Source organism: Okibacterium fritillariae (assembly GCF_052783725.1).
This window is the reverse complement of sequence record NZ_CP199917.1, coordinates 2,566,250-2,621,715: the sequence shown is the minus strand read 5'-3', so window position 1 is coordinate 2,621,715 and position 55,466 is coordinate 2,566,250. Positions and strand designations below refer to the sequence as shown.

At 66.9% G+C, this 55,466-nt stretch carries 63 protein-coding genes (2 of these 63 running past the window's edge); 51 read left to right on the top strand and 12 right to left on the bottom strand.

Annotated features, from left to right (window positions below; genetic code table 11):
• The 20 genes from rplB to ACUWEX_RS11970 all read left to right on the top strand — a co-directional run.
• Positions 1-171: the end of a 50S ribosomal protein L2 gene (gene rplB / locus ACUWEX_RS12065; RefSeq protein ID WP_077055082.1), read on the top strand. The gene continues 666 nt to the left of window position 1, outside the view; 171 of the gene's 837 nt are visible here — the last part of the coding sequence; its start codon lies beyond the left edge, outside the window; the stop codon is at positions 169-171.
• A gap of 15 nt (positions 172-186) precedes the next feature.
• Positions 187-468, top strand: a complete 282-nt coding sequence (rpsS, locus tag ACUWEX_RS12060; protein ID WP_077055083.1) for a 30S ribosomal protein S19 — start codon at positions 187-189, stop codon at positions 466-468.
• 25 nt (positions 469-493) lie between these two features.
• Positions 494-889, top strand: coding sequence for a 50S ribosomal protein L22 (gene rplV / locus ACUWEX_RS12055; RefSeq protein WP_077055084.1), 396 nt, complete (start codon positions 494-496; stop codon positions 887-889).
• On the top strand, positions 889-1,641 hold the full coding sequence (gene rpsC / locus ACUWEX_RS12050; RefSeq protein ID WP_077055085.1) for a 30S ribosomal protein S3: 753 nt from the start codon (positions 889-891) through the stop codon (positions 1,639-1,641). Before rplV ends, rpsC begins: the two co-directional genes overlap by 1 nt.
• Positions 1,641-2,060, top strand: coding sequence for a 50S ribosomal protein L16 (gene rplP, locus ACUWEX_RS12045; protein ID WP_077055086.1), 420 nt, complete (start codon positions 1,641-1,643; stop codon positions 2,058-2,060). Before rpsC ends, rplP begins: the two co-directional genes overlap by 1 nt.
• Positions 2,060-2,380, top strand: a complete 321-nt coding sequence (gene rpmC / locus ACUWEX_RS12040) for a 50S ribosomal protein L29 (RefSeq protein ID WP_077055087.1) — start codon at positions 2,060-2,062, stop codon at positions 2,378-2,380. The genes rplP and rpmC overlap by 1 nt, the downstream gene beginning before the upstream one ends.
• A gap of 2 nt (positions 2,381-2,382) precedes the next feature.
• Positions 2,383-2,670, top strand: a complete 288-nt coding sequence (rpsQ, locus tag ACUWEX_RS12035) for a 30S ribosomal protein S17 (protein WP_077055088.1) — start codon at positions 2,383-2,385, stop codon at positions 2,668-2,670.
• A gap of 35 nt (positions 2,671-2,705) precedes the next feature.
• On the top strand, positions 2,706-3,074 hold the full coding sequence (gene rplN, locus ACUWEX_RS12030) for a 50S ribosomal protein L14 (RefSeq protein ID WP_077055089.1): 369 nt from the start codon (positions 2,706-2,708) through the stop codon (positions 3,072-3,074).
• Between the two features lie 3 nt (positions 3,075-3,077).
• Positions 3,078-3,437 (top strand): 50S ribosomal protein L24, encoded by a 360-nt coding sequence (gene rplX, locus ACUWEX_RS12025; RefSeq protein WP_077055090.1) that lies wholly within the window; start codon positions 3,078-3,080, stop codon positions 3,435-3,437.
• Positions 3,437-4,030, top strand: a complete 594-nt coding sequence (gene rplE / locus ACUWEX_RS12020) for a 50S ribosomal protein L5 (protein WP_079728053.1) — start codon at positions 3,437-3,439, stop codon at positions 4,028-4,030. The genes rplX and rplE overlap by 1 nt, the downstream gene beginning before the upstream one ends.
• 123 nt (positions 4,031-4,153) lie before the next feature.
• Positions 4,154-4,552, top strand: a complete 399-nt coding sequence (rpsH, locus tag ACUWEX_RS12015; RefSeq protein WP_077055092.1) for a 30S ribosomal protein S8 — start codon at positions 4,154-4,156, stop codon at positions 4,550-4,552.
• Between the two features lie 6 nt (positions 4,553-4,558).
• Positions 4,559-5,095 carry a 50S ribosomal protein L6 gene (rplF, locus tag ACUWEX_RS12010; protein WP_077055093.1) on the top strand — a complete coding sequence of 179 codons (537 nt, stop codon included), beginning with the start codon at positions 4,559-4,561 and terminating at the stop codon, positions 5,093-5,095.
• Between the two features lie 2 nt (positions 5,096-5,097).
• Positions 5,098-5,457 (top strand): 50S ribosomal protein L18, encoded by a 360-nt coding sequence (rplR, locus tag ACUWEX_RS12005; RefSeq protein WP_077055094.1) that lies wholly within the window; start codon positions 5,098-5,100, stop codon positions 5,455-5,457.
• 29 nt (positions 5,458-5,486) lie between these two features.
• Positions 5,487-6,179 (top strand): 30S ribosomal protein S5, encoded by a 693-nt coding sequence (gene rpsE, locus ACUWEX_RS12000; protein WP_234991124.1) that lies wholly within the window; start codon positions 5,487-5,489, stop codon positions 6,177-6,179.
• Positions 6,179-6,364 carry a 50S ribosomal protein L30 gene (gene rpmD / locus ACUWEX_RS11995; RefSeq protein ID WP_077055096.1) on the top strand — a complete coding sequence of 62 codons (186 nt, stop codon included), beginning with the start codon at positions 6,179-6,181 and terminating at the stop codon, positions 6,362-6,364. Before rpsE ends, rpmD begins: the two co-directional genes overlap by 1 nt.
• Positions 6,364-7,026, top strand: a complete 663-nt coding sequence (gene rplO / locus ACUWEX_RS11990) for a 50S ribosomal protein L15 (protein WP_079728055.1) — start codon at positions 6,364-6,366, stop codon at positions 7,024-7,026. The genes rpmD and rplO overlap by 1 nt, the downstream gene beginning before the upstream one ends.
• Before the next feature lie 91 nt (positions 7,027-7,117).
• Entirely contained in the window at positions 7,118-8,440 is a 1,323-nt protein-coding gene (gene secY / locus ACUWEX_RS11985; protein WP_077055098.1) for a preprotein translocase subunit SecY, read from the top strand.
• Positions 8,437-9,039, top strand: a complete 603-nt coding sequence (locus ACUWEX_RS11980) for an adenylate kinase (RefSeq protein ID WP_234991126.1) — start codon at positions 8,437-8,439, stop codon at positions 9,037-9,039. The genes secY and ACUWEX_RS11980 overlap by 4 nt, the downstream gene beginning before the upstream one ends.
• A 218-nt stretch (positions 9,040-9,257) precedes the next feature.
• Positions 9,258-10,085, top strand: a complete 828-nt coding sequence (gene map, locus ACUWEX_RS11975; RefSeq protein ID WP_445996395.1) for a type I methionyl aminopeptidase — start codon at positions 9,258-9,260, stop codon at positions 10,083-10,085.
• Positions 10,086-10,096: 11 nt separating this feature from the next.
• Positions 10,097-10,987 (top strand): aminodeoxychorismate lyase, encoded by an 891-nt coding sequence (locus ACUWEX_RS11970; protein WP_445996394.1) that lies wholly within the window; start codon positions 10,097-10,099, stop codon positions 10,985-10,987.
• 128 nt (positions 10,988-11,115) lie between these two features.
• Here the strand turns inward: ACUWEX_RS11970 and ACUWEX_RS11965 are convergent, their stop codons facing one another.
• Entirely contained in the window at positions 11,116-13,035 is a 1,920-nt protein-coding gene (locus tag ACUWEX_RS11965; RefSeq protein ID WP_445996393.1) for a BglG family transcription antiterminator, read from the bottom strand.
• A gap of 176 nt (positions 13,036-13,211) precedes the next feature.
• On the opposite strand from ACUWEX_RS11965, the gene ACUWEX_RS11960 reads away from it, so the two are divergent.
• From ACUWEX_RS11960 to ACUWEX_RS11900, 13 genes are all read left to right on the top strand, one after another.
• The gene (locus tag ACUWEX_RS11960) at positions 13,212-13,565 is read left to right on the top strand and encodes a PTS sugar transporter (RefSeq protein WP_445996392.1); all 354 of its coding nucleotides are present in this window, start codon (positions 13,212-13,214) and stop codon (positions 13,563-13,565) included.
• A gap of 8 nt (positions 13,566-13,573) precedes the next feature.
• A complete protein-coding gene (locus tag ACUWEX_RS11955; protein WP_079728060.1) occupies positions 13,574-13,849 on the top strand; it encodes an HPr family phosphocarrier protein in 276 nt (91 codons plus the stop codon).
• Between the two features lie 106 nt (positions 13,850-13,955).
• Positions 13,956-15,569 carry a phosphoenolpyruvate--protein phosphotransferase gene (ptsP, locus tag ACUWEX_RS11950; RefSeq protein ID WP_445997644.1) on the top strand — a complete coding sequence of 538 codons (1,614 nt, stop codon included), beginning with the start codon at positions 13,956-13,958 and terminating at the stop codon, positions 15,567-15,569.
• A 2-nt stretch (positions 15,570-15,571) separates the two neighbouring features.
• Positions 15,572-17,089 carry a PTS mannitol transporter subunit IICB gene (locus ACUWEX_RS11945; RefSeq protein WP_079728062.1) on the top strand — a complete coding sequence of 506 codons (1,518 nt, stop codon included), beginning with the start codon at positions 15,572-15,574 and terminating at the stop codon, positions 17,087-17,089.
• 123 nt (positions 17,090-17,212) lie between these two features.
• Complete coding sequence (locus tag ACUWEX_RS11940) at positions 17,213-17,653, top strand: PTS sugar transporter subunit IIA (RefSeq protein ID WP_077055105.1); 441 nt, start codon at positions 17,213-17,215, stop codon at positions 17,651-17,653.
• Positions 17,650-18,807 carry a mannitol-1-phosphate 5-dehydrogenase gene (locus ACUWEX_RS11935; protein WP_445996391.1) on the top strand — a complete coding sequence of 386 codons (1,158 nt, stop codon included), beginning with the start codon at positions 17,650-17,652 and terminating at the stop codon, positions 18,805-18,807. Before ACUWEX_RS11940 ends, ACUWEX_RS11935 begins: the two co-directional genes overlap by 4 nt.
• A 128-nt stretch (positions 18,808-18,935) precedes the next feature.
• Positions 18,936-19,157, top strand: coding sequence for a translation initiation factor IF-1 (infA, locus tag ACUWEX_RS11930; protein WP_021759551.1), 222 nt, complete (start codon positions 18,936-18,938; stop codon positions 19,155-19,157).
• Between the two features lie 153 nt (positions 19,158-19,310).
• The gene (gene rpmJ, locus ACUWEX_RS11925; RefSeq protein WP_077055107.1) at positions 19,311-19,424 is read left to right on the top strand and encodes a 50S ribosomal protein L36; all 114 of its coding nucleotides are present in this window, start codon (positions 19,311-19,313) and stop codon (positions 19,422-19,424) included.
• A 187-nt stretch (positions 19,425-19,611) separates the two neighbouring features.
• The gene (gene rpsM / locus ACUWEX_RS11920; RefSeq protein ID WP_066277124.1) at positions 19,612-19,986 is read left to right on the top strand and encodes a 30S ribosomal protein S13; all 375 of its coding nucleotides are present in this window, start codon (positions 19,612-19,614) and stop codon (positions 19,984-19,986) included.
• Between the two features lie 42 nt (positions 19,987-20,028).
• Positions 20,029-20,427, top strand: coding sequence for a 30S ribosomal protein S11 (gene rpsK, locus ACUWEX_RS11915; protein ID WP_077055108.1), 399 nt, complete (start codon positions 20,029-20,031; stop codon positions 20,425-20,427).
• A 148-nt stretch (positions 20,428-20,575) separates the two neighbouring features.
• On the top strand, positions 20,576-21,565 hold the full coding sequence (locus ACUWEX_RS11910) for a DNA-directed RNA polymerase subunit alpha (protein ID WP_077055109.1): 990 nt from the start codon (positions 20,576-20,578) through the stop codon (positions 21,563-21,565).
• A gap of 50 nt (positions 21,566-21,615) precedes the next feature.
• On the top strand, positions 21,616-22,170 hold the full coding sequence (gene rplQ / locus ACUWEX_RS11905) for a 50S ribosomal protein L17 (RefSeq protein ID WP_079728064.1): 555 nt from the start codon (positions 21,616-21,618) through the stop codon (positions 22,168-22,170).
• A gap of 135 nt (positions 22,171-22,305) precedes the next feature.
• Positions 22,306-23,340: a GNAT family N-acetyltransferase gene (locus ACUWEX_RS11900; RefSeq protein WP_445996390.1), complete on the top strand. Its 1,035-nt coding sequence runs from the start codon at positions 22,306-22,308 to the stop codon at positions 23,338-23,340.
• Between the two features lie 90 nt (positions 23,341-23,430).
• Here the strand turns inward: ACUWEX_RS11900 and ACUWEX_RS11895 are convergent, their stop codons facing one another.
• Together ACUWEX_RS11895 and ACUWEX_RS11890 are read right to left on the bottom strand one after the other, a co-directional pair.
• Entirely contained in the window at positions 23,431-25,287 is a 1,857-nt protein-coding gene (locus ACUWEX_RS11895; protein WP_445996389.1) for an amidase family protein, read from the bottom strand.
• A gap of 71 nt (positions 25,288-25,358) precedes the next feature.
• Positions 25,359-26,093 (bottom strand): cohesin domain-containing protein, encoded by a 735-nt coding sequence (locus ACUWEX_RS11890; RefSeq protein WP_445996388.1) that lies wholly within the window; start codon positions 26,091-26,093, stop codon positions 25,359-25,361.
• Between the two features lie 163 nt (positions 26,094-26,256).
• On the opposite strand from ACUWEX_RS11890, the gene truA reads away from it, so the two are divergent.
• From truA to glmM, 4 genes are all read left to right on the top strand, one after another.
• On the top strand, positions 26,257-27,174 hold the full coding sequence (truA, locus tag ACUWEX_RS11885; protein WP_445996387.1) for a tRNA pseudouridine(38-40) synthase TruA: 918 nt from the start codon (positions 26,257-26,259) through the stop codon (positions 27,172-27,174).
• 207 nt (positions 27,175-27,381) lie between these two features.
• Positions 27,382-27,828, top strand: coding sequence for a 50S ribosomal protein L13 (rplM, locus tag ACUWEX_RS11880; protein ID WP_077055115.1), 447 nt, complete (start codon positions 27,382-27,384; stop codon positions 27,826-27,828).
• A 33-nt stretch (positions 27,829-27,861) separates the two neighbouring features.
• Positions 27,862-28,344, top strand: coding sequence for a 30S ribosomal protein S9 (gene rpsI, locus ACUWEX_RS11875; RefSeq protein ID WP_077055116.1), 483 nt, complete (start codon positions 27,862-27,864; stop codon positions 28,342-28,344).
• Positions 28,345-28,372: 28 nt separating this feature from the next.
• Positions 28,373-29,719 carry a phosphoglucosamine mutase gene (gene glmM / locus ACUWEX_RS11870; protein WP_079728069.1) on the top strand — a complete coding sequence of 449 codons (1,347 nt, stop codon included), beginning with the start codon at positions 28,373-28,375 and terminating at the stop codon, positions 29,717-29,719.
• Between the two features lie 105 nt (positions 29,720-29,824).
• Here the strand turns inward: glmM and coaA are convergent, their stop codons facing one another.
• Complete coding sequence (gene coaA, locus ACUWEX_RS11865) at positions 29,825-30,820, bottom strand: type I pantothenate kinase (protein WP_445996386.1); 996 nt, start codon at positions 30,818-30,820, stop codon at positions 29,825-29,827.
• 34 nt (positions 30,821-30,854) lie between these two features.
• On the opposite strand from coaA, the gene glmS reads away from it, so the two are divergent.
• The 8 genes from glmS to ACUWEX_RS11825 all read left to right on the top strand — a co-directional run bounded on the left by glmS (position 30,855) and on the right by ACUWEX_RS11825 (position 38,354).
• Positions 30,855-32,702, top strand: coding sequence for a glutamine--fructose-6-phosphate transaminase (isomerizing) (glmS, locus tag ACUWEX_RS11860; RefSeq protein ID WP_445996385.1), 1,848 nt, complete (start codon positions 30,855-30,857; stop codon positions 32,700-32,702).
• Between the two features lie 93 nt (positions 32,703-32,795).
• On the top strand, positions 32,796-33,185 hold the full coding sequence (locus ACUWEX_RS11855) for a holo-ACP synthase (RefSeq protein WP_079728072.1): 390 nt from the start codon (positions 32,796-32,798) through the stop codon (positions 33,183-33,185).
• A 4-nt stretch (positions 33,186-33,189) separates the two neighbouring features.
• Positions 33,190-34,299, top strand: coding sequence for an alanine racemase (gene alr, locus ACUWEX_RS11850; protein WP_445996384.1), 1,110 nt, complete (start codon positions 33,190-33,192; stop codon positions 34,297-34,299).
• A gap of 128 nt (positions 34,300-34,427) precedes the next feature.
• A complete protein-coding gene (gene tsaE, locus ACUWEX_RS11845; RefSeq protein ID WP_445997643.1) occupies positions 34,428-34,823 on the top strand; it encodes a tRNA (adenosine(37)-N6)-threonylcarbamoyltransferase complex ATPase subunit type 1 TsaE in 396 nt (131 codons plus the stop codon).
• A gap of 67 nt (positions 34,824-34,890) precedes the next feature.
• The gene (gene tsaB, locus ACUWEX_RS11840; RefSeq protein ID WP_445996383.1) at positions 34,891-35,493 is read left to right on the top strand and encodes a tRNA (adenosine(37)-N6)-threonylcarbamoyltransferase complex dimerization subunit type 1 TsaB; all 603 of its coding nucleotides are present in this window, start codon (positions 34,891-34,893) and stop codon (positions 35,491-35,493) included.
• Positions 35,490-36,008, top strand: a complete 519-nt coding sequence (gene rimI, locus ACUWEX_RS11835; protein ID WP_445996382.1) for a ribosomal protein S18-alanine N-acetyltransferase — start codon at positions 35,490-35,492, stop codon at positions 36,006-36,008. Before tsaB ends, rimI begins: the two co-directional genes overlap by 4 nt.
• A complete protein-coding gene (gene tsaD, locus ACUWEX_RS11830; protein WP_445996381.1) occupies positions 36,005-37,063 on the top strand; it encodes a tRNA (adenosine(37)-N6)-threonylcarbamoyltransferase complex transferase subunit TsaD in 1,059 nt (352 codons plus the stop codon). The genes rimI and tsaD overlap by 4 nt, the downstream gene beginning before the upstream one ends.
• A gap of 136 nt (positions 37,064-37,199) precedes the next feature.
• A complete protein-coding gene (locus ACUWEX_RS11825; RefSeq protein ID WP_445996380.1) occupies positions 37,200-38,354 on the top strand; it encodes a hypothetical protein in 1,155 nt (384 codons plus the stop codon).
• Here ACUWEX_RS11825 and ACUWEX_RS11820 read toward each other — a convergent pair.
• Complete coding sequence (locus ACUWEX_RS11820; protein WP_445996379.1) at positions 38,335-39,537, bottom strand: class I SAM-dependent methyltransferase; 1,203 nt, start codon at positions 39,535-39,537, stop codon at positions 38,335-38,337. The genes ACUWEX_RS11825 and ACUWEX_RS11820 overlap by 20 nt on opposite strands.
• A 207-nt stretch (positions 39,538-39,744) precedes the next feature.
• On the opposite strand from ACUWEX_RS11820, the gene groES reads away from it, so the two are divergent.
• The 3 genes from groES (at position 39,745) to ACUWEX_RS11805 (ending at position 42,766) form a co-directional block, all read left to right on the top strand.
• A complete protein-coding gene (gene groES / locus ACUWEX_RS11815) occupies positions 39,745-40,041 on the top strand; it encodes a co-chaperone GroES (protein ID WP_077055127.1) in 297 nt (98 codons plus the stop codon).
• A 373-nt stretch (positions 40,042-40,414) separates the two neighbouring features.
• The gene (gene rarD / locus ACUWEX_RS11810) at positions 40,415-41,281 is read left to right on the top strand and encodes an EamA family transporter RarD (protein ID WP_234991195.1); all 867 of its coding nucleotides are present in this window, start codon (positions 40,415-40,417) and stop codon (positions 41,279-41,281) included.
• 129 nt (positions 41,282-41,410) lie between these two features.
• On the top strand, positions 41,411-42,766 hold the full coding sequence (locus ACUWEX_RS11805; protein WP_079728080.1) for an ABC transporter substrate-binding protein: 1,356 nt from the start codon (positions 41,411-41,413) through the stop codon (positions 42,764-42,766).
• Between the two features lie 190 nt (positions 42,767-42,956).
• Here ACUWEX_RS11805 and ACUWEX_RS11800 read toward each other — a convergent pair whose 3' ends face one another.
• From ACUWEX_RS11800 to ACUWEX_RS11775, 6 genes are all read right to left on the bottom strand, one after another.
• Entirely contained in the window at positions 42,957-43,979 is a 1,023-nt protein-coding gene (locus ACUWEX_RS11800; RefSeq protein WP_445996378.1) for a permease prefix domain 1-containing protein, read from the bottom strand.
• Entirely contained in the window at positions 43,976-44,311 is a 336-nt protein-coding gene (locus tag ACUWEX_RS11795) for a PadR family transcriptional regulator (RefSeq protein ID WP_445997642.1), read from the bottom strand. The genes ACUWEX_RS11800 and ACUWEX_RS11795 overlap by 4 nt, the downstream gene beginning before the upstream one ends.
• 157 nt (positions 44,312-44,468) lie before the next feature.
• Positions 44,469-45,290 (bottom strand): ABC transporter ATP-binding protein, encoded by an 822-nt coding sequence (locus tag ACUWEX_RS11790; RefSeq protein ID WP_079728086.1) that lies wholly within the window; start codon positions 45,288-45,290, stop codon positions 44,469-44,471.
• Positions 45,287-46,237, bottom strand: coding sequence for an ABC transporter ATP-binding protein (locus ACUWEX_RS11785; protein ID WP_445997641.1), 951 nt, complete (start codon positions 46,235-46,237; stop codon positions 45,287-45,289). Before ACUWEX_RS11785 ends, ACUWEX_RS11790 begins: the two co-directional genes overlap by 4 nt.
• A 25-nt stretch (positions 46,238-46,262) precedes the next feature.
• Complete coding sequence (locus ACUWEX_RS11780) at positions 46,263-47,243, bottom strand: branched-chain amino acid ABC transporter permease (RefSeq protein ID WP_445996377.1); 981 nt, start codon at positions 47,241-47,243, stop codon at positions 46,263-46,265.
• A 10-nt stretch (positions 47,244-47,253) separates the two neighbouring features.
• Positions 47,254-48,528: a branched-chain amino acid ABC transporter permease gene (locus ACUWEX_RS11775; RefSeq protein WP_234991130.1), complete on the bottom strand. Its 1,275-nt coding sequence runs from the start codon at positions 48,526-48,528 to the stop codon at positions 47,254-47,256.
• A 370-nt stretch (positions 48,529-48,898) separates the two neighbouring features.
• Here ACUWEX_RS11775 and guaB point away from each other — a divergent pair, with 370 nt between their 5' ends.
• From guaB to ACUWEX_RS11760, 3 genes are all read left to right on the top strand, one after another.
• Positions 48,899-50,398, top strand: coding sequence for an IMP dehydrogenase (gene guaB, locus ACUWEX_RS11770; protein WP_079728090.1), 1,500 nt, complete (start codon positions 48,899-48,901; stop codon positions 50,396-50,398).
• A gap of 217 nt (positions 50,399-50,615) precedes the next feature.
• Positions 50,616-51,740, top strand: a complete 1,125-nt coding sequence (locus ACUWEX_RS11765; RefSeq protein ID WP_079728091.1) for a GuaB3 family IMP dehydrogenase-related protein — start codon at positions 50,616-50,618, stop codon at positions 51,738-51,740.
• Between the two features lie 281 nt (positions 51,741-52,021).
• Positions 52,022-53,929 (top strand): glycerol-3-phosphate dehydrogenase/oxidase, encoded by a 1,908-nt coding sequence (locus tag ACUWEX_RS11760; protein ID WP_445996376.1) that lies wholly within the window; start codon positions 52,022-52,024, stop codon positions 53,927-53,929.
• A 310-nt stretch (positions 53,930-54,239) separates the two neighbouring features.
• Here the strand turns inward: ACUWEX_RS11760 and poxB are convergent, their stop codons facing one another.
• On the bottom strand, positions 54,240-55,466 hold the 3' portion of the coding sequence (poxB, locus tag ACUWEX_RS11755) for a ubiquinone-dependent pyruvate dehydrogenase (protein WP_079728093.1). 504 nt of this gene lie beyond the right edge of the window; only the last 1,227 of its 1,731 coding nucleotides appear in the window; the start codon falls outside the window, past its right edge; it ends in the stop codon at positions 54,240-54,242.

The window sequence follows — 55,466 nt, the reverse complement described above, 5'->3', positions numbered from 1 at the left end:
GGTGTCGCCATGAACCCGGTCGACCACCCCCACGGTGGTGGTGAGGGTAAGACCTCCGGTGGACGTCACCCGGTCAGCCCTTGGGGCCAAAAAGAGGGTCGCACCCGCCACCCCAACAAGGAAAGCGACAAGCTCATCGTTCGTCGCCGTAACGTCGGCAAGAAGCGCTAGTAGGAGTTGTAGAAGATGCCACGCAGTCTCAAGAAGGGCCCCTTCGTTGATGACCACCTGCTCCGCAAGGTAGTTACGGCGAACGAAGCCAACAACAAGAACGTGATCAAGACCTGGTCGCGCCGCTCGATGATCATCCCCGCCATGCTGGGACACACCATCGCCGTGCACGACGGTCGCAAGCACATCCCGGTGTTCGTCACCGAGAGCATGGTGGGCCACAAGCTCGGCGAGTTTGCCCCCACCCGCACCTTCCGTGGACACGTGAAGGACGACAAGAAGGGCCGCCGCCGCTAAGCGGTGGTGTGAAGGAGGAAGAGAAATGGTGGAGTCAATCGCACGTGTGCGACACATCCGCGTCACCCCCCAGAAGGCTCGTCGCGTCATCAACCTGATCCGTGGCCGCCAGGCGCAGGAAGCACTGGCCATCCTGAAGTTCGCCCCTCAGGGCGCTTCGGAGCCCGTGTACAAGTTGGTTGCTTCGGCTATCGCGAACGCTCGCGTCAAGGCCGATGCCTCGAACACCTACCTGGACGAGCAGGACCTCTACGTGGCCCGTGTATTCGTTGATGAGGGCACGACCCTCAAACGTTTCCAGCCCCGTGCCCAGGGTCGTGCTTTCCGCATCAACAAGCGCACCAGCCACATCACCGTCGTGCTCGCCACGCCGGATGAGACCGTTGCTGCCGCTGGCACGAAGAAGAAGGTGAGCAAGTAATGGGCCAGAAAGTAAACCCGTACGGCTTCCGTCTGGGAATCACCACCGACCACGTGTCGCGTTGGTTCTCCGACAGCACGAAGAAGGGTCAGCGCTACAGCGACTACCTCGCTGAAGACGTCAAGATCCGTGCGCTGCTGAGCACCTCGCTCGACCGTGCCGGCGTCTCCCGCATCGAAATCGAGCGCACCCGCGACCGTGTACGTGTGGACATCCACACGGCTCGTCCCGGAATCGTCATCGGCCGCCGCGGCGCCGAGGCCGAGCGCATCCGTGGAGATCTCGAGAAGCTCACCGGCAAGCAGATCCAGCTGAACATCCTCGAGGTCAAGAACCCCGAGGCTGACGCTCAGCTGGTCGCCCAGGGCATCGCCGAGCAGCTCTCCGCTCGTGTGGCTTTCCGCCGCGCGATGCGTAAGGGCCTGCAGGGCGCGCAGCGCGCTGGCGCCAAGGGTGTCCGTATCCAGGTCTCCGGCCGCCTCGGCGGCGCCGAGATGAGCCGCTCGGAGTTCTACCGCGAAGGCCGTGTGCCCCTGCACACCCTGCGCGCGAACATCGACTACGGCTTCTACGAGGCGAAGACCACCTTCGGCCGCATCGGCGTGAAGGTCTGGATCTACAAGGGCGACATCACCAACAAGGAACTCGCTCGCGAGCAGGCTAACGCGAAGTCGCCGAGCCGCGAGCGCAACGACCGTCCCCGCCGTGCCCCGCGCACGGAGGCTCCGGTTGCAGAAGGAGCAACGGCATAATGCTGATTCCCCGTCGTGTAAAGCACCGCAAGCAGCACCGTCCGCACCGTACCGGTCAGGCCACTGGTGGAACCCAGGTCAGCTTCGGCGAGTACGGCATCCAGGCACTCACTCCCGCCTACGTGACCAACCGTCAGATCGAGTCCGCTCGTATCGCCATGACGCGTCACATCAAGCGTGGCGGAAAGGTCTGGATCAACATCTACCCCGACCGTCCGCTCACCAAGAAGCCTGCTGAAACCCGCATGGGTTCCGGTAAGGGTTCGCCCGAGTGGTGGGTCGCCAACGTCAAGCCGGGTCGCGTCCTCTTCGAGGTCGCCGGTGTCAGCGAAGAGCTGGCCAAGGAAGCACTGACCCGTGCAATTCACAAGCTGCCCCTCAAGGCACGCATCATCAAGCGCGAGGAGGGCGACGCATAATGGCGATCGGTTCCAAGGAGCTCACCTCGACTGAGCTCGACACTTTCGAAGACGAGCGTCTCGTCGAAGAGCTGCGTAAGGCGAAGGAAGAACTCTTCAACCTGCGCTTCCAGGCCGCTACCGGCCAGCTCGAGACCCACGGCCGCCTGCGTGCCGTGAAGCGCGACATTGCCCGCATCTACACGGTCATCCGTGAGCGCGAGCTGGGCATTCGCGCCACCCCCGTCGTCGAGGCAGCACCTGCCAAGGCGGAGAAGAAGACCAAGAAGAAGGATGCTGCACCCGCGGCAGCCGAGACCGAGACTGAGGAGGCCAAGTAACTATGGCTCAGACCGAAGAGAAGGTCGCCGAGGCTGTTGTCCGCGGCTACCGAAAGACTCGTCGTGGCTACGTCGTCAGCGACAAGATGGATAAGACCATCGTCGTCGAGGTCGAAGACCGCGTGAAGCACCCGCTGTACGGCAAGGTCATCCGCCGCACGTCCAAGGTGAAGGCTCACGACGAGCTCAACACCGCCGGCATCGGCGACCTCGTTCTCATCAGCGAGACCCGTCCCCTGAGCGCTTCGAAGCGCTGGCGCCTGGTCGAGATTCTCGAGAAGGCCAAGTAAGCCCCCGCGGGCTTGCTTCGTAGAAGGAGTATCAAGTGATTCAGCAGGAATCCCGGCTCAAGGTGGCCGACAACACCGGCGCCAAGGAGCTGCTCACCATCCGCGTTCTCGGAGGCTCCGGCCGCCGTTACGCCGGACTGGGTGACACGATCGTGGCAACGGTCAAGGACGCTATCCCCGGTGGAAACGTGAAGAAGGGTGACGTCGTCAAGGCGGTCATCGTTCGCACGAAGAAGGAAGTCCGCCGCCCGGACGGCTCGTACATCAAGTTCGACGAGAACGCCGCAGTGATCTTGAAGAACGACGGTGACCCCCGCGGCACCCGTATCTTCGGACCGGTCGGTCGCGAACTCCGCGACAAGAAGTTCATGAAGATCGTCTCGTTGGCACCGGAGGTTATCTAAGTCATGGCAAAGATCAAAAAGGGCGACCTCGTGCAGGTCATCTCGGGCGCAACCCAGGCCCGCGGCGGAGACCGCGGCAAGCAGGGCAAAGTCATCGAGGTGCTCGTCGAGAAGAACCGCGTGATCGTCGAAGGCGTCAACTACGTCACCAAGCACGTCCGCCAGGGTCAGACCCAGCGCGGATCGAAGACTGGTGGCATCGAGACGCACGAAGCGCCGATCCACATCTCCAACGTCGCACTCGTCGACCCGGAGACCAAGAAGCCGACTCGCGTCGGTCACCGCAACGAAACCGTAACGAAGAACGGCGTCGAGAAGACGGTCCGCGTTCGTTACGCCAAGACGTCTGGTAAGGACCTGTAATGACCGACACCGCAACTGCTGCGCCGGCTGGCAAGATCCAGCCGCGCCTCAAGCAGAAGTACCGCAGCGAAATCGTTCCGGCCCTCAAGGACCAGTTCGGCTTCGGCAACGTGCACCAGGTACCCGGCCTCGTCAAGGTCGTCGTGAACACCGGTGTGGGTGAAGCAGCTCGCGATGGCAAGATCATCGACGGTGCCGTTTCCGACCTCACCAAGATCACGGGCCAGAAGCCGCAGGTCACCAAGGCCCGCAAGTCGATCGCACAGTTCAAGCTGCGCGAGGGCCAGCCCATCGGCGCACACGTCACGCTTCGTGGCGACCGTGCCTGGGAATTCCTGGACCGTCTGCTCTCGCTCGCACTGCCCCGCATCCGCGACTTCCGCGGTCTGAGCGACCAGCAGTTCGACGGAAACGGCAACTACACGTTCGGTCTTCAGGAGCAGAGTGTGTTCCACGAGATCGATCAGGATAAGATCGACCGGGTTCGCGGTTTCGACATCACTGTCGTCACCACCGCGAAGACGGACGAAGAGGGTCGTGCGCTGTTGAAGGCGCTCGGTTTCCCGTTCCGTAGTACCGAAACTTCCAACTAACTTTCGAATCATCTGATTCGTCATGTGTTGGGCAACGGGCCCGGGGTTTTCCCGGGCCCGTACCACCACAGGTCGTCGTTCGTGTAACGGGCGCCGAAACCTGGTGACAAAAGGAAAAATCATATGACAATGACAGATCCGGTCGCAGACATGCTGACCAGACTGCGCAACGCGAACTCGGCGCACCACGACACCGTGTCGATGCCGCACTCCAAGCTCAAAGGGCACATCGCCGACATCCTCAAGGCCGAAGGTTACATCTCGGGCTGGGAAGTTGCCGACGCCCGCGTCGGACAGACGCTCACGCTGAACCTCAAGTTCGGTCCGAACCGCGAACGCTCCATCGCCGGCATCAAGCGTGTATCGAAGCCCGGCCTCCGCGTCTACGCGAAGTCGACCGAGATTCCCCGCGTTCTCGGCGGGCTCGGCGTAGCCATCCTGTCCACCTCCTCCGGTCTGCTCACCGACCGTCAGGCTGAGAAGAAGGGCGTAGGCGGAGAAGTACTCGCCTACGTGTGGTAGCCATTCATGTCTCGTATTGGAAGACTCCCCATTCAGATTCCTGCCGGCGTCACCGTTTCGGTTGACGGCCGCCAGGTTGCCGTGAAGGGCCCGAAGGGCGAGCTCGCGCTCACCGTCGCCCAGCCCATCGAAGTTGCGATCGAAGAGGGCCAGGTGCTCGTCACCCGTCCCGACGACGAGCGCGACTCCCGTTCGCTGCACGGCCTCACGCGCACGCTCATCGCCAACCAGATCATCGGTGTCACCGAGGGTTACACCAAGGGCCTCGAGGTCGTTGGTACCGGTTACCGCGTTCAGCAGCGTGGCGCCAACGTCGAGTTCGCACTCGGCTTCTCGCACCCCGTCATGATCGAACCGCCCGCCGGCATCACGCTCACGGTCGAGGGCAACAACAAGCTCACGATCTCGGGCATCGACAAGCAGGCCGTCGGTGAGGCTGCTGCCAACATCCGCAAGATTCGTAAGCCGGAGCCCTACAAGGGCAAGGGTGTCCGTTACGCCGGCGAGAACGTTCGCCGCAAGGCCGGAAAGTCGGGTAAGTAACCATGGCCGTTAAGACCAAGTCTGCTGCGCGTGACCGTCGTCACGCCCGGCTGCGCAAGAAGATCGAAGGCACCGAGGTTCGTCCCCGTCTCGTCGTGAACCGCTCGTCCCGTCACGTTTTCGTGCAGGTCGTTGACGACAGCAAGGGTCACACCCTCGTTTCCGCCTCCACGCTCGAGAGCGACCTCCGGTCGTTCGACGGTGACAAGACCGCTAAGGCCAAGCGCGTCGGCGAACTCGTCGCCGAACGTGCCAAGAGCGCCGGCATCGAAGACGTCGTGTTCGACCGTGGCGGTAACCGCTACGCCGGACGCGTCGCTGCGATCGCCGAAGGCGCACGCGAAGGCGGGTTGAACCTGTGAGCGACAACGAAGTTAAGAAGGAGCAGGAAGTGGCGACTGACCAGACTGCCGCTGAGAAGCCGGTCGAGACCGCTGCTGGCACCGACAACGCGGGTCGCACCGACGCGCGCGGTGAGCGCCGTGGTGGCGGCCGTGGCGAGCGTGGCCAGGGCCGCGACCGCAACAGCCGTGATGCCGACAAGAGCCAGTTCCTGGAGCGCGTCGTCACCATCAACCGCGTGTCGAAGGTCGTAAAGGGTGGACGTCGGTTCAGCTTTACCGCTCTCGTCGTCGTCGGCGATGGCAACGGCCTCGTGGGCGTCGGCTACGGAAAGGCGAAGGAAGTTCCCCTCGCCATTTCGAAGGGTGTTGAAGAGGCGAAGAAGAACTTCTTCCGCGTTCCTCGCACCGGCTCGACCATCCCGCACCCCGTCCAGGGTGAAGCCGCTGCCGGCGTCGTCCTCCTGCGCCCCGCCTCGGGTGGTACCGGTGTTATCGCCGGTGGTCCCGTCCGCGCCGTGCTCGAGTGCGCTGGCATCCACGACGTCCTGAGCAAGTCGCTCGGCTCGTCCAACACGATCAACATCGTGCACGCCACGGTGGCGGCCCTGCAGCAGCTCGAAGAACCTCGTGCCGTTGCCGCCCGTCGCGGTCTGGAATTCGACCAGGTCGCTCCTGCCCGCCTCGTGCGCGCCGAAGCTGAGGCTGTCGCTGCTGCGGCTGCCGCGAAGGTAGGTGCCTAATGGCCGGTCGCCTGAAGGTCACGCAGATCAAGTCCAAAGTTAGTGAGAAGCAGTACCAGCGCGACACTCTGCGCAGCCTGGGACTGAAGCGCATCGGCTCGACGGTCATCCGCCCGGATGACTCGCAGAACCGCGGCTACGTCAACACTGTTGCTCACCTCGTAAAAGTTGAGGAGATCGACTAATGGCTGACGAGAAGAAAGACGTCACCGAGGAGACCCCCAAGAAGGCTCCCGCCAAGAAGGCAGCGCCCAAGGCTGCTGCCGACAAGGCTCCCGCCGCCAAGGCTCCGGCCAAGAAGGCTCCCGCGAAGAAGGCTGCAGCTTCGGCTGACGCCGCTTCCGTCGAGTCGGCTCCTGTCGCCAAGAAGGCTCCGGCCAAGAAGGCAGCAGAAGAGGTCGAGGCCCGCGTGCAGGTTCTGAAGGTGCACCACCTTCGTCCCGCCGCCGGCTCCAAGAAGGAACGCACGCGCGTCGGCCGTGGTGAAGGATCCAAGGGTAAGACCGCGGGTCGTGGAACCAAGGGTACGAAGGCTCGTTACTCCGTTCGTCCCGGTTTCGCCGGTGGTCAGCTGCCGCTGCACATGCGTGCGCCGAAGCTGCGCGGGTTCAAGAACCCGTTCCGCGTCGAATACCAGGTCGTCAACCTGGAGAAGCTGGCCGAGCTCTACCCGGCCGGTGGCGACGTCACCATCCAGGACCTCGTGCTCAAGGGCGCCGTTCGCAAGAACGAGAAGGTCAAGGTTCTCGGCAACGGTGACATTTCAGTTAAGCTGAACGTAGCGGTTGACAAGGTCTCTGACTCTGCCGAGCAGAAGATCGTGGCAGCCGGGGGCTCTGTAAAGTAGCTTTCGGGCTGTTCCGTGTCAGGAACTCACCCGGGTGGTCGTGAAAGCGGCCACCCGGGCCGACCCCGCTTAACCCTCAGGAGGCACCCCCTTGTTTAGCGCCGTAGCGCGGATCTTCCGCACACCCGACTTGCGTCGGAAGATCGGTTTCACTCTGGGCATCATCGCCCTCTACCGCTTGGGGTCCTTCATCCCGGCACCGTTTGTCGACTTCGGCAACGTGCAGGCGTGTCTCGCACAGAACCAGGGAACCTCCGGTCTGTACGAACTCGTCAACCTCTTCTCCGGTGGTGCGCTTCTCCAGCTGTCGATCTTCGCGCTGGGAATCATGCCCTACATCACCGCGTCGATCATCGTGCAGCTCTTGCGCGTGGTCATCCCGCACTTCGAAACCCTGCACAAAGAGGGTCAGGCGGGCCAGGGCAAGCTGACGCAGTACACGCGTTACCTCACCATCTTCCTGGGTGTTCTGCAATCGACCACCCTCATCACCGTCGCCCGATCGGGTGCCCTCTTCGGCACGAACTCCGGCGGCGAGTGCTCGCAGTTGCTCACCAACGACGCGTGGTACGCCATCCTGCTCATGGTCATCACCATGACCGCCGGCACCGGCCTCATCATGTGGATGGGCGAGCTCATCACCGAACGCGGTGTCGGCAACGGCATGTCGCTCCTGATCTTCACGTCGATCTCCGCCACGTTCCCCGCCTCGCTGTGGGCCATCTGGCAGTCGCGTGGCGTCGAGACCTTCCTCCTCGTTCTCGCGGTCGGCCTCTTGATCGTCGGACTCGTGGTCTTCGTCGAACAGTCGCAGCGCCGAATCCCGGTGCAATACGCCAAGCGCATGGTGGGTCGCCGCACCTATGGCGGCAACAACACGTACATCCCGATCAAGGTCAACATGGCCGGCGTCGTGCCCGTCATCTTCGCCTCGTCGCTGCTCTACCTGCCTGCTCTGATCGCGCAGTTCAACCAGCCCGCCGCTGGACAAGAGCCGGCCGCGTGGGTCACCTGGGTCACGAACTACCTGACCAAGGGCGATCACCCGCTCTACATGCTCCTGTACTTCCTGCTCATCGTGGGCTTCACCTACTTCTACGTGGCGATCACCTTCAACCCCGAAGAAGTGGCCGACAACATGAAGAAGTACGGCGGGTTCATCCCCGGCATCCGTGCCGGTCGCCCCACCGCCGAGTACCTCGACTACGTGCTCACCCGCGTGACCCTTCCCGGATCGATCTACCTCGGTTTGATCGCACTCATTCCGCTGATCGCTTTGGCCCTGGTCGGCGCTAACCAGAACTTCCCGTTCGGTGGCGCATCGATCCTGATCATCGTCGGTGTCGGACTCGAGACCGTGAAGCAGATCGACTCGCAGCTGCAGCAGCGTCACTACGAAGGACTCCTGCGTTGAGCGGCGACCGAGGCATCCGTTTGCTCATCGTCGGTCCCCCCGGGGCTGGCAAGGGCACGCAGGCTTCGGCGGTCGCTGAGGCTTACGGCATCCCCGCCATCTCGACGGGGGACATCTTCCGCGCGAACATCGAGCAGGGCACCGAACTGGGCAAACAGGTCCAAGAGGTCATGGCTTCCGGCGGATTCGTTCCCGATGAGCTGACCAACTCGATCGTGGCCGACCGGTTGAAGCAGGAAGACGCGCAGGGCGGCTTCTTGCTCGACGGTTACCCGCGGACGACCGAGCAGGTCCACGAGCTCGATCGCATCCTCGCCGAGAGCGGCGCCGAACTCGACGCCGTGATCCAGCTGCAGGCCGACACGGACGAGGTCGTCAAGCGCCTCACGAAGCGTGCGCTCGAGCAGGGTCGTGTCGACGACACCGAAGACGTCATCCGTCACCGCCAAGATCTCTACCGTGAGCAGACCGAGCCGGTCATCGCGATCTACGCCGAACGCGGCGCGGTCGTCGAGGTCGATGGGCTGGGAACGGTAGACGACGTGGCGGCACGTGTGCGCGATGGTCTCGCTGCCCGCGGTCTTGGCGTCCACGCTTAGTTTCTGCGTCGGCACATAAGGTCGACACGCCGGGCGTTCGCGCTCTCACAGCGACTGTTTCGCAGACGGAGGTCTCGCGGTGCGAGCACCGAGCCGGCGAATTCCAGGAACAGACATCGCCCAGGGCGACGGTCGCACGGCGCTCACCCCGCACGAGGAGCGCTCCACACAACGAGCATGGTGAGTCGTGGGCGATAGTGCCCCGGGAGGAGTAGCGAATGCTGCGCAGATCTATTTACAAGTCGCCAGCGCAGCTGCGCCTGATGATGGCGCCTGGCGCCGCGACGGCGGCGTCGCTCCAGGCGGCTCGCTCCGGCATCCGCGTCGGGGCCACCACGTTGGACGTGAACGCCGCAGCGGAAGCGGCGATCGTGGCGCTCGGCGGGCAGCCGAACTTCGTGCTGGAGCCCGGCTACCACCACACAATCTGCGCGTCCGTGAACGATGACGTGGTTCACGGCATCCCCAATGCCCGCCCGCTCGAACCCGGGGACATCGTCTCGATCGATAGCGGCGCCATCCTCGACGGTTGGAACGGCGACGCGGCCATCACCGTGGTCATCCCCGACCCGGCGCGCCCCGACCTCGTGGCCGCGCGACAGAAGCTATCCGATGTGACAGAAGGCTCGCTGTGGGCTGGAATCGCTCGTCTTGCGCGCGCCAAACACCTCAACGAGGTCGGTGACGCCGTGCAGGGCTATGTCGAAGCTCGTGGGGACTACGGCATCCTGACTGACTACATCGGACACGGCATCGGACGGTCGATGCACGAGGCGCCGCCCGTCTTCAACTATCGGGTCTCGCAGAAGGGGCCCGAGGTGAAGCCCGGACTCGTCGTCGCCATCGAGCCCATGGTGGTCGCCGGATCGATCGAGACCTACGTGCGCGACGACGACTGGACGGTTGCCACCGAAGACGGCCTCGACGCCGCCCACTGGGAGCACAGCGTCGCGGTGCACAAAGACGGCATCTGGGTGCTGACCGCACCCGACGGCGGAGCCTCTAAACTGGCCGAGTTCGGCGTGACGCCGACACCCATCGCCTGAAAGGCCGCCCGATGACCGAGAACGTCTACCGCATCGACCTCGCCGCCGCTCACGAGCAGCAACCCGCCGACGGATGGTGGGGGAGTGTCACGCAGATGGGGCCGGACGAAGCGCTGCTCGACGCGCGCGATCTCGGCGCTTCTCGAGGAGACGGAATCTTCGAGACGTTCGGCACGATGGAGGGGCGCGTTCACGCGCTCGGCGCGCACCTCGCGCGACTCGGCAGGTCGGCCCACTCGCTCGACCTGCCCGAGCCGAACGTCGAGCAGTTGAACGCTGTCGTCCGCCGCGCCGCGCAGGAGATCGACGCTCCGGGGCAGGCTTCGATCAAGCTCGTGCTGACGCGGGGCGTCGAGGGCACGGGCATCCCGACCGGATGGATGGTCGTGACCGCGATCTCCGCTGACGCTTTCGCGAGCCAGCGACGCGATGGCATCGACGTGGTCGTGCTCGAGCGGGGTTACCCGAGCGATGTGGCCGGGCGGGCGCCATGGCTCCTTGCCGGCGCCAAGACGTTGTCCTACGCCGTGAACATGGCCGCTCTGCGTGAAGCGAAACGGCAGGGCGCCGACGAGGCGCTCTTCGTGTCGACGGACGGTTATGCGCTCGAAGCCCCGACCTCGAACCTGGTCGTGAAGCTCGACGGCGAGTTCGTGACCACGCCACCCGTGAACGGCATCCTCGCCGGCACCACCCAGGGAGACCTCTTCGAGTTGCTCGAGGGGTGGGGTGAGCGAACGGCCTACAGGCTTCTCACCATCGATGAGGTGCGCAGCGCTGACGCCGCCTGGTTGCTGTCGAGCGTTCGTCTGGCCGCACCGCTGCGGTCGCTCGACGGGCAGCCCCTCGAGGTCGACGTCGAGCTCACGGCGCGTATCAACGACGCGCTACTCGGTCGGTGACCCGCTGACCCGCTGACCCGCTGAGGCGCTGCCCGGCTGACGCGCTGACGCTGCGGCGCGAGGCGCGAGCGGGGCCGAGCGCAGGCAGGCCGTTAGGTGGGTAGGACGCGAACGGGCGTTCGCGGGGCCTAGGCGTCGATGACGTGGACGAGCTCGTCGATGAAGCTCGGGAAGTCGACGGCGTTGCGCACGATGCGCTGCACGTCGGCTCGGTTCGAGAAAACCTCGACGAACTGGTCGAAGACGCTCTGGAAGCTGCCGCGGTCAACGGCGGAGAACGCGATGAATGCGACGACGTTGACACGGTACTCGCCCCAGGGGAGCGGCGTCTCGTTGACCGAGATCGCGATGGCGGTGCGGGTCGCCGTCATGGTCATGGCATGCGGCACGGCCAGTGCCTCGGTAAAGGCGGTGGATGACATCCGCTCGCGTTGCAGGGCCCCCTCGACATAGCCCTGATCGACGACAGAGGCCTCGACCATCCGCTCGCCGAGGGTGCGAATCATGGTGTCGCTGTCGGCGACCGTGAGGTTGCGGAAGAAAAGATCCTCGCGGAAGTACTTCAGCAACTGGCCCTTGATGCGCTCGCGCCGACGCATGCGCTTGATCTCGGCGATCTCGCGGCGTGCCCGGTCAATGTCGCCCGCGGTGAGGAACGGCTGGATGACGACGACCCCGGGGGAGGGCACTGGCGGCTCGATAGTGGACAGCACGAGGTCGGTGTCGATGGTCGACCAGTCCACGTCGCTGCGCGTGACCACCTGGCGCACACGCAGCTCGGTGCCGAGCGACCCCTCGACGCGCTGCAGCAGCAGGCTGTGCAGGTCGTAGTAGTTGGGGCACACGATGGTGCAGGTGACCAGGTCGTCACCGTACATCTGCCGCTCGAGCTGCGCCCCCACGTGCATGGCGATGTAGGCGATCTCGTCGTCGTTGACCGTGATGGCGGCGCGTTCCTGCAGGCGGCTGGCGATGTAGACGGCGAGTTCGTAGATCATCGGGAACGAACTCTTGATGCTCTTGGTGAGCGGGTTGCGCGAGTACGAGCGATCTTTGGCGCGCCGCACGAGGTTCTGCACGTGCATCGACAGGCGCACGAGGAAATCCTCGTCCGAGAGGTCGACGACGTACTGCTCGCTCGCGGCCTGCGTGATGTCGCGCATGGTCTCGAGGATGTCGCGGTCGAGGTAGTCATCGCCCTCGTGAGCGTGCGCGTGGGCCGGTTCGGCTCCCGGTGTGATGACGCGGGTGCCCAGCAGATGCGCCAGGTAGTCGATCTCTGCTCCGCCGAGGTCGACCTCGAAATGCGTCTGGATGAGCGAGTGAAGGTCCTGCCCGACACCCTCGGGCGGCAGATCCGCCTGGGGTGCGTTCGTCTCGATGTCGCGGTGCTTCGAGACCCGGTCGACGGCGATGGCGATGTGGAGGAGGACATCCGCGATGCCGTATTCGTTGACGTAGTAGCCGCGCGCCGTGAGCGCCTGCACCAGATCGGTCTTGAAGGCGCCGAGGGTCTGTGCCGAGAATTCACGCTGGATGGCGACGAGCTCGACCATTCCGCGCTCAGTCTCTTCGCGGAACATGCGGCTGAGCAGGCGACGCCGGGCGGTCTCGGTTCCGGTCAGGGTGACGATGCTGCCGGCGCGCCCGAGGCGGAGTGTCTCACCGGAGAGCAGCTGACGCACCCGCCCGAGATCGGCCTCGATCGTGGAGTCGCTCACGTGCAGCGTCGCGGCGAGCTCGTACACGTCGAGCCCATCGGGGCTGTCGATGAGCCGTCGCACGATGGCGTAGAGCCGGTCGCGGGGCGTCTCTGCATCGCCCGCGCCCGTGTGCACGAACTGCGTGTAGGCCTCACGATCGATGCGATAGCCCTCGCCGCCCGAGCGGATGGGCGCGAGCGGTGCAGCCTCGTCTTTGATCTGCGTCACATAGCTGCGCACACTGCGCGGGGTCACGCCCAGGACGTCGCTCAATTCGCCGGCCGTCACCCAGCCGCCGTCGCGAGCGAGGTAGGTGAGGAGCCGTTCGTGTTTGTCGCGGATCACCGAACCTCCTTCCCGCGTTATTCGAGTTAACCATCTCGAACCCGTATAGGAGGTCAGCGCACCCGCCTTTCCGGGGTGGCGGAAAGCGATCTAGTGGCACGCATGCTTGTGCGAGACGAATATGGCATTGTCGGCAGCATCCTGCCGAAGCAACAGTTGTAAAGCGGAGGCAGTCAATGAGGATCCTCATTGTGTGTGGCGCGGGCGCGTCCAGCACATTCGTCGCTCTGCGCGTTCGACGCACCGTTGCATCCCGCGGACTCGACCATGTCGTCGAAGCCGGGTCGGTCGAGCGCATCCCCGAGGCGAACGAAACGCTGGGTGGCGAGTTGCGCCCCGCCGAGGCATCCGCCAACCGTGCCGACGTCGTCCTCATCGGCCCGCACCTCGCCGACCGGTTCGACGAGCTGAACGATCGCGTCGAGCGTTCCGGCGGCCGTGCCGTTCTGCTGCCCACCGACATCTTCACCGACGCATCCGGCGACCGGGCCCTCGACCTGGCACTGGCCGCACCCATCACCACCCCGTAAGGAACCCCATGATTGAACGCACTGTCAGCATCGGCTCGGCCAACGGGCTGCACGCGCGCCCCGCGAAGCTGTTCGCGCAGGCGGCTTCGGGCGCCGGCATCCCCGTCACGATTCAGAAAGACGGCGGCAAGGCTGTCAACGCGGCGAGCATCCTGGGCGTCATCTCGCTCGGCATCGAACACGGCGACACGGTGACCGTCACGGCCGACGGCTCGGGCGACGACGCCGAGCAGGTTCTCGACACCCTGACCGAGCTGCTGGCCACGGACCACGACAATGCCTAGCGCCACCGCCACGAGCGCCACCACCACTCAGGGCCAGGCGCCCGAGATCACCACGCTCACGGGTGTCGGCATCGGCACGGGTGCCGCGGTCGGCCCCGTCGCCTTCATGGCTCCCGCCCTTCCCGAGCCGAAGGATGTCGCCTCCACGCGTTCGGTCGACGAAGAAACCGCCCGCGTGCGCACGTCCGTCGCCGTCGTCTCGCAGGAGCTCGACGCGCGCGGCCAGAAGGCGGGCGGCGCGGCACAGGAAGTGCTCGAAGCGCAGGCCATGATGGCCGAGGACCCGGCCCTCACCGAGCTCATCGACCAGAAGATCGCCGCGGGCGGCACCGCCGAGCGCGCGGTATTCGAGGCGTTCTCGTCGTTCCGCGCCCAGCTCGAGGCCCTCGGCGGCTATCTCGCCGAGCGCGCCGCCGACCTCGACGACGTGTCGCAGCGTGTGATCGCTGACCTCAGCGGTGTCGCGGCCCCCGGCGTTCCCGAGCGCGACGAGCCGTTCATCCTGATCGCGCGTGACCTGGCGCCGGCCGACACCGCCGTGCTCGACCTCGACCGCGTCCTCGCCCTCGTGACCACGGACGGCGGGCCCACCTCGCACACGGCGATCCTCGCCCGCGAGAAGTCGATCGTCGCCATCGTCGGCACGCAGACCTCCGAGGGCTTGGCCGACGGCGACGTCGTCGTGGTCGACGCCGCCACCGGCCAGGTGACGCTCAACCCCGATGCCGCTCTCATCGAGGCGACGACCGAGCGCATCCGCGCCCGCGCCGCCCAGGCCGAGCTGCCCGCCGAGCCCGGCCGCCTCGCCGACGGCACGCCCCTGCCCCTCCTCGCCAACCTCGGCGACGTGGCCGGCGCGGCCCCCGCCGTCGCACGCGGCGCCGAGGGTGTGGGACTCTTCCGCACCGAGTTCCTCTTCCTCGACTCGACGACGGCCCCCACCGTCGCCGACCAGCGCGCCTCCTACACGGCGCTGCTCGAAGCCTTCCCCGGCAAGAAAGTCGTCGTGCGCCTGCTCGACGCCGGGGCCGACAAGCCGCTGCCGTTCCTCAACGACGCACACGAAGAGAACCCCGCGATGGGGTTGCGCGGCCTGCGTGCCCTGCGCGCCAGCGAGAACCTGCTGCGCGACCAGCTCACGGCGCTCGCCGAAGCAGACGCCGCGACATCCGCCGATCTGTGGGTCATGGCACCCATGGTGTCGACGGTCGAAGAGACGGTCTACTTCGTCACCATCGCCGCCGAATACGGCATCCGCACAGCCGGCGTCATGGTCGAGGTTCCCTCGGCCGCGCTCCTCGCCGACCGCATTCTGCCGCACGCCGCCTTCGCGTCGATCGGCACCAACGACCTCACCCAGTACACGCTCGCCGCCGACCGCCAGCTCGGCTCGGTGGCCGCCTTCCAGAGCCCCTGGCACCCCGCGGTGCTGCGGCTCATCCAGGAGGTTGCGCGTGCGGGGGAGTCGACGGGCAAACCCGTCGGCGTGTGCGGCGAGGCTGCCGCAGACCCGCTGCTCGCGATCGTTCTCGCGGGCCTCGGTGTCACCTCCCTGTCCATGTCCCCGGCGGCGCTCGCAGATGTGCGCGCCTCCCTTCTCACCGTCACCCTCGACGAGGCACGCACCATCGCCGAGTCCGCCCTGGCCGCCGACGAGGCAGCCGACGCCAAGACCGCAGCGCTCGCCGCGGCAACCCGAATCACAACGAAAGAGAACTGATCATGACGACGACGTCAACGCCCACCCAAAAGGGTGGATTCCGAGTCGGGGTGCAGCGCTTCGGCACCTTCCTCTCGGGCATGGTGATGCCCAACATCGCCGCCTTCATCGCGTGGGGCCTCATCACGGCCCTGTTCATCCCCACCGGCTGGCTGCCGAACGAGCAGATCGCGACCCTGGTCAACCCGACGCTGTTCTTCCTGCTGCCGCTCCTCATCGCCAACACCGGTGGTCGGATGATCTATGACACCCGTGGTGGCGTCGTGGCGACCATCGCGACCATGGGCGTCATCGCCTCGACCATGGGCACCCCCGTGTTCGACGGCGGAACCCCCATGTTCCTCGGCGCCATGATCGTCGGCCCCCTCGCGGCCTGGATCATGAAGCAGGTCGACAAGCTCTGGGACGGCAAGATCAAGGCCGGCTTCGAGATGCTCGTCAACAACTTCTCCGCCGGCATCCTGGGCGCCATCCTCGCCATCGGCGCGTTCTTCGCCATCGGCCCAGTCATCAGCACCATCACGGCGTGGCTCGAGTCGGCCGTCGACTGGCTGGTCGCCGCGCAGCTGCTGCCCCTCGCCTCGATCTTCATCGAGCCCGGCAAGGTGCTGTTCCTGAACAACGCCATCAACCACGGCGTGCTCACCCCCATCGGCACCGCGCAGGCACAGGATGCCGGCAAGAGCGTGCTGTTCCTGCTCGAGGCGAACCCCGGCCCCGGCCTCGGTCTGCTGCTCGCCTTCGCGTTCTTCGGTCTCGGTAGCGCCCGCGCCACCGCTCCCGGCGCGATCGTGATCCAGTTCCTCGGTGGAATCCACGAGATCTACTTCCCCTACATCCTCGCCAAGCCCATCCTGCTGCTCTCGGTCATCGCCGGTGGTGCCGCCGGTATCGCCACCAACGTGGCCTTCAACTCGGGTCTCGTGAGCCCCGCGTCGCCCGGCAGCATCTTCGCGATCCTCGCGGTCACGGAGAAGGGCAGCTACGTCGGCGTCATCCTGTCGGTCATCCTGGCCGCCGCCGTGTCGTTCATCATCTCGGCCATCATCCTGCGGGCCACGCGTAAGCGCGACATCGCCGCGGGCAACGCCGGTGACCTGAGCGCCGCCATCGCGCAGACCGAAGCCAACAAGGGCAAGAAGTCCAGCGTGCTCGGCAACATCCAGCATGACGGTGCTGCAGCCGGTGCCACCGCGACCGACGAAGGCCTCGTGGCTACGCTCGAGCGCAAGCCGATCAACAAGATCGTCTTCGCGTGCGACGCCGGCATGGGTTCGAGCGCCATGGGCGCCTCGGTGCTGCGCAACAAGATCAAGAAGGCCGGCATCGACGGCGTCGACGTGACCAACAAGTCGATCGCCAACCTCGACGGCTCTGAAGACCTCGTGATCACGCAGCGCGAGCTCACCGACCGTGCCAAGGGAAAGACCCCCGAAGCCACGCACCTCTCGGTGGACAACTTCATGAACAGCCCCAAGTACGACGAGGTCGTCGAACTGCTTCGCGCCGAAGGGCACTGAGCACAAGAAATAACCGGATGACAGGGCCGGGCGGGTGGCGGCAACTCACAGCCACCCGCCCGGTCGTGTTTGCCAGACTGGGTTCGTCCACCGGCGAACCGAACGTAAGGAAGAAACAGGACCATGAGCGAACAGATTCTTGCCGCCGATCAGATCGAGATCGTGTCGGATGCCGTGACCAAAGAGCAGGCGATCCGCCGGGCCGCCGACATCCTCGAGCGCGTCGGAGCCGTCTCGGACGGGTACTACGCCGCCATGCTGCAGCGCGAAGAGACCGTCAGCACCTACATGGGCAACTTCCTGGCGATCCCGCACGGCACCAACGACGCGAAAGACACCATCACGCGTTCGGCCCTGTCGTTCACGCGGTACGAGCAGCCCATCGACTGGGCGGGTGAAGAAGTGCGTTTCGTCGTCGGCATCGCGGGCGTCAACAACGAGCACCTCGACATCCTGTCGCGCATCGCCATCATCTTCTCCGACGAGGACGAGGTCGCCAAGCTCGCGGATGCCTCCACCACCGACGAGATCTTCGCCCTGCTCGGGGATGTGAACGCCGAATGAAGGCCGTCCACTTCGGCGCCGGCAACATCGGGCGCGGGTTCATCGGAGTCCTCCTGCACGAGGCCGGTTACGACCTCGTCTTCGCCGACGTCAACGGCGAGCTGACCGAGCGCATCGACCGCGTCGGCCACTTCACGGTGCACGAAGTCGGCGAGGGTGGCACCGACCACGTCGTCGACAACGTGCGCGCCATCGACAGCCGGTCGCACGAAGACGCACTCGTCGCCGAGATCGCCTCAGCCGATATCGTCACCACGGCCGTCGGCCCCAACATCCTGCGCTTCGTCGCGCCCGCCATTGCGCGCGGCATCGCCGAGCGCCCCGCGGATGCCGCCCCCCTCGCCGTCATGGCGTGCGAGAACGCGGTCAACGCCACCGACATCCTGCAGACCGAAGTGCGTGCCGCCGTCGGCGACGCCGCCTGGGAGCAGCTGGCCGCGAAGGCCGTCTTCGCCAACACCGCGGTCGACCGCATCGTCCCCGCCCAGGAGCCCACCGGCCCCGACGGCATCGACGTCACGGTCGAGACCTTCTCGGAGTGGGCCATCGAGGAGCCGCCCTTCGGCGGCAACGCCCCCCGCATCCCGGGCGCACACTTCGTGCCCGACCTCGAGCCCTACATCGAGCGCAAGCTCTTCACGGTCAACACGGGCCACGCCACGACCGCCTACTTCGGCGCTCTCGCGGGGCACGACTCCATTGCCGACGCCATCGGTGATCCGGATGTCGCGGCCAAGGTGCGCGCCACGCTCGAAGAGACCTCGGCTCTCCTCGTCGAGAAGCACGGTCTCGACGTCTCCGAGCAGGACGCATACCGCGCCACCATCCTGCAGCGTTTCGCCAACCCGCACCTGCCCGACACCGTGTCGCGCGTGGGCCGCCAGCCCCTGCGCAAGCTGTCGCGCAACGAGCGTTTCATCTCGCCCGCCGCCCAGCTGGCCGAGCGCGGCACCGACCCCGTAGCCCTCGTCGCCGCCATCGGTGCGGCCCTGCGCTTCGACGACGTGGATGACGAGCAGAGCGTGCTGATGAAGACGGCGCTCTCGACGCTCACGACCGAGCAATTCATCGAGGAACACCTCGGGTTGGCGCCCGAACACCCCCTCTATGCATCCGTGTTCGACGTCGTCGCGGCGCGTGCGCAGGAATTATAGAGACGGACTGGTAAATAGCAAGGACATCGCATAAGATCGTTCTTTGGTGCTTTAGGCACGCTTTTGGCGTGTCCGGCACCGCATGCAACGCATGACCAGCACACCCTACCTATTGCGACAGTGAGGCTATGGCCAAAAAAGACGGCGTCATCGAAATTGAAGGCTCAGTGGTTGAGGCTCTGCCCAACGCGATGTTCCGCGTTGAGCTGACCAACGGCCACAAGGTGCTTGCCCACATCTCGGGCAAAATGCGCCAGCACTACATCCGCATCCTCCCCGAGGACCGCGTGATCGTCGAGCTGAGCCCCTACGACCTGACCCGCGGCCGGATCGTCTACCGCTACAAGTAGACACTCATCTTTCACACGGGCACGCGCGAGCAATCGGGCGTGTCGATCGGAAAGGTGTGCTGTAAGTAACGGCCGGGAAGGTCGCGGAGTTCGCTCCGCTCCCTGCTGAAGACAGCATCCGGCACGAGGACAGCGACACAAAGGAAAAGAACAATGAAGGTCAACCCCAGCGTCAAGCGCATCTGCGAAAAATGCAAAGTCATTCGTCGCAACGGCCGCGTCATGGTGATCTGCGAGAACCCGCGTCACAAGCAGCGTCAGGGCTAGTCCCGACCGCCGGCCTCACGGCCGGCACCGCCGCTTCGCGGAATGGTGGAGACATCCACCACAACTGAATATGTATTGAGGCAGGTCCAGAACTCGTCGGCGTGAGTCGGCGGGGGACACCCCGGGTTGGAGGCCCGGGCACCGGATCTGCTGCAGACCTCCACTTCAAATAACAGGAGAAGCCACAATGGCACGTCTCGCCGGAGTAGACATTCCCCGCGATAAGCGCGTGGAAGTTGCACTGACGTACATCTACGGTGTTGGCCGCACGAGGGCCCTCAAGACCCTCGCCGACACCTCCATCGATGGAAACATCCGCGTGAAGGATCTGAGCGACGATCAGCTCGTTCTCCTCCGCGACTACATCGAGGGCAACTACAAGGTTGAGGGTGACCTTCGCCGTGAGGTTGCCGCCGACATTCGCCGCAAGGTCGAGATCGGAAGCTACGAGGGCATCCGCCACCGTCGCGGCCTGCCCGTCCGCGGACAGCGCACCAAGACCAACGCTCGTACCCGCAAGGGCCCGAAGCGCACCGTAGCCGGCAAGAAGAAGGCTCGCTAGGCCCTCGGCCAGCGCAGCCCGCCTCAGGATTCAGGAGTAATCATGGCAGCACCCAAGTCGGCTATCCGCAAGCCGCGTAAGAAAGAAAAGAAGAACGTCGCCGTGGGCCAGGCCCACATCAAGTCGACCTTCAACAACACCATCGTCTCGATCACCGACACCACCGGTGCGGTCATCAGCTGGGCCTCCTCGGGTGGCGTCGGCTTCAAGGGTTCGCGTAAGTCGACCCCGTTCGCTGCGCAGCTCGCTGCCGAGTCGGCCGCGCGCCAGGCTCAGGAGCACGGCATGAAGAAGGTCGACGTCTTCGTCAAGGGACCGGGTTCGGGTCGTGAGACCGCGATCCGTTCGCTGCAGGCCGCTGGTCTCGAGGTCGGTTCGATCAACGACGTCACCCCGCAGGCGCACAACGGTTGCCGCCCGCCCAAGCGTCGTCGCGTCTAATCCTTTAGATGTCAGTCCGGCGGAGCCCCAGGCTCCGCCGGCGCTGGCGTCTCAGGGTCGCGATGCGATACCAGAGCTCCAGCGCGCACCTCACAACCTCGCCAACGCAAGTGTCATATAGCGGACACTTAGCCGAAAGGACCACATAGTGCTTATTGCACAGCGCCCAACGCTCACCGAAGAGAACATCTCCGAGTTCCGCAGCCGGTTCGTCATCGAACCCCTCGAGCCCGGCTTCGGTTACACCCTCGGAAACTCCCTTCGCCGCACGCTGCTCTCCTCGATCCCCGGCGCTGCTGTCACCAGCATCCGCATCGATGGTGTTCTGCACGAGTTCTCGACGATCCCCGGTGTGCGTGAAGACGTCACCGAGATCATCCTCAACATCAAGGGCCTCGTCGTCTCCTCCGAGCACGACGAACCCATCACCGCTTACCTGCGCAAGACGGGTGCCGGCCAGGTTACGGCCGCCGACATCTCCGCTCCCGCGGGTGTCGAGGTGCACAACCCCGACCTCGTCATCGCGACGCTCAACGAGAAGGCCAAGTTCGAACTCGAGCTGACCATCGAGCGTGGCCGTGGCTACGTGTCGTCGGCCCAGAACCGCAACGAGTTCAGCGAAGCCGGCCAGATTCCGGTCGACTCGATCTACTCGCCCGTTCTCAAGGTCACCTACCGCGTCGAGGCAACTCGTGCCGGTGAGCGCACCGACTTCGACCGCCTCGTGGTCGACGTCGAAACCAAGAACGCGATCACCCCGCGCGACGCCATCGCGTCGGCAGGACGCACCCTCACCGAGCTGTTCGGTCTCGCCCGCGAGCTGAACAACCAGGCTGAGGGCATCGAGATTGGCCCGGCACCCGTCGACGCCGTTCTCTCGAACGAGCTCTCGATCCCGATCGAAGATCTCGACCTCTCGGTTCGCTCCTACAACTGCCTGAAGCGCGAAGGCATCAACACGGTCTCCGAGCTCGTCGCTCTGAGCGAGACCCAGCTGATGAACATCCGCAACTTCGGCCAGAAGTCGGTCGACGAGGTTCGCGACAAGCTCACCGAAATGGGTCTGTCGCTGAAGGATTCGGTGCCCGGTTTCGACGGCGCCCACTTCTACAGCGGCTACGAAGAAGAGACCATCTAAGTCTCGTCCTCGAGACACTTTTCACCACATAACTCTGGAGAACGACAAGAATGCCTAAGCCAACTAAGGGCCCCCGCCTCGGAGGCGGTCCTGCACACGAGCGCCTCATGCTGGCGAACCTCGCCGCCGCGCTGTTCACCCACAAGCGCATCACCACCACCGAGACGAAGGCCAAGCGCCTCCGTCCCGTCGCCGAGCGTCTCGTGACGTTCGCGAAGCGTGGCGACCTGCACGCGCGTCGTCGCGTCATGGGAATCATCAGCGACAAGTCCGTCGTGCACGAGCTCTTCACCGAGATCGCTCCCCTCGTGGCCGAGCGCGAAGGTGGCTACACCCGCATCATCAAGACCGGCTACCGCAAGGGCGACAACGCCCCCATGGCCGTGATCGAGCTCGTTCTCGAGCCCGTCACGCCCAAGGTGAAGTCGGCCAAGAAGTCCGCCGCCGCTCAGCCGGTCGCCACCGAGGCCCCGGCCGAGGAAGCGCCCGTCGAGGAGACGGCCGCTGACGAGACGGTTGTCGCCGATGACGCTGCCGAGGCTGACACCTCCGCTGCCGCCACCGACGAGGCTGCCGCCGACGAGAAGGCCGACGACGCCAAGTAGTCGACCTCGTCATCACGAACGAAACCCCCGCGCCCTCGAGGCGGCGGGGGTTTCGTCGTTTCCGAGCGGCGAGGGAAAGGGGCGGCCAGTCGAGGTGGGGTGACGACGCCGAAACCGCCTCAGTAGGGTGGATGGATGACCGAGAGCCTGAGACCCCTGGACGAACGAGTCGACGAGCCCCGCGAATTGCCGGGGCTCGAGCATCCCGATGTCGCGGTGTGGCGGCCGGCCACCGAGGAAGACCTTGACGCGATCGTCGCGGCGCAGCACGCGATCGACGCGGCCGATCACCCCACGCATGCGACCACGCGGGAGTGGATCGCCGAGCAGTTGACGTCGTCGGCCGTCGACAACGCCGCGGATACGATCGTGGGATTCGACGCGGCGGGCGTCGTCGTGGCCTATGGCGCGGTGGTGCTGCATCCGTTGCATGACACGCGCGTGCAGGTGTACCTGATGGGCGGCGTGCATCCGGAGTATCGGGCACGCGGGATCGGACGGCTCTTATTCGCGTGGCAGCATGCCCGGGCGCAACAGCAACTGGCCGCGACATCCGCGACGCTGCCGGGGTGGGTGATGGCGTATGAGGATGAGGGGAACGCGGATGCCGTTTCGGTGGCGATACGCACGGGGCTGAAGGTTGCTCGGTACTTCACGACGATGGTGCGAGAGGTGGGCGACCCGATTCCCGAGCTGGTGCCGCCCGAGGGGGTCGAGATCAGGGCCTTCGGCGCTGATGTGGCCGAAGAGACGCGGCTGGCACGCAACGACGCATTTCGCGATCACTGGGGGAGTCAGCCGACCGCGCCGGAGCGGTGGGGGCACTTCACGGGGGCGCCGCATTTTCGGAACGAGCTGTCGCGCGTGGCCGTCGAGGTGGCGACGGGTCGCGTCGTCGCGTTCTGCCTCGTGACCGTGAACGAGGCAGACTGGGCGGCGCAGGGGTTCACCAGCGGATACATCGAGCTCGTCGGTGTGGTCAGAGACTTTCGCCGGCAGGGGCTCGCGCCCGCGACCATCGCGGCGACGCTCGCGGCGCTGCGGACCGTGGGGTACGAACGCGCCATTCTCGACGTCGACTCGGAGAGCCCGACCGGTGCCGACACGCTGTACACGAATCTGGGGTTCCGGCCCGATACGCGCGAGGTCGCGCTGGTGGCCGCCTACTAGAACAGCGCGGGCGGGCAGGATGCAGAAGAGCGGTCGGGATGTGAGGACATCCCGACCGCTCTTGCGTGTGTTGCGTGTGGCGCGCGCCGGCTAGCCGAGCGGGCCGTAGAGCGCCGGGGTGGTGCGGTAGTGGGTGGCCTGCTCGAACGCGTAGGCGAGCCCGATGATGGTGCCCTCGGCGTAGTCGCGGCCGAGGAACTCGAGGTTGACGCCCGCGCCCGTGATGGTGTTGTCGGCCGCGATGGCCTGGCCCATGGGAACCGAGATGGCCGGCATGCCCGTGTTGGGGCTGAGGCGCATGTTCGTCGACTGGGTGTTGTAGGGCGTGCCCGACGGGTAGACGAGCGAGTCGAGGGCGAGGTCATCCATCATCTTGGTGACGAGTGCCTGACCCGTGGCGATCTGCGTGGTGTGTGTGCCCGTCGGGCCCGCCCAGGCCTGGTATTGCGCCTCGGTGATGGCGTCGCGGCCCGTGTAGGTGGACTTGCGGCTCGGAACGTACTTTCCCGAATCGACGATGCCCTGCAGCGAGCGGGCGATCACGTTCGGGGCGAGGTGGTTGGCGATGTACTCGTTCAGGTCGTGCTTGAACTCGTTGGTCGAGCCGCTGCCCTCGTCGAGGACGCGCTTGAAGGCCGGCGTCTGTTCGACGGCGACGACCGTTGCGCCCTGAGCCTCGAGCGTGGCCTTGGCCTGGTTCCAGAGCCGCACGTTGGTGGGGTTGGTGCCGATCATGGTCGTCACGTAACCGATGCGCTTACCCTTCAGCGCCTCGGGGTCGAGCGAGGACGTGTAGGACTCGGGCACCTTTCCGGTCTGTTCGGACGTGACCGGGTCGGCCGCATCCACGCCCGTGACCGCATCGAGTGCCACGGCAGCATCCGTCACGCTGCGGGCGATGGGACCACCCGTGTCCTGGCTGAGGGCGAGGGGAATGATGCCGTCGCGGCTGGCGAGACCCACGGTGGGGCGGATGCCGACCAGCTGGTTGTAGGTCGACGGGATGCGGATCGAGCCACCCGTGTCGGTGCCGAAGCCGATGCCCGCGAGGTTGGCGGCGATCGATGCGCCCGTGCCACCCGAGGAACCGCCCGCCGTGCGCGACAGGTTGTAGGGGCTCGCGACGAGCGTGGAGGTGCCGGCCGGCTGGTAGGAGGAGAACTCGGAGGCGAACCCGAACGCGAACTCGTCGAGGCTGGCCTTGGCGAGGATCACGGCACCCGCGTTGCGCAGGCCCGCGACCATGGCGGCATCCGTGGTCGTCTGGTTGTCGTCCCAGCAGCCGCAGCCGCCCGTGGTGGGCATGTCCTTGGTGTCGTAGTTATCCTTGACCGCGATCGGGATGCCGAGCAGCATGCTCGTCATGCCCTTCGACGCGCGTTCGGCGTCGGCCGCGGCGGCTGCCGTCAGGGCCTGCTTGTTGACGGTGATGATGGAGTTGAGCGCGCGACCCACGGCCGAGGCATCCGGTGTGGCCTTGTCGTAGGCGGTGATGCGGTCGATGTAGTCCTGCGTGAGCTCGACGGATGTCAGCACGCCCGCGTTCATGGCGGCCTGCATGTCGATGGTCGACGCCTCGATCAGCTCGAAGTCGCCGTCGTCGTAGATCATGCGCTGCGAGAGGGCGGCGATATCCGTGGCGGTGATGGTCTTGTCGCCGTCGGTGTCGGCCGCGGCGACCGCTGACCAGCCGGTGGATGCATCGGTGTCGCCGAGGTGCGAGGCGAGCAGTTCGAGGTCGGCCGTCGTCACCTGACGGTCGCCCGTGAGGTCGAGGTCGGTGTAGTACGGCGCGAGCAGGGCGGCGGCCGCCGGCTCGGCCACGGGGGTGGCGGCCGTGGCGGTGGGCACGACGGCGAGCGTGCCGAGCGCCAGCACGGAGGCGAGGCCGGTGGCGGCCGTCACCGTGAGGCGCGAGCGCCTTGAGAATGCGGAGTTGGTGGGCACGGAGCGGTTCCTCTGGGAGACGAGGGGTCGGTCGACCCCGCTAGCGGTGGGGGAGGAGCGGAAGGAGCGCATCAGCGGGTACCCGCCTTGCGACGTCGGGCCACGACGAGTCCGGCGCCCATGGCGGCGACGGCTGCGGCGGCGAGACCGGCCACGCCGAAGCCGACACCGGTCGAGGCGAGGGGGCTGGTCGGGCGGTCGGTGACGGGGAGGGGGGTCGCCGTCGAGGAGGCCGCGGGGGCCGGAGCGGCGGTGGCCGAGGAGGTGGGCTCGGGCGATGCAGTGGGGGTGGGGGTCGCGACGGGTTCGACGACGATATCGGCGGCTGCGGCATCCGCGACCGTCGCCGTGGTGTTGGCCGAGTCGACGATCGTGACCGAAGACACCTCGATGGTCGTGTCGCCGGCACCGATCGTGGCGAACTCGAGACCCGCCGTCAGGTCGCCCGAGACGGTGGGGGACGTGCCGAGGCGCGTGTGCACGATCGTGAGGCTGCCATCGTTCTCGTCGACCGTGTCGAAGCCTCCGGCCGGGCCCGTGATGCTGTCGTCGACATAGTCGAAGACGGCCGGGTCGTAGTCGAGCGTCACGGTGTAGGTGAAGACATCCGTGGTGCCGACGAGGCCGACGCTGAGGTCGACGGTGTCACCGACGGTGACGGAGGCCGGAGTGGCGGTGAGGGTGACCGAGCCGGGCGCCGAGGCGGCGAGAGCGGGGCCGGCCGACAGGGCGGTGAGGCCCAGGGCGAGGGTTCCGACGAAGAGAGCCGATCGGAGTGGGGGGCGACGCAGGGCAGAGTTATGCATCAGGACGCAGTCCTACTTTCTTTCACGAAGAACGGCTCCAACGGCGGGGAAGACGAGGCCGCGGGGAGAGAAACCGCCGGGGAGTGGTGCAGGGTGCCTCACTGTATCCACGGCGTATTGCCGCCCCGGATCGGCCGTGTTTCTCGCGCGTTACGATGGTCGGATGGCTGAAACCCGATCGGATGGCGCGACCACGCGACTGCGCCTCGACATCGCCTACGACGGCACGGCGTTCGCGGGGTGGGCCAAGCAGCCGGGTCTGCGCACCGTGCAGGGCGTGCTCGAAGAGGCGATCTCGCGCGTGCTCGGCAATCGCGGCCGCCCCATCGTGCTGACGGTCGCCGGCCGCACCGACGCCGGGGTGCACGCGACGGGCCAGGTGGCTCACGTCGACCTCGACGACTGGCAGCTCACGCGGTTCTCGACCTCGCAGAACGACCCGACCGTGACGCACGACCCCGGCCACATGCTCCTGCGGCGGGCCAACGGCGCGATCGGCACCTACGCGGATGTCCTCATCCGCCGTGCTCGCATCGTTCCCGACGGCTTCGACGCCCGCTTCTCCGCCCTCTGGCGCCGCTACGAGTACCGCATCGCCGACAGCGTCTCGGTGCGGAACCCCCTCGACCGCAACCCCGTCCTCTGGCTCAATGAAACGCTCGACGTCGATGCCATGCAGAGCGCCGCCGATGCGCTCGTCGGGCTGCACGACTTCGCCGCCTTCTGCAAACCGCGCGAGGGCGCCACGACCATCCGCACGCTGCAGGAGTTCCGCTGGCGTCGCGACGAGCACGGCGAGCTGCGCGCCCACCTGCGGGCCGATGCCTTCTGCCACAGCATGGTGCGCGCGCTCGTGGGTGGATGCGTGGCGGTCGGCCTCGGGCGCATCAGAGTGTCCGACCTCCTCCCGCTCTTCGACCAGCAGAACCGCGCGGCCCTGTTCCCCGTCATGCCGGCCCGGGGCCTCACCTTCGTCGAGGTCGGTTATCCGGATGACGCCGAGCTCGCCGAGCGTGCGCAACTCACGCGCCAGCGCCGCACGCTCAGCGGCCTTGTGGATGATGACGATGATGACGAGTAGCCGCGCCGAGCGCCCATCCGGCGCCGCCCTGAATTGACCGTCACAACGCCCGTGGGGTAATGTTGACCCTTGGTGTCTGCGCATGCTGTCAGGCACCCGTAGTTGAGCCCTCCACCTGGCGCGTTCCCCGAGAATCTTCTCGCGAGAACACGCCGCACGGAGTGGGATTCACGAACGACCAACTTACGACAAGAAAGCAGCACTACTGTGACGCGCACTTACACCCCGAAGGCCAGTGAGATCCAGCGTGACTGGGTCATCATCGACGCCGAAGACGTGGTTCTCGGCCGCCTGGCCAGCCACGCCGCCGTTCTCCTCCGCGGCAAGCACAAGCCGACGTTCGCTCCCCACATGGACATGGGCGACTTCGTCATCATCATCAACGCCGACAAGGTGGCCCTGACCGGCTCGAAGGCCGACCAGAAGAAGGCTTACCGCCACTCCGGTTACCCGGGCGGCCTCAAGGCTGTCACCTACTCCGAGCTCTTGGAGAAGAACCCGGCCCGCGCCGTCGAGAAGGCCGTCCGCGGCATGCTCCCCAAGAACTCCATCGGCCGCGCCCAGCTGCGCAAGCTGAAGGTCTACACGGGCAGCGAGCACCCTCACGCTGCTCAGCAGCCGAAGACCTACACCCTCGACCAGGTCGCCCAGTAAGCGCCGAGTAGACAGACTTTAAGGATTCCCACAGTGGCGAAGATCGCAGATTCCATCGAAACCCCGGAGACGTTCTCCACCGAGACGCCCGTCGAGGCCGCACCGTCGACCCCGCGCGCACCCCTCAGCGTCCCCGGCGCAGCCGTCGGTCGTCGCAAGCAGGCTATTGCCCGCGTGCGTTTGATCCCCGGCTCGGGCACCATCACGGTCAACGGCCGTGCGCTCGACGAGTACTTCCCCAACAAGCTGCACCAGCAGCTGATCAACGACCCGTTCACGGTTCTCGACCTCGCGGGTGGCTACGACGTCATCGCCCGCATCTCGGGTGGTGGCCCCTCCGGCCAGGCCGGCGCCCTGCGCCTCGGCATCGCTCGTGCCCTGAACGAGATCGACGAAGAGAACAACCGCGCCACCCTCAAGAAGGCCGGCTTCCTCTCGCGTGACGCTCGCGTCAAGGAGCGCAAGAAGGCTGGTCTCAAGAAGGCTCGTAAGGCTCCGCAGTTCTCCAAGCGTTAATCGCTCGCCGAACCTAGACTCAAGCTTTATGCCCCGTCTTTTCGGAACCGACGGCGTCCGTGGCGTCGCGAACCAACACCTCACTGTCGAGCTCGCGCTCGGTCTGGCTCAGGCCGCCGCGCGCGTGCTCGGCGCGGAGGCTCGCGACGCCGGACGCCGTCCGGTTGCAGTTCTCGCCCGAGACCCTCGTGTCTCGGGCGAGTTCATTTCCGCCGCCGTCGCCGCCGGGCTCGCCTCGGCCGGCGTCGACGTGCTGGAAGCGGGCGTGCTGCCCACCCCGGCAGCCGCCTACCTGATCGCCGACATCGGCGCCGACTTCGGCGTCATGATCTCGGCATCGCACAATCCCGCCCCCGACAACGGCATCAAGTTCTTCGCCCGCGGGGGCCGCAAACTTGCCGATGAGGTCGAAGACCGCATCGAAGAGGCACTCGCCGAACCGAAACTCGCACCCATCGGAGCCGATGTGGGGCGCATTCGTCGGTTCGCCGACGCCGAAGACCGCTACGTCGTTCACCTGCTCAGCACGCTGCCGCATCCGCTCGCCGGCATCCACGTCGTGCTCGACTGCGCGCACGGTGCCGCCGCCGGCGTCTCGCCCGAGGCCTTCCGCGACGCGGGGGCCCAGGTCACCGTGATCGGCAACGATCCCGACGGCATGAACATCAACGACGGCGTCGGGTCGACACATCTCGACCTGCTGGCCGAAGCCGTGCTCGCCCACGGCGCCCAGGTGGGCATCGCGCACGACGGAGACGCCGACCGCTGCCTGGCCGTCGACGCCGACGGCAACATCATCGACGGCGACCAGATCATGGCCATCCTCGCGGTCTCGATGAAAGAGCGCGGGCGCCTGCGCGACGACACGCTCGTCGCCACGGTCATGTCCAACCTCGGACTGCGCATGGCCATGGCGGACAACGGCATCACCATGCTGCAGACGCGCGTGGGTGACCGCTACGTGCTCGAGGCCATGAACGAGGGCGGCTTCTCTCTCGGCGGCGAGCAGTCAGGCCACGTGATCATGAGTGATTTCGCGACGACGGGTGACGGCATCCTCACGGGGCTGCACCTCGTCAGCGAGATGGCGCGCACCGGCAAGAGCCTGAAAGAACTGGCCGGCGTCATGTCGGTCTACCCGCAGATCCTGGTCAACGTGAGCGGGGTCGATCGGGCCGCGCTGCACACCGACGAGCCCCTCGCTGTCGCGCTGGCCGAGGCTGAGGCCGAGCTGGGCGAATCGGGTCGTGTGTTGCTGCGACCGAGTGGCACCGAGCCGCTCGTGCGCGTCATGGTGGAAGCCGCCGATCAGCCCACGGCCGATCGACTCGCGCACCGCCTCGCGGATGTCGTGCGCGACCGCTTGGGCGTCTGACGCGTTCTCCGAACGCCGGTGTCGCTGACGCGTTCTCCGAACGCCGGTGTCGCTGACGCGTTCTCCGACCGCCCGGGCGTCTGACGCGTTCCCGGGAGGGGCCCGCTAGACCTTGCGCAGGAGGACCGAGCTGACCGAGTGGTTCGAGTCCTTGCGCAGGACGAGTTTGGCGCGCGCCTTGGTCGGGCGGATGTTGTCGACCAGGTTGGGCTCGTTGATCTCGGTCCAGTAGAGGCGGGCCCGCTTGCGCGCCTCCTCGGCCGTGAGATCGGTGAACACGTTGAAGTAGGAGTTGGGGTTGGCGAAGGCGCCCTGCTGCAACTGCATGAAGCGATCCTCGTACCACTGCGCGATATCCGAGGTGCGGGCGTCGACGTAGATGCTGAAGTCGAAGAGGTCGCTCACCGCGAGGCTGCGACCGTTGGGCGCCGGCTGCAGCACGTTGAGACCCTCGACGATGAGGACATCCGGTCGGCGCACCACGACGTGCGCATCTTCGACGATGTCGTACTTCATATGCGAATAGACGGGTGTGCGCACCTCGGAGCGGCCGCTTTTCACCTCGGTGATGAAGCGCAGCAGGGCCCGCCGGTCGTAGGACTCGGGGAAACCCTTGCGGGCCATGATGCCGCGGCGCTCGAGCTCGGCGTTGGGGTAGAGGAACCCGTCGGTGGTGACGAGTTCGACGCGCGGGGTGTCGGGCCAGCGGGCCATGAGTTCGCGCAGGAGCCGGGCGACGGTCGACTTGCCGACGGCGACCGAACCCGCCACGCCGATGACGAAGGGCGTGCGGGCGGTGCTGCCGCCCAAGAAAGCGGTGGTGTCGTCGTGGAGCTTCTTCGCGTTGGCCACGTAGAGGCTGAGCAGGCGGCTGAGCGGCAGGTACACCTCGGCGACCTCGCCCATGTCGAGCCGGTCGCCGATGCCGCGCAATTGCACGATCTCGGCATCCGTCAGGGGAGACGACGTGGTGGGGGCCAGTCGCGCCCAGTCGGAGCGCAGGATCTCGACGAAGGGCGTCGACTCGGAGGCGGTCGTGACCTGGCCCGTCGCGGGGGAGTGGGGCGTGGCCGACGGGTCGGCTCGAGGGGCTCCTGACATAGGGACACAGTCTATTCCGGGTAGGCTGTCGAACATGTGTGGAATCGTTGGATACGTCGGAAACGGCGACTCACTTGATGTCTTGCTCACCGGTCTCGGCCGCCTCGAATACCGCGGATACGACTCCGCGGGCGTGGCTGTGATCGACGACGACGGGGCCATGCACACGCGCAAACGTGCCGGCAAGCTCAAGGTCTTGGTCGACGACATCCAGGCCGACCCGCTGCCCGCCGGGCACACCGGCATCGGGCACACGCGCTGGGCCACACACGGCGGCCCCACCGACGGCAACGCGCACCCGCACCTGGGTGACGACGGCCGCCTGGCCCTCATCCACAACGGCATCATCGAGAACTTCAACACGCTGAAGACCGAGCTGCTGGCCGAGGGCTTCACGTTCGAGAGCGAGACCGACACCGAGGTCGCCGCCGTCATGATCGGCCGCGAATACCGCCGCGTCGGCAACCTCGAAGAGGCGTTCCGCTCGGTCGTCTCGCGCCTCGAGGGCGCCTTCACGCTCCTCGCCGTGCACCAAGACTCGCCCGGCGTGGTCGTCGGTGCCCGCCGCAACTCGCCCCTCGTCATCGGCCTGGGCGACGGCGAAAACTTCCTCGGTTCGGATGTCGCGGCCTTCGTCGCCTTCACGCGCCGGGCCCTCGCCATCGGCCAGGACCAGATCGTCACCATCACACCCGAGTCGGTCACCGTCACGGACTTCGACGGCGCCCCCGTCGAGGTCGAAGCCTTCGAGGTGCAGTGGGATGCCGCGGCCGCCGAGAAGGGCGGATGGCCGAGCTTCATGGCCAAGGAGATCGACGAAGAGCCCGACGCGGTGGCCAACACCCTGCGCGGTCGCATCGAGGACGGGCAGATCGTCATCCCCGAACTCGCCGACCTCGACCAGCTCTTCAGCGACATCGACCGCATCGTCGTGATCGCCTGCGGCACGGCCGCCTACGCCGGCATGGTGGGCAAGTACGCGCTCGAGAAGTGGGCCGGCATCCCCGTCGACGTCGAGCTCAGCCACGAGTTCCGCTACCGCGAACCCGTCATCACGCCGCGCACCCTGGTGGTCTCGATCAGCCAGTCCGGTGAGACCATGGACACGCTCATGGCCGTCAAGTTCGCGCGCGAGTCGGGCGCCAAGACGCTGTCCGTGTGCAACACGCAGGGCGCCACGATCCCGCGCGAATCGGATGCCGTCGTCTACACGCACGCGGGCCCCGAGGTCGCCGTCGCATCGACCAAGGCCTTCGTCGCGCAGATCACGGCCCTCTACCTCTTCGCGCTGCACCTCGCACGCATCCGCGGCACGCAGACGCCGGAGTTCCTCGCCGAGCAGGTCGAGGAGCTGCGCTCGATCCCCGAGAAGATCCGCTTCGTGCTCGACGAGAAGAAGGTCATCGGCGAGCTCGCGCACTGGATGTCCGACAGCCGCGCCGTGCTGTTCCTCGGCCGTCACGTGGGCTACCCGATCGCACTCGAGGGCGCGCTCAAGCTCAAGGAGCTGGCCTACATCCACGCCGAGGGCTTCGCGGCGGGAGAGCTGAAGCACGGACCGATCGCCCTGATCGAGCCCGGCCAGCCCGTGTTCGTCATCGTGCCGAGCCCGCGCGGTTCGGCCATGCTGCACGCCAAGGTCGTCTCGAACATTCAGGAGATCCGGGCTCGCGGCGCGCGTATCATCGCGATTGCCGAAGAGGGCGACGCCGCGGTGCTGCCCTTCGCCGACGAGGTGCTGCGGATTCCGCTCGCCGCGCCGCTGTTCGAACCGCTGCTCGCCGTCATCCCGATGCAGATCTTCGCGATGGAACTGTCGACGGCCAAGGGTCTCGACGTCGACCAGCCGCGCAACCTGGCCAAGTCCGTCACCGTCGAGTAACGACCACAGCATGCCGGTTGTCGGTCGTTCGCTTGGCACGGTCGGTCTGCGGCCGTCGGCTGTGCTCGGGGTGCCCGCTCCAGGAGGTGCACGGTGATCGTCGGTATCGGCGTCGACCTCGTTGACCTCGCGCGTTTCGAGCGCTCGGTGTCGCGCACGCCGCGGCTGAAGGAGCGCCTGTTCACGACGGCCGAGCGCGAGAAACCGCTGCGGTCGCTGGCCGGGCGGTTCGCCGCGAAGGAAGCCCTGATCAAGGCGCTCGGTTCGTCGGACGGCATCCGCTGGCTCGAGATCGAGGTGTCGAACAACGCCGAGGGTGACCCGATGTTCCGTTTCTCGGGTGGCACGGCCGAGCGGGTCGCTGCGCGCGGCATCGACGTCGTGCATCTGTCGATGAGCCACGACGGTGGCGCCGCGATGGCATTCGTCGTCGCCGAGCGCAACGCACCCGCCGATCGGGCCCCCGAAGCTGAGGCAAAATAGCAGCATGACCGACTTCCGAAGCGCCACCATCGACCTCGACGCGGTGGCCGCCAACCTGCGCCGCGTGCGCGAGATCGTCGGCGACGTCAAGGTGCTCACGGTCGTGAAGGCAGACGCCTACGGCCACGGCGCGATCGAGGTGGCGCGCGCGGCGGTCGCGGCGGGCGCCGACTACCTGGGCACGGCCGACCTCGACGAGGCGCTGGCGCTGCGGGCGGCGGGCATCGAGGCGCCGATTCTGTGCTGGTTGCACGGGCCCGACGTGGCCTTCGACGACGCGTTGGATGCGGGCATCGAGATCGGTGTGTCATCGGCGTCGCAGCTGGAGCGCGTGGCGGCCGCGGCATCCCGCGAGCGACCGGCCGTCGTGCAGCTGAAGCTCGAGACGGGTCTGAGCCGCAACGGCGCCTCCGAGATCGAATGGGATGCGTTGTTCGCGCGGGCTCAGGCGCTCGAATCGGACGGGCTGCTGCGCGTACACGGGCTGTTCACGCACCTGTCGAACACCTCGCCCGAGGACGATCGCGCGGCCCTGGCCTGCTTCGAGCGCGGCATCCGCTTGGCCGCTCAGGCCGGGCTTCGACCCGTTCTGCTGCATGCGGCGGCGACGGCGGCCGCGATCGACCTGCCCGAGTCGCGCTACGACATGGTGCGGCTGGGCGTCGGGCTCTATGGCCTGAGTCCCTTCGACGACCGCACGTCGGCGGACCTCGGCCTCGTGCCCGTGATGCGGCTGACGGCGCGCGTGGCGGCGGTCAGAACCGTGGATGCCGGAGCCGGCGTCTCCTACAACTACACGTACCGCACCGAAGCGCCCACACGACTCGCACTCGTGCCGCTGGGGTATGCCGACGGCATCCCGCGGCACGCCTCGAACCGCGGGCCCGTGTCGATCAACGGCCGCCGTTACACCGTGTCGGGGCGCGTGGCGATGGACCAGTTCGTCGTCGACGTGGGCTCCGACGAGGTCGCGGTGGGCGACGAGGTGGTGCTGTTCGGCGCGGGGAACGACGGCGAGCCGACCGCGGATGACTGGGCCGATGCCGCCGACACCATCAACTACGAGATCGTGACGCGGATCGGGCCGCGGGTGCGGAAGGAGTACCGCTCGTGAACGGGCCCCAGGCGACAAGCGGCGCGGGCGACGGTGCCGGCACCGATTCCCGGGCGGAGGCTGGCGCGGCGGTGACGTCCGACGTGCTCGAGCTGCCGTTCGACGCCGAGGTGCCGACGGCCGAGGACATGCACGAGCTCGGCATCCGTTTCGCGGGGCTGCTGCGGGCGGGCGACCTGGTCGTGCTCGACGGGCCGCTCGGGGCGGGGAAGACCACGCTGAGCCGTGGCATCGGCGAGGGCCTCGGCATCCGTGGCCCTGTCACCAGCCCCACGTTCGTGCTCGCGCGCACGCACCCCTCGCTGGTGGGCGGACCGCCGCTCGTGCACGTCGACGCCTACCGCCTGGGCAGCGCGCTCGAACTCGACGACCTCGACATCGACTTCGAGCGCTCGGTCGTGGTGGTCGAGTGGGGCAACGGCATGCTGGATGGGGTGGCCGACGCCTGGTACGAGGTGCGCCTCGAGCGACCCACCGACGTGCGCCGCGTGCGCATCGAACGGCGGGCGGCCCCGGAGGCCTGAGCCGAATGCGGTCCTCGCCGCAGGCCTGAGCCGAATGCGGCCCGCGCCCCGAAGGTAGGCTGGGGGAGTGCTATTGGTCCTGGATTCCTCCATCGGAACGAGCGTCGCCGTCGTCGACCTCGAACGCGGCGTGATCGCCGAACGCGGCGAGGCCGACACCATGCGCCACGCCGAGGTCGTGGGCGCGCTCATCCGCGATGTGCTGGCGGAGGCGGGCGTCACGGTCGACGAACTCTCGGGTGTCGTCGCGGGCATGGGCCCCGGCCCCTTCACGGGCCTGCGCATCGGCATCGCCGCGGCCCGGGTGTTCGCGCTCGGCGCCGGCAAACCGCTCGTGCCCATGGTCAGCCACGACGCCATCGCCGCCGACTGGTACGAAGCCGGGGGAACGGGCGAACTGCTCGTCGTCACCGATGCCCGCCGCCGCGAGCGCTACTACTCCACCTACAGCGACGCCGACACGCGCGTGCAGGGACCCGCCCTGGCGAAGCCCGACGACCTGCCCGAGGCCGCGAACCGGGTGGATGCGACATCCGTGTCGGCCAGCGCCCTCGGCATGGTGGCCGAGCGACGCTATGCCGCCGGGCTGCCCTTCCCCGCCGACGAACCGCTCTACCTGCGCTCGCCCGACGTGACGCTGTCGGCGGGCCCCAAGCGGGTGACGGCGTGACCTGGCAGCTGCGCCGCGCCACGCTCGACGACGTTGCCGCCATCATGGCCATCGAGACGAGCGTGTTCGAGACCGACGCGTGGAGCGACGAGATGATGCGAGCGGATGTCGCTTCGCCGCACACCTATTACGTGGTCGCCTTCCATCCCGAAACCCCCGACGCCATCGACGGCTATGCGGGTTTTCTCGCCCCGGCCGGATCGCGCGACGGCGACGTGCAGACCATCGCCGTGGCCGAACACGCGCGCAGACGGGGCCTCGGTCGCGTGCTCATGGGCGCCCTGCTCGGCGAAGCCCGACGTCGGCGCGTCTCAGAAGTTTTCCTCGAGGTGCGCGAAGACAACCCGGTCGCGCAGGGGCTCTATGACAGCCTCGGTTTCGTGCCCATCGCGGTGCGTCCGCACTATTACCAACCGGATGACGTCGCCGCCGTCGTCATGAAACTCACCGTCCCCGAGCCGCAACCCGGCCTGGCGGTCGGCCACGAGATCACCGCCACGGAGGCCCCCGCGTGAACACCGACAACCCGCTCGTCCTGGGCATCGAGACGTCGTGCGACGAAACCGGCATCGGCATCGTGCGCGGGCGCGAGCTGCTGAGCAACACCATCGCGTCGTCGATGGACGAGCATGCCCGGTATGGCGGCGTCGTGCCCGAGGTCGCCGCGCGCGCCCACCTCGAGGCCATCGTTCCCGCCATCCACGAGGCCGTCGCCGAGGCGGGCATCAGCCTGCACGACCTCGATGCGATTGCCGTCACGTCGGGCCCCGGGCTCTCGGGTGCGCTCATGGTGGGCATCGGCGCCGCCAAGGCGCTCGCCGTGTCGCTGGACAAACCGCTCTACGCCGTGAACCACCTCGTCGGACACGTCGGCGCCGACATCCTCGACCCCGCGGGGGATGCTTTCGAATACCCGACCGTGGCGCTGCTCGTGTCGGGCGGGCACACGTCGCTGCTGCTCGTGCGCGACCTCGTGAGCGACGTCGAGCTGCTGGGCGAGACCATCGACGACGCGGCCGGCGAGGCCTTCGACAAGGTGGCCCGCGTCTTGGGGCTGCCCTACCCGGGCGGACCGCAGATCGACCGGGTGGCGGCATCCGGAGACCCGAAGGCGATTCGTTTTCCCCGTGGTTTGACGTTGCCGAAGGACCTCGAGAAGCACCGCTACGACTTCTCGTTCTCGGGGCTGAAGACGGCCGTTGCGCGCTGGGTCGAGAAGAAACGCGACGACGGCGACGAGGTGCCGGTGGCAGATGTCGCGGCGAGTTTCCGCGAGGCCGTGGCGGATGTTCTGCTGACCAAGGCCATTGCGGCGTGCCACGACTACGACGTCCCCCGTTTGCTGCTGGGCGGAGGCGTCGTCGCGAACGCGCGCGTGCGCGAGCTGGCCGCGGAGCGTGCTCAGGCCGCCGGGGTGCAGTTGCGCATTCCGCCGCTGTCGCTGTGCACCGACAACGGGGCGATGATCGCCGAACTCGGGGCGCAGCTGATCATGAACGGGCACGCGCCGTCGACGCTCGACTTCCCGGCCGACTCGTCGCTGCCCGTGACCGAGATCCAGGTGCGCTGAGGGTCTGCGAGGGGTCTGCGTGGGCCCTGCGCGGAAGTTCGGTGCGGAGTTATCCACAGGCGGCTCCGTCGGTGGAGTCTGAGTCGGGAACTCAATACGCTAGACCCGGCGGCAGACGCCCGGCGAAGGAGACCTCATGACCGACGAACAACGTCCCCAGGGCGAGCCGTCCGTGCCGCCCACGCCTCCGCAGTCGTGGCAGGCTCCCGGCGCGAACGGGCAGGCTGCCGGCGCGAACGGGCAGGCTCCTGGGCAGCCCGTGCCGACATGGCAGCAGGGCGGGGCGCCGCAGCAGCCGTATGGGCAGCCGCAATCATATGGGCAGACGCAGTCATATGGGCAGCCGCAGTCTGCCGGTCAGCCTCCGCAGCCGCAGGGCTACGGCCAGGCGCAGCAGCCCGGTCAGCCGCAGCAGCCCGGCCAGCCGCAGGGCAACGGTCAGCCGCAGCAGTACGGGCAGTCTCAGCCCTCGGGTCAGCCGCAGCAGTATGGGCAGCCGCAGCAGTTCGGCCAAGCTCAGCAGTACGGGCAGCCGCAGACGTTCGGTCAGCAGCCGTCGCAGAATGCTCAGCCCCCGTCGGCCGCGCAACAGGGCCAAGCATCGGGCCAGGCATCGGGACAGGCGCCGGCATACGGGCAGCAGGCTCAGCAGTACGGTCAGCCGCAGGCGTTCGGTCAGCCGCAGCAGTATGGGCAGTCTCAGCAGTACGGCCAGTCCTCGCCCGCTTCTCAACCGTCGGCTCAGCAGGCCACGCAACAGCCGCAGAGCTCCGGCCAGACGCACTACCCGAGTCAGACGCAGTACCCGGGCCAGCCGCAGGGCTCCGGCCAGACGCACTACCCGAGTCAGCCGCAGCAGTATGGTCAGCCGCAACACTATGGTCAGCCGCAACAGTATGGCCAGCCTCAAGCCGGCGGTCAGGGCGGCGCGGGCGGCCAGGCGGGATACGGCGCGCAGACTCAGGCTCCGGTCGGCTACGGGGCATACCCCGGGTATGACCAGGGCATCGCGGCGGCCAGCGCGATCCCGGTGAAACCGTCGAAGCCCCGGCATCCGCTCGCCACGACCGGCGTCGTGCTGGGCGTCATCGGCGTGATCGGCGGCATCATCTTCGGGTGGACACTGCCCGTGGCCATCGTCGCGCTCGTACTGGGCCTGCGCGCCCGCCGCAAAGAACCCCACGCGTCGGGCATGGCGCTCGCCGCGGTCGTGACGGGAGGCGTGGGAACGCTGCTGTCGCTCGCCTGGTTGGCCTACAGCATCCTGACGATCATCGACTATCTGAAGTAACGCGCTCCACGAGAAGCGCCGTGTGGCGGCCGGCGACCCGGGTCAAGATCAGGGTCGCCGAGCCGCGGCCCTTCGGGGCCAGGCGCTTGCGGAACGCGGCGGGATCGACATCCACACCGCGCTTCTTGATCTCGACGGTGCCCACGCCACGCTCCTTCAGCTCGCGCTTGATGCGCTTCTCGTCGAGCGGCCACCGCTCGAGCACCCGGAACACCGACGCGAAAGGCGTCTGCACGGCTTCGTCGCCCGTCAGATAAGCGATCCCGTCGCTCACCATGCCGGCACCCACCTGCGTCGCCAGCTGACCGATCAGACGCGCCCGGATGACCGCGCCATCCGGCTCGTAGACGAACTCACCCAGCTCGCGCACGTCCACGTCGGCGCTGTCGGCATCCGACACCAACTCGTCGCTGCCCGCCGCCGACAACACCAGGGCCGCGCGACGCACACCCGCCCGCGCCAGCGAGCCGAACCACAAACCCATCTCCACCACCTGGCCGTCGACGCTCACCCACTGCGCCTCGGCCTCGGCCGGAATCAGTTCACGATCAAACCCGGGCCCGAGCTTCACACCCGTCGGCAGGCGCGACGCCACGTCGAACACGAGATCGAGCGACGGCGAATAGTCCGACGGCTTGGTCAACCGCGACGTGTTCTGGTGCCCCGCCGTGCGCCGGGCCGGATCGAAGAACACGGCGTCCACCGCATCCACATCAAAAGCCGCCGCATCGCCGTGCTCGGCCCGCGCCGAAGGGAACGGCGCCAGGTTGTAACTCGCCACGACCGCCGTGACCTCGTCGGAATCGACCGCCGTGACATCGAGATCGAGGGCGGCCAGAGCCATCGCATCGCCGCCGTTTCCGCAGCCCAGGTCGGCGACCGAACGGATGCCGGCCGCCTGGAACCGCCCCGCGTGCACCGCCGCGACCCGCAACCGCGTGGCCTGCTCGAGGCCCGCCTCGGTGAACAACATGCGGCTCGCGAAATCACCGAACTTCGTGACGGCCTTGCGCCGCAGACGCGCCTGCGTGAGCACGGCCTGCACGAGCGCGGGCGTATGACCCGCCTCGCGCAACCGGGCGACGGTCGACACCGGATCGGACGCCAGCGCATCGACATCGATCGAGTCGAGTAGCGTGAGGCCTGCGGGGGTCAGAAGTTCGACGAGCTCGGTTTTCTCCACCACGTCAACCTACCGTCAACCTTCCCGGGCCGAGGCCAGCCGTCCGCGCACGGATCGCCGCAATAATTGGCACTCACGTTGCACGAGTGCCAGCCGGTTGCCTACACTGGCATTAGCACTCTCGCAGTGAGGGTGCTAACGCCCGCCGGGCCTCGCGTCCATCGGGCCACCAGTCCATTTCGTACGTTGTTCAGAAAGAGGTCAACCGTGTCGGTCTCCATCAAGCCGCTCGAGGATCGCATCGTCATCAAGCAGGTCGAAGCCGAGCAGACCACTGCTTCCGGTCTCGTCATCCCCGACACCGCCAAAGAAAAGCCCCAGGAGGGCGAAGTCGTCGCCGTCGGCCCCGGCCGCATCGACGACAACGGCAACCGCGTTCCTCTCGACGTCGCCACCGGCGACCGCGTCATCTACTCCAAGTACGGCGGAACCGAAGTGAAGTTCGACGGCAATGACTACCTCGTGCTCTCGGCTCGCGACGTGCTCGCGGTCATCGTCCGATAACGACGACCCCCCGCGCGGCAGCTACGCAGCGCACCAGAACCACCGCAACGCCCCGGATGCTTCGGCACCGGGGCGTTGTCGCGTCCACGGGGGAGATGCCGTTCCATCCAGGCACTGCTTGCGCTGGCAGGAACGCGAGGATGCGTGACCGTTCTTCCGCGCGACCAGGCCCGGGCGCAGGTCTAACATCGAGAGAGTGCAAAACCCCTCGGACCCGTCAGAGGTCGACCTCGACCTGAACCTCGCGAATACCCCCGCCACCGCGCCCGGCGCCGCCTCGAATGCCGCGCCCGACGCATCCGACGGCCCGGCCGCACCCGCCGCCGCGCCCGCACCTGCGCTCACCGATGCCGCGCACCGCCGCGCCGGCCTCATCTACGCCGTCTCCGCCTACGGCCTCTGGGGCGTGCTGCCCCTCTACTTCCTCACGCTCGTGCCCGCCGGCCCGTGGGAGGTCGTCGCCCTCCGCATCCTGTTCTCGCTCGTCTTCTGCGCCATCCTCATCGCCGTCACGCGCGCGTGGAAACCCTTCGTGGCCGTCGTCAAGCAGCCGCGCATCCTCTTCACCATGGGGCTCGCGGGCCTCTTCATCTATGCCAACTGGCAGACCTACGTCATCGCCACGCTCACGGGCCACGTGGTCGAGGCGGCGCTCGGCTACTTCATCAACCCCATCGTCACGATCTTCCTCGGCGTGCTCCTGCTCAAGGAACGCCTGCGCGTGTCGCAGTGGCTGGCCGTGGGCATCAGCATCCTCGCCGTCGTCGTGCTCACCGTCGGCTACGGCCGGCTGCCCTGGATCTCGCTCGTGCTCGCGTTCTCCTTCGGCTTCTACGGCCTGATCAAGAAACGCGTCGGCGGGTCGGTGGATGCCGTGTCCGGCCTCGCGCTCGAGACCGTGTGGCTCGCGCCCGTCGCCATCGTGCAACTCGTCATCGTGGGGCTCACGACGGGCATCACGTTCGGAAACGTGAGCATCTGGCACACGCTGCTGCTCATTGCATCCGGTGTGATCACGGCCGTTCCGCTGCTGTTCTTCGCCTCGGCCGCCCGGCGGCTGCCGCTCGTGTGGATGGGGTTCATCCAGTACGTGGCGCCCATCATCCAGTTCGCCGTCGGCGTGGCGATTCTGCACGAGGCCATGCCCCTCGAGCGCTGGGTCGGATTCGGTCTCGTGTGGGTCGCGCTGGTCATTCTCAGCGTCGACGCGATAGTGGCCACAAAACGCCAGCGCAAATAAACCTTCCCCCAGAGCGTTACACGCGCGTAACATGACCGGAACGTGGCGGGACCTTCCCGCCTTTAACGTGACCTAACGGCACCTTCGCAGTTGTCGTGCCCTTACATCAGCGACGTCATAAGGAGCACCATGAGCAACACAGCGCCACTTAGTTCCATTCGCAAGAAGCCGCTGCGCTACGCAGCGGGTATCGCCGCCTTCACCGTGTCAGCTCTCGTGCTGACCGGATGTACGAGCGGTGGGTCCGGCGAGGAGACGACCTCTTCCGCCTCGGCCGAATCGTGCGGGCCCGACGCGGCCACCTCGACTCCGAACCTCAGCCCCGCAGAACCCGCGGCGGCCGTTGCTCGTGACACCAAACTCAAGATCGGCACCATCCTGCCGACGACCGGTAGCCTCGCCTTCCTCGGCCCGCCCGAGATCGCCGGTGTGCAGCTCGCCGCCGACGACATCAACGCGTCGAAGGACGGCGTCCTCGGCGGTAACGTCGAGATCATCAACCGCGACTCCGGTGACACCACCACCGACATCGCCACCCAGTCGGCCACCGACCTCATCAGCCAGGGCGTTTCGGGCATCGTCGGTGCGGCATCCTCGGGTGTCACCAAGACGTTCATCGACCAGGTGACGCAGGCTCAGGTCGTGCAGATCTCGCCGGCCAACACGGCGCCCGAGTTCAGCGACTACCCCGACGGCGGCTACTACTTCCGCACCGCCCCCTCCGATGTGCTGCAGGGCCGCGTGCTCGGCAACACCATCGTGGGCGACGGCAACGAGAACGTCGGCATCATCTACCTGAACGATGCCTACGGCACCGGACTGACCGACAACGTGACGCAGGCTATTGAGGCAGCCGGCGGCAAGGTCGTCGCGTCCGAAGCCTTCAACGAGGGTGACAGCCAGTTCAGCGCCCAGATCGACGCCGTGCTCGCCGAAGACCCCGACGCCATCGCCGTGATCGCGTTCGACCAGACCAAGGTCATCATGCCCGAGCTCGTCGGCACCAAGGGCTTCTCCGGCGGCAAGACGTACTTCGTCGACGGCAACCTGTCCGACTACTCGAAGGACTTCGACAAGGGCCTCCTCAACTGCGCCAAGGGCACCCTGCCCGGCGTATTCGCCGAGGATGACTTCAAGTCGAAGCTGCTGGGTGTCGACCCCGACCTGGCCGACTACAGCTACTCCGCCGAGTCGTACGACGCCGTGATCCTCATGGGTCTCGCCGCGATCGCCGCCGGTGACACCACCGGCCCGGCCATCCAGTCGAAGCTGAAGGATGTTTCGGAGGGCGGCACCAAGTGCACGGCCTTCGAAGAGTGCGCCGACCTGCTCGCAGCCGGCACCGACATCGACTACGACGGCATCTCCGGACCGATCACCTTCGACGACAACGGTGACCCCACCGAGGCGTACATGGGCATCTACCAGTACGGCAAGGACAACACCTACGCCCCGCTGAACGTCGAGTTCGGCTCGCTCAAGTAAGGCACAACTGCAACGGTCTCGGGCCGGGTCTCCTCACGGAGGCCCGGCCCGTTCGCGTGGCACCCCGTGAGATGCCGCGACCGAGGCTGTGCCGCGAACAGGGGAGTGCCGCCACTGGCCCGTCGGCCCCGGCGGTGTCTTAGCCCCGCCGGCGCCTCAGCCCTGCTGGTGCCTCAGCCCTGGCGGCGCCTCAGCCCTGCCGGCGCGACGCCGCGAAGGTGATCCATCCATCGACGATGCGCCAGGCCGCGACCGCGCCGACCGCGATGGCTGCGACGATGTTGACGACCTTGCCGCGCCCCGTCCACTCGGCGATACCGACGGCGCGCGCGAACTCGGGGTTGATCACATCCTGCGTGAGAAGGATGGAGGCGATCACCGCGAAAGCGACGGAGAGCGCGGCGCCGGTGAGGAACAGCATCCGGGTGTATCGGCCCGTCGACCACAGTGCGTATGCCCAGATGATCTCGAGCACAGCGAGCAGGACGAAGACGCCGACCCACAGCGGCCACAGCGCGGGCGCGAGAACCGGGATGGTCTCGCCCGACGCGTCGGTCACGAATGGCCAGAACTGCTGCCCGATGAGTGCGGCGATCCAGGCCGCGAGCAGCACGGTGGTGCAGACGAATCCGGCCAGACCCGGCTGCCCGGCACGCGGCGGCTGCGGCAGCGCGTCGAGCGAGAACGGCACGAGGGGCGACCGGTCGGTGCGCGTGCGCTCGACGACGACGAAGGCGAGAGTGGTCCAGAACGCGACGTGCACGCCCGCCGAGATCGCGAGCCCGATGGCCGAACCGATGACGCCGCCGAAGGTCGCACCCGTGAGCGCCTGGATGGTGGCCGAGGCGACGGCCGCGAGCGGCACGATGATCGCCAGCAGGAGGATGAGCAGCTGCTTCCATGCCAGGTAGTACTCGGGGCCGAGCAGGTGCAGGGGGCGATCGGCGTAGCGGGCCGCCAGGCGGGCGGGTTCGCCGAGACCGGTCAGGATGTCGCGCTCGGCGTGTGAGGCGTCCTCACCGCCCTCCAGGCGCGCCTCGAGGGCATCGGTGATGCTGGCGCGCAGTTCGCGATCGACGTCGGCGCGCTGCGCCTCGGGGAGCGCGCGCACGACGGCCCAGATGTAGCGGTCGGTGAGAGTGACGCCGGAGGCGGCAGTGGCGCCAGCGCCCGGGGTGGAAGCGGAGGCGGAGGCGGAGGCGGAGGCGTTCATCGTGCGGTCCCTTCGGTCAGGTGCCGGAGCGAGTCGGTGAGACGCTCCCAATCGGCGGACAGGCGCTGGGCGAGGTCGATGCCCGCCTGGCTCGTGCTGTAAAACTTGCGCGGGCGGGCCTCGTCGGTGTTCCACTCGCTCGTGAGCAGGCCCTGCGCCTCGAGGCGCCGGAGCAGCGGGTAGAGCGTATTGCCCTCGACCTCGATGCCCGCGGCCTCGAGATGCTCGAGCAGGGCGTAGCCGTAGTTGGGCGTGCGCAGCGCGAGGAGGCAGGCGAGCACGGCCGTGCCGCGCCTGAGCTCCTGAAAGTACGTCGCATCCTTGTCTTGCATATGCCACACGTTAGTGTGTGCCACACAGTATGTCAACGACGAGAGCCCGAGAGGCGCCGGGCGCCCCGGGCCCGGCGCACACAAAGAAGCCCCGACCGTGCACGCGGTCGGGGCTTCCTGCGTCGCGGGTCGCGCAACGCGTGGGGGATGCTCGGGGCTAGATCCCCCGGGCCGCATCCTGATCGGCGGCCAGGGTGCCGAGGTACAGCTCGATCACCTTGGGGTCCTTCATGAGGTCACGACCGGTGCCCGTGTAGGCATCGCGGCCCTGGTCGAGCACATAGCCGCGGTCGCAGATCTGCAGGCAGCGGCGAGCGTTCTGCTCGACCATGATGACCGAGACGCCCGTCTTGTTGATCTGCTTGACGCGCAGGAACGTCTCGTCCTGGCGCACGGGGGAGAGGCCGGCCGACGGCTCGTCGAGCAGCAGCACGCTCGGCTCCATCATGAGCGCGCGGCCCATGGCCACCATCTGGCGCTCGCCGCCCGAGAGCGAACCGGCGCGCTGCTTGCGACGCTTGCCGAGCTCGGGGAACAGCGTCGTGACGAAGTCGATGCGCTCGTTCAGCAGCTTGGGCTTCTGGAAGATGCCCATCTCGAGGTTCTCTTCGATCGTCAGGCCGGGGAACACGTTGTTGTTCTGCGGCACCATGCCCACACCCTTGGCCACGAGCTTGTCGGCCTTGAGCCCCGTGATGTCTTCGCCGTTCAGGTGCACGGTGCCGGAGCGCACGTTCACCTGTCCGAAGATCGCCTTCAGCAGCGTCGACTTGCCGGCGCCGTTGGGGCCGATGATGCCGATGAGCTCACCGGGCAGGGCCTCGATGCTGCATCCGTTCAAGATGTTGACGCCCGGCAGATAACCGGCGACGAGCACATCGGTGCGGATGACGGCGCGCTCGGCGGTGGCGGTGCCGGCTGTCGTGGCAGCCCCGGTGGTGGGGGTTCCGGATGCATCCGGCTCGGCTGCGTGGCTCATGCCTCGTCCTTCCCGTGCTTCTGTTCGTGGTCATCGTGCTCGTCGGCGTGACGCGCGGCGGCGGCCTTCTCGGCCTCCTCGACCGGGTTGGGCCCGTCGATGTCGCCGAGGTCGGTGTCGTGGTGCGCGCCCAGGTAGGCGTCGATCACGGCCGGATCCTCCATGACCTTCTCGGGCGGCCCCTCGGCCACGATCTTGCCCTCGGCCATGACGATGACCCAGTCGGAGATGTGGCGCACCATGTGCATGTCGTGCTCGACGAAGAGCACGCTCATGCCCTCGCTCTTCAGGTCCTTGATGTGCCCGAGGAGCGACTGCGTGAGGGCCGGGTTGACGCCGGCCATGGGCTCGTCGAGCATGACGAGGCGCGGGTTGGTCATGAGGGCGCGCGCCATTTCGAGCAGCTTGCGCTGGCCACCCGACAGGGATGCCGCGTAGTCCTCGGACTTCTCGTCGAGCTTGAAGCGCGCGAGCAGTTCCTCGGCTTTGGTCGTGATGTCGGCCTCTTCACCCTTCCACAGGGCGCGGAACAGGGCGCGGAACAGGTTCTCGCCCTTCTGCTTCTGCGCACCGAGCAGCATGTTCTGCAGCACGGTGAGGCGGCCGAGGGACTTGGTCAGCTGGAACGTGCGCACCATGCCCGAGCGCGACACCTTGTAGGCCGAGACGCCCGCGAGGGACTTGCCGTCGAATTGCCAGGTGCCCGTGTTGGGCTTGTCGAAGCCCGTCAGCAGGTTGAAGAGCGTTGTCTTGCCGGCGCCGTTCGGTCCGATGAGGGCGGTGATCTGGCCGCGCGGAATCTCGACGTGCTCGACGTCGACGGCCGTCAGGCCCCCGAACTGCCGCGTCACGCCGTCGGCGATCACGATGGGGTCGGTCTTGCGACATCCAGGGCCGACGGGGCCGTCGACGAGCGGATGTTCGAGCACGGAGGTCGCCGTGCCCACGGGCGTTGCTGCAGAAGACGAGTGATCAGACACTGAACGACAGCTCCTTCTTGTTACCGAATATGCCTTGTGGCCTGAATATCACCAGCAGCATGAGTGCGAGACCCACGAGGATGAATCGGATCTGGCCGGCCTGGCTGGTCGAGATGAACGACAGGATGCCGACATCGATGAGTCCATAGAGGATGCCCTGCGTGAGCGACAGCACGACCCAGAAGATCATGGCGCCGATGATCGGGCCGAAGAGGGTCGCGGCCCCACCGAGGAGCATGATCGTCCAGATGAAGAACGTGAGCGCCGTTCCGTAGTTAGCGGGCTGGACGGCACGCGGCAGGATGAAGATCACGCCGGCGAGCGAGCCGAAGACACCACCGAGCACGAGTGCCTGCATCTTGTAGGAGTAGACGTTCTTGCCGAGGGCGCGCACGGCATCCTCGTCTTCACGCACGGCCTTGACGACGCGACCCCAGGGGCTGCGCATCAGCAGGAACACGAGCAGGGTGGCGAGGAGCACGATGCCCCAGCCGACGAGGCGCACCCACCACTGGTCCGACGAATAGACGAACGGGCCGAAACCGTAGCGGCCCTCGGGCAGCGGGTTGATGTCGTAGAAACCGCCCGAGAAGTTGCTCAGGCCGTTGGCGGCACCCGTCACGTTCGTGAGCGAGGTCGTCGTCACGACGAAACGCATGATCTCGGCCGACGCGATGGTCACGATGGCCAGATAGTCCGCCCTCAGCCTCAGCGTCGGAATGCCAAGCACGAAGGCGAAGAGAATGGATGCCGCGAACGCCGCCAGCACGGCCACCCAGAGCGGCGCGCCGAACGTGAGAACCGAGATGGCGAACGCATATGCGCCGATGAGCATGAAGGCTGCCTGGCCGAAGTTCAGCAGGCCCGTGTAGCCGAAGTGAATGTTCAGGCCGATGGCCGCGAGGGCGTAGGCGGCGGTGGTCGGGCTGATCAGCTCGCCCGCCGCATTGCCGAGAATATTTCCCCAGTCCATGAGTATCTCCCTAACCGATCCGCTCGCGGCGGCCGAGTATGCCCTGCGGGCGAACGAGCAAAACGAGAATGAGAACGACGAGAGCCGAGGCGTACTTCAGGTCGGGCGGCAGCACGAGCGTCGAGAGCTCGACGAACAGCCCCACGACGATCGAGCCGATGAGCGCCCCGAAGGCCGTTCCGAGCCCGCCGAGTGTGACCGCGGCGAACATCATCAGCAGGATCTGGAACCCCATGTCCCAGGAGACCTGGCGGTACAGCGCGAACATCACACCGGCCAGGGCCGACAGGGCGCCGGCCAAGATCCACACGATGCGGATGATGCGGTCGACGTTGATGCCGGACGCGGCGGCGAGCGACGCATTGTCCGACACGGCGCGCGTAGCCTTACCGATGCGCGTGCGGGTGAGGAAGTATCCGACCGCCAGCAGCACGACGACGCTGAGGCCCATGCTGATGAGCGTGGCGACCGTCAAACGCAGCGGACCAATGATGACGGGTGTCGAGAGGCCCACGTTCATGGTCTTCGTCTGGCCGCCGATGTTGAAGAGGTAGACGTAGCGCAACACGATCGAGAGGCCGATGGACACCACCATGGCCTGCACGAGTCTCACCCCCCTGCGCCTCAAGGGTTTCCAGATCACGGCGTCGTTCAGATAGCCGAAGACGGCGCCCAGCAGCACGGCGACGATGGTCGCAACCACGATGTTGAGGCCGAGCAGCACGCCGAACACCCACGACATGATGGCGCCGAACGTGACCATCTCGCCCTGGGCGAAGTTGTTGAGGCCCGTGGTGCCGAAGATCAGCGTGATGCCGATGGCCGCGAGGGCCAGCAGCAGGCCGAAGTTGAGGCCGGCGACGATGCGGATGAGCAGCTGCTCGCCGAACCCCGTGGTCTGCCGGGTGTCCTCACCCGTGGGGAACAGCACGCTGACCGAGTTGGTCTGAGCGAGCGTGATCTCTTTGCTGGCCTCGGTGCCGTCGCGCAGGGCGACGCCGTCGGGCAGGGTCGACTCGTCGAGCGCGACCGTGTACGTGCCGGGTTCCGGAACGTTGACGGTCCAGCGGCCCTGGGCGTTCGTGCTGACGGTTTCGTCGAATCCGTTGCCCGAGACGGCGACGTCGACGCTTTCGACGCCCTCGTCCCCGGACTTGATGATTCCCGACACCGTGAAGGTGCTGGTGAAGTCGCTCGTGGGTTCCGGGCTGGGTGCCGGGGTCGCCGACAGGTGCACGGTGTCGACGGATGCCGGGGCGGCCGCAGAGGCGCTGGCGGCCGGCATCCCGATACTGACGACGAGAGCGAAACAGACGGATAAGACACTGGCAAATACCAGGGCGAGGCGACCCACCATCGCGTGTGGTCGTGAACGGCCCAAGCTGCACCTCCATTGTGTGAGACGGGAGGGCGGTTGCCCCCAGTTTCCGTCTTCGTGCGCTGACTGGTGGCCGACGCTACAGCGGGTATGTGTCGAATATGTTTCCGGCACAGCACTCGTTTTTTTCACCCCGTCCACTTTGACGGCCACTGCCCGATAGTGGGGCCTGGAGCCGAGGAATACAAGGGGGTACAGCTCGTTTAGTATTAAGTACCGGATCCCCAGAGGTGTGAATCCGCCTTCTGCTCGGCCTCGAACATGGAAAAGAGAAATGATGGATCAGCCGGATCCCTTCGGTTTTGTCGGTCTCACCTACGACGATGTGCTGCTTCTGCCCGGGCACACCGACGTCATCCCCAGTGAAGCCGAGACGTCATCGCGTCTCACGAAGCGCATCCGGTTGAATACCCCGCTGCTCTCGAGTGCTATGGACACCGTCACCGAGGCGCGCATGGCCATCGCCATGGCCCGCGAGGGTGGCATCGGCATCCTGCACCGCAACCTCTCGATCCAAGACCAGGCCGACCAGGTCGACCGCGTCAAGCGCAGCGAATCGGGCATGATCACCAACCCCGTCACGACCACACCCACCGCCACGGTGGCCGAAGTCGATGCGCTGTGCGGACAGTTCCGCGTCTCGGGCCTGCCCGTGGTCGACGGCGAGGGCGTGCTCGTGGGCATCGTCACCAACCGCGACATGCGCTTCGTCTCGCCGTTCGAAAAGGCCACCACGCTCGTGCGCGACGTCATGACGAGCGACAACCTCGTCACGGCGCCCGTGGGCGTCTCCTCCGACGAGGCCATGGCTTTGCTGGCGCAGCACCGCATCGAGAAGCTGCCGCTCGTCGACGAGCGCCGCAAGCTCAAGGGCCTCATCACGGTCAAGGACTTCGTCAAAACCGAGCAATACCCGCTGTCGACCAAGGATGACGAGGGCCGCCTGCGCGTGGGCGCTGCGATCGGCTTCTTCGGTGACGCGTGGCAGCGTGCCGGCGCCCTGCTCGACGCCGGTGTCGACGTGCTCGTCGTCGACACGGCCAACGGTGACTCGGCCGGTGTGCTCGACGTCATCCGCAAGCTGAAGAACGACCCGGCCTTCGCGGGCGTCGACATCATCGGCGGCAACGTGGCGACGCGTTCGGGCGCTCAGGCCATCATCGACGCCGGTGCGGACGCCATCAAGGTGGGCGTCGGGCCCGGCTCCATCTGCACCACCCGCGTCGTGGCCGGGGTGGGCGTTCCCCAGGTGACCGCGGTGTACGAGGCATCCCTCGCGGCCCGCGAATCGGGAACTCCCGTGATCGCCGACGGTGGCCTGCAGTACTCGGGCGACATTGCCAAGGCGCTCGTCGCCGGCGCCGACACCGTCATGCTGGGCTCGCTGCTCGCGGGCACCGACGAGAGCCCCGGCGACCTGATCTTCCAGGGCGGCAAGCAGTTCAAGAGCTACCGCGGCATGGGTTCGCTCGGCGCTCTGCAGACGCGCGGCACCAAGACGTCCTACTCGAAGGACCGCTACTTCCAGTCGGATGTCCCCTCCGACGACAAGTTGATCCCCGAGGGCATCGAGGGTCAGGTTCCCTACCGCGGGCCGGTCTCGGCGGTCTCGTACCAGCTCATCGGCGGCCTGCGTCAGTCCATGTTCTACGTGGGCGCTCGCTCGATCGAGGAGCTCAAGATGAAGGGCAAGTTCGTGCGCATCACGCCGGCCGGCCTCAAGGAATCGCACCCGCACGACGTGCAGATTGTCGTCGAGGCCCCGAACTACCGCTAGCGCGCACGCGCACGCGCACGCGCACCGCTTGACCGAAACCCCCGTCTCGACTGCGAGGCGGGGGTTTCGTCCTGCCGGGGGCCGGATGGGAAGGGCCGGAGGGAGTGGCGCAAGGGAGCGGCGGGGCAATTGTCGGGGGTGTCCGTGGGCCTCGCCGGGGATGGGAAGCCGATGCCGCGCGAGAGGGGCCGGGCGTCGGCGACGATAAGGTAGGGGGGTGAGCTACGAAAACGAGATCGGTGTGTCCAAACGCGCCCGACGTGCCTATGCCTTCGATGACATCGCGGTCGTTCCCTCGCGCAGGACGCGCGATCCCGAAGACGTGTCGGTGTCGTGGTCGATCGACGCCTACCAGTTCGGCATCCCGTTCCTCGCGGCACCGATGGACTCGGTGGTGTCGCCGTCGACGGCCATCATGATGGGGCAGCTCGGGGGACTCGGCGTGCTCGACCTCGAGGGGCTGTGGACGCGGTACGAGAACCCCGAGCCCTACCTGGCCGAGATCGCGCAGCTGAGCGCGGCCCAGGCCACCGCTCGGATGCAGGAGATCTACTCCGAGCCCATCAAGCCCGAACTCGTCACGGCTCGGCTTGCCGAGATCCGCGCGGCCGGTGTAACGGTTGCGGGTGCGCTGTCGCCGCAGCGCACGCAGGAGCTCTATGAGACCGTCGTCGCGGCCGGCGTCGACCTGTTCGTCATCCGCGGCACCACGGTGTCGGCCGAGCACGTCTCGAAGAACCAAGAGCCGCTCAACCTGAAGAAGTTCATCTACGAGCTCGACGTTCCCGTCATCGTGGGCGGTGCATCCACCTACACGGCTGCGCTGCACCTCATGCGCACGGGCGCGGCCGGCGTGCTCGTCGGCTTCGGCGGGGGAGCGGCGTCGACCACGCGCGCCACGCTCGGCATCCACGCCCCCATGGCAACCGCCGTCGCCGATGTGGCCGGCGCTCGCCGCGACTACATGGACGAATCGGGCGGCCGCTACGTGCACGTCATCGCCGACGGTGGCCTCGGCACGTCGGGCGATATCGTCAAGGCGATCGCCTGCGGCGCCGACGCGGTCATGCTGGGCAGCGCCCTCGCTCGTTCGACTGACGCGCCCGGCCACGGCTACCACTGGGGTGCCGAGGCGCATCACTCGAAGCTGCCGCGCGGCAACCGCGTTCCCGTCGAACAGATCGGCACGCTCGAAGAGGTCCTCTACGGGCCCGCGACGTCGGCGGATGGCACGGCCAACCTGGTCGGCGCCCTGCGTCGCTCGATGGCGACGACGGGTTACTCCGACTTGAAAGAGTTCCAGCGCATCGACGTGGTCGTTGCGCCCTACCGCGTGAGCTGACCTCTCGCACTCTGCACCTTTCCGTGATGCCGGTCCCTTCGGGGGTCGGCATCACGTGTTTCCGGCGAAAGGCGCCCCTGCCGGCCTGCCTCGTTGACGCGATGCGCTGACGCGTAGCGAGGTGCGAGGTGCGAGCGATGCTCATACTGTGAGCGGATGTGCGGCACAAGCGCTTGTTCGCATGCCGCGGGCGTATTAGCGTCGGGAACGTGGCCGACATCGCCTGTCGTGGCGGTCACCGATCCGGCGGAAGCGGCAGGCGGTTACCCAGGAGGACTCCGATGGCGCATCCGAATCACGGCCGAGACGACAACGGCAGAACGACGAAGCTCGGGCCGGAGGAACGCGCCCAGGCGATCGCCGCCCTGAAGGAGAAAGAGCTCGACATCTTGGTCGTGGGCGGCGGCATCGTGGGCGCGGGCAGTGCGCTCGACGCCGTGACGCGCGGCCTGTCGACGGGCATCCTCGAGGCCCGGGACTGGTCGTCGGGAACGTCGAGCCGGTCGTCGAAACTCGTGCACGGCGGCATCCGCTATCTCGAGCAGCTCGACTTCCGGTTGGTGCGCGAGGCCCTGACCGAGCGTGGCCTGCTCCTGCAGCGCATCGCGCCGCACCTCGTGAAGCCCGTGCGTTTTCTCTACCCGCTGAAGAAGCGGTTCTATGAGCGTTTCTACATCGGCGCGGGCATGCTGCTGTATGACCTGTTCTCCTACACGGGTGGTCGGCCGCCCGGTGTGCCGCACCACCGTCACCTGTCGAAGCGTGGTGTGCAGCGGGCTCTCCCATCGCTGGCATCCGACGCGTTTGTCGGTGGGCTCACCTACTACGACGCGCAGGTGGATGACGCGCGCTATGGCGCGTCCGTGGTGCGGACCGCCGCCTACTATGGCGCGCACGCCGCGAGCCGGGTGCGGGTCGAAGGGTTCCTCAAGGTCGGCCAGCGGGTCGTCGGCGTGAAGGCGCACGATCTGGAGACGGGCGAGCGATTCGACGTGCGCGCGAAGCAGGTCGTGAACGCGACCGGCGTGTGGACCGACGACACCCAGTCGATGGTGGGGGAGCGCGGGCAGTTCAAGGTGCGCGCGTCGAAGGGTGTGCACCTTGTGGTGCCGCGCGACCGTTTCCAGTCGAACATGGGTCTGCTGCTGCGCACCGAGAAGAGTGTGCTCTTCGTGATTCCGTGGGGCCGGCACTGGCTGATCGGCACGACCGACACGGATTGGCACCTCGACAAGGCTCACCCGGCCGCGACAGCCGCTGACATCGATTACATCCTCGAACACGTCAACTCGGTACTGGCGGTGCCGCTGACGCGCGACGACGTCGAGGGCGTCTATGCCGGGCTGCGACCTCTGCTCGCGGGGGAGAGCGACCAGACGTCGAAGCTGTCGCGCGAGCACCTGGTGGCGCATTCGGTGCCGGGGCTCGTGGTGATCGCGGGTGGCAAGTGGACGACGTATCGGATCATGGCGAAGGACGCGGTGGATGCTGCGGCATCCGCTCTCGACGGCAAGATCCCCGAGAGTGTGACCGAGAACGTGGCGCTGCTGGGCGCCGAGGGCTACCAGGCCGCGTGGAACAAGCGCGCGAAGATCGCGAAGGCGTTCGACGTGCACCCCACGCGGGTCGAGCACCTGCTCAACCGCTTCGGTGTCCTGTCGGATGAGGTGCTCGATCTCATTCGCGAACGCCCCGAGTTGAAGGAGCCGCTGCCGGGCGCCGACGACTACCTGCAGGCGGAGGTCGTCTATGCGGCCACGCACGAGGGTGCCCTGCACCTCGAGGATGTCCTGGCCCGCCGCACGCGCATCTCGATCGAGGCCTGGGACCGCGGAGTCTCTGCCGCGCCGGTCGCGGCCGCGCTCATGCAGGAGGCGCTCGGCTGGGACGATAAGCGCACGCAGCGCGAGATCGACAACTACCTCAAGCGGGTGGAAGCCGAGCGCGCCTCGCAGGAGCAGCCCGACGACGAGTCGGCCGACCGCATCCGTCTCGCGGCCCCCGACATCCAGTCGGGCGCGCACGAATCGGATGTCTCGACCGCCGAAGACCCGCAGCAGCCCGACGAGTCCGCTGCCGAGGCGTCAGCCGACGAGCCGTCGCGCGACGAGGTCACCCACGGCGACACCGACGGCACGGCCGACGACCCGGGCCACGAGAACGACACCTCCGGCGTCGAAAAAAGCTAGCAGCACCTGACTCGGGGGCGTGGGAGCGCATGCGCGCGCCACGCCCCTCCCTCTCACGGCCAACCGCGACGGACTTTTTTTTCTCGATTTTCCTCTTCCAGGCGAACTATTCCGGATGGAATATTCCAACCGGAACAGTCCTCTCCCGCGACGAGGGCGAAGACCGGGGTAGTTGCGGTGACGGCGAGCGTGAAACCGGGGTAGGACGCCGCCAGCAGTGAGGTCTCGTCCGTATTCCATATGGAATATTCCGGCGGGAATGGTTCAGATGGAATATCCCAGATGCGAAAAAGATGTTCCGTGAGGCTGGTCAGTCGAAGATGCGGCGCAGGACGTTGGTGTTGGCGAGGTCGAGGAGCTCGTCGCCGCGGCCGGACATGACCGTGCGCAGCGCGTAGAGCGTGAAGCCGCTGGCCTGCTCGGCCGTGATGGTCGGCGGGATCGAGAGCTCCTGGCGCGCCGTGACAACGTCGATGAGCGCGGGGCCGTCGTGCTCGAAGGCCTCGAGGAGGGCATCCGACAGGTCGTTGGGCTTCTCGACGCGCACGCCGTGGATGCCCATGGCCTTCGCCACCTCGGCGAAGTTCGGGTTCACCAGGTCGGTGCCGTAGTTGACGATGCCCGCGGCCTTCATCTCGACCTCGACGAAGTTGAGCGACGAGTTGTTGAAGACCACGATCTTCACGGGCAGCTTGTTCTGCACGAGCGACAGCAACTCGCCCATCAGCATGGTGAGACCGCCGTCGCCCGCCAGCGCGATGATCTGGCGATCCGGGTGGGATGCCTGCGCACCCAGCCCCTGCGACACGGCGTTCGCCATGGTGCCGTGGCTGAACGATCCGATGAGGCGGCGCCTGCCGTTCATGTGCAGGTAGCGAGCCGCCCAGGTGACGGGGGAGCCGACATCCGGAATGAAGACGGCATCATCGTCGGCCAACTCGTCGATCAGGCGCGTCAGGTATTGCGGGTGGATGGGCGAGCGGTTGTGGTCGTTGTCGGCGAGGTCGTCGAGGCCCTTGCGCGACTTCTTGTAGTGCTTCAGGGCGTCCTCGAGGTGAGAACGCTTCTTCTTGCGCTCCACGAGGTTGGTGAGGGCCGCCGCGGTGTCCTTGACGGTTCCGACGAGGCCCAGCGTGAGCGGGGTGCGGCGGCCAAGCTGTTCGCCGCGGACATCCACCTGGATTTTGACGGCCTTCTCGGGGAAGAACTGTTGGTAGGGGAAATCGGAGCCGAGCACGAGGAGCGTGTCGCACGTCTCCATGGCGCGGTAGCCCGACGCGAAACCGAGCAGACCCGTCATGCCGACGTCGAAGGGATTGTCGTATTCGACGTGCTCCTTGCCACGCAGCGCGTGCACGATCGGGGCGCCCAGCGTGTCGGCCAGCGCCAACAACTCGTCGTGCGCGCCAGCGGCACCCGCGCCCGCCAAGATCGTGACCTTCTCGCCCTTGTTCAGCAGCGCGGCGGCCTCGGCGAGACCCTCGGCCGACGGCAGCACCGAACTCTGGGTCGGGCGGATCGAGACCGTGCGCGGGCT

Coding starts and splice junctions, on each gene's coding strand:
- rpsS (WP_077055083.1), top strand. CDS start 187: ATGCCACGCAGTCTCAAGAAGGGCCCCTTCGTTGATGACCACCTGCTC.
- rplV (WP_077055084.1), top strand. CDS start 494: ATGGTGGAGTCAATCGCACGTGTGCGACACATCCGCGTCACCCCCCAG.
- rpsC (WP_077055085.1), top strand. CDS start 889: ATGGGCCAGAAAGTAAACCCGTACGGCTTCCGTCTGGGAATCACCACC.
- rplP (WP_077055086.1), top strand. CDS start 1,641: ATGCTGATTCCCCGTCGTGTAAAGCACCGCAAGCAGCACCGTCCGCAC.
- rpmC (WP_077055087.1), top strand. CDS start 2,060: ATGGCGATCGGTTCCAAGGAGCTCACCTCGACTGAGCTCGACACTTTC.
- rpsQ (WP_077055088.1), top strand. CDS start 2,383: ATGGCTCAGACCGAAGAGAAGGTCGCCGAGGCTGTTGTCCGCGGCTAC.
- rplX (WP_077055090.1), top strand. CDS start 3,078: ATGGCAAAGATCAAAAAGGGCGACCTCGTGCAGGTCATCTCGGGCGCA.
- rplE (WP_079728053.1), top strand. CDS start 3,437: ATGACCGACACCGCAACTGCTGCGCCGGCTGGCAAGATCCAGCCGCGC.
- rpsH (WP_077055092.1), top strand. CDS start 4,154: ATGACAATGACAGATCCGGTCGCAGACATGCTGACCAGACTGCGCAAC.
- rplF (WP_077055093.1), top strand. CDS start 4,559: ATGTCTCGTATTGGAAGACTCCCCATTCAGATTCCTGCCGGCGTCACC.
- rplR (WP_077055094.1), top strand. CDS start 5,098: ATGGCCGTTAAGACCAAGTCTGCTGCGCGTGACCGTCGTCACGCCCGG.
- rpmD (WP_077055096.1), top strand. CDS start 6,179: ATGGCCGGTCGCCTGAAGGTCACGCAGATCAAGTCCAAAGTTAGTGAG.
- rplO (WP_079728055.1), top strand. CDS start 6,364: ATGGCTGACGAGAAGAAAGACGTCACCGAGGAGACCCCCAAGAAGGCT.
- map (WP_445996395.1), top strand. CDS start 9,258: ATGCTGCGCAGATCTATTTACAAGTCGCCAGCGCAGCTGCGCCTGATG.
- ACUWEX_RS11970 (WP_445996394.1), top strand. CDS start 10,097: ATGACCGAGAACGTCTACCGCATCGACCTCGCCGCCGCTCACGAGCAG.
- ACUWEX_RS11960 (WP_445996392.1), top strand. CDS start 13,212: ATGAGGATCCTCATTGTGTGTGGCGCGGGCGCGTCCAGCACATTCGTC.
- ACUWEX_RS11955 (WP_079728060.1), top strand. CDS start 13,574: ATGATTGAACGCACTGTCAGCATCGGCTCGGCCAACGGGCTGCACGCG.
- ptsP (WP_445997644.1), top strand. CDS start 13,956: ATGGCTCCCGCCCTTCCCGAGCCGAAGGATGTCGCCTCCACGCGTTCG.
- ACUWEX_RS11945 (WP_079728062.1), top strand. CDS start 15,572: ATGACGACGACGTCAACGCCCACCCAAAAGGGTGGATTCCGAGTCGGG.
- ACUWEX_RS11940 (WP_077055105.1), top strand. CDS start 17,213: ATGAGCGAACAGATTCTTGCCGCCGATCAGATCGAGATCGTGTCGGAT.
- ACUWEX_RS11935 (WP_445996391.1), top strand. CDS start 17,650: ATGAAGGCCGTCCACTTCGGCGCCGGCAACATCGGGCGCGGGTTCATC.
- infA (WP_021759551.1), top strand. CDS start 18,936: ATGGCCAAAAAAGACGGCGTCATCGAAATTGAAGGCTCAGTGGTTGAG.
- rpmJ (WP_077055107.1), top strand. CDS start 19,311: ATGAAGGTCAACCCCAGCGTCAAGCGCATCTGCGAAAAATGCAAAGTC.
- rpsM (WP_066277124.1), top strand. CDS start 19,612: ATGGCACGTCTCGCCGGAGTAGACATTCCCCGCGATAAGCGCGTGGAA.
- rpsK (WP_077055108.1), top strand. CDS start 20,029: ATGGCAGCACCCAAGTCGGCTATCCGCAAGCCGCGTAAGAAAGAAAAG.
- rplQ (WP_079728064.1), top strand. CDS start 21,616: ATGCCTAAGCCAACTAAGGGCCCCCGCCTCGGAGGCGGTCCTGCACAC.
- ACUWEX_RS11900 (WP_445996390.1), top strand. CDS start 22,306: ATGACCGAGAGCCTGAGACCCCTGGACGAACGAGTCGACGAGCCCCGC.
- ACUWEX_RS11890 (WP_445996388.1), bottom strand. CDS start 26,093: ATGCATAACTCTGCCCTGCGTCGCCCCCCACTCCGATCGGCTCTCTTC.
- truA (WP_445996387.1), top strand. CDS start 26,257: ATGGCTGAAACCCGATCGGATGGCGCGACCACGCGACTGCGCCTCGAC.
- glmM (WP_079728069.1), top strand. CDS start 28,373: ATGCCCCGTCTTTTCGGAACCGACGGCGTCCGTGGCGTCGCGAACCAA.
- coaA (WP_445996386.1), bottom strand. CDS start 30,820: ATGTCAGGAGCCCCTCGAGCCGACCCGTCGGCCACGCCCCACTCCCCC.
- glmS (WP_445996385.1), top strand. CDS start 30,855: ATGTGTGGAATCGTTGGATACGTCGGAAACGGCGACTCACTTGATGTC.
- alr (WP_445996384.1), top strand. CDS start 33,190: ATGACCGACTTCCGAAGCGCCACCATCGACCTCGACGCGGTGGCCGCC.
- tsaE (WP_445997643.1), top strand. CDS start 34,428: ATGCACGAGCTCGGCATCCGTTTCGCGGGGCTGCTGCGGGCGGGCGAC.
- ACUWEX_RS11825 (WP_445996380.1), top strand. CDS start 37,200: ATGACCGACGAACAACGTCCCCAGGGCGAGCCGTCCGTGCCGCCCACG.
- ACUWEX_RS11805 (WP_079728080.1), top strand. CDS start 41,411: ATGAGCAACACAGCGCCACTTAGTTCCATTCGCAAGAAGCCGCTGCGC.
- ACUWEX_RS11800 (WP_445996378.1), bottom strand. CDS start 43,979: ATGAACGCCTCCGCCTCCGCCTCCGCCTCCGCTTCCACCCCGGGCGCT.
- ACUWEX_RS11795 (WP_445997642.1), bottom strand. CDS start 44,311: ATGCAAGACAAGGATGCGACGTACTTTCAGGAGCTCAGGCGCGGCACG.
- ACUWEX_RS11790 (WP_079728086.1), bottom strand. CDS start 45,290: ATGAGCCACGCAGCCGAGCCGGATGCATCCGGAACCCCCACCACCGGG.
- ACUWEX_RS11780 (WP_445996377.1), bottom strand. CDS start 47,243: ATGGACTGGGGAAATATTCTCGGCAATGCGGCGGGCGAGCTGATCAGC.
- ACUWEX_RS11775 (WP_234991130.1), bottom strand. CDS start 48,528: ATGCCGGCCGCCAGCGCCTCTGCGGCCGCCCCGGCATCCGTCGACACC.
- guaB (WP_079728090.1), top strand. CDS start 48,899: ATGGATCAGCCGGATCCCTTCGGTTTTGTCGGTCTCACCTACGACGAT.
- ACUWEX_RS11760 (WP_445996376.1), top strand. CDS start 52,022: ATGGCGCATCCGAATCACGGCCGAGACGACAACGGCAGAACGACGAAG.